Source organism: Pseudarthrobacter sp. S6, assembly GCF_050156575.1.
Taxonomy (GTDB): Bacteria; Actinomycetota; Actinomycetes; order Actinomycetales; family Micrococcaceae; genus Arthrobacter.
Map to the genome: position 1 here is coordinate 564,333 of NZ_CP189581.1, position 54,375 is coordinate 618,707.

The following is a 54,375-nucleotide window of genomic DNA, read 5'->3' on the forward strand; positions in this document are numbered from 1 at the left end:
CGATTCCGGGATCCTGACCGGAGCTAAAGCCGCGGAACTCGCCGAGCTGATGGAGATCACCAACCCGGCCGACCTCACCCGCGGCATCACCAAGATCCAGACCCAGCTGATCGCACTCGCCGCAGCGAAAACACGGGCACTGGAAGCATCATCCACGCGAGCACAATTAGATGAGGCAAGCAAGACACTTTCGCGTGCATCTTGACATGAGTCGTTTCGTGGGGCCACCGGGGCTCTGTGCAGTCATTGCTTAGCCGGCCCGGCGGTTGGTTAGGCGTGGAGTGTCAGGTGAACTGTGGACCCCGCAGCTGCGGAGCGGGCAGCGGTACGTGCGCGGGCAACGGGCGGTGGGGCCGTTCAGCGCGGATGGCATCCTCGATCAGTGCCAGGGGGCGGCGCCAGGCATCGGAACCCGGTTCCATGGTGTCCACAACGCCGATCAGCATAGCGAGCAGGCGGAACATGTCAGTCATGGAGATATCGGAACGCAGGGTGCCTTGACCTTGGCCGCGGCCCAGCAGAACGCTCATGGAGTCCATCAGTGAGCCGGTGATGCCGGTGAGGAGTTCGCGGCGGCCCGCAACGGCGCCCAGCAGGTTGGCATCAGCGCTGGCCGCGGCCATGAGGGCTTCGAGGACGCGCAGCAGCCCCGCGGTTGCGTCGATGTCAGCCAATGCGCCCGCCATGACGGGGTCCACGGTCTCGCGGAGCTGCCGGTTGAGGGCGGCCAGGACCAGCTCCTCCTTGTCGGCGAAGTTCCGGAACAGGGTGGCCGGGCCAACGCCCGCCGTCAACGCAATGGTCTGGAGTGGAACCTCGGGACCATGCTCCCGGAAGCACTGGCGCGCGGCCAGGATGATCTTGTCCACGTTCCGGGCAGCGTCTGCGCGTAGTGGCTTGCGGACGACAGCAATGCTCATTCGTTCAGGTTAGCAATGCGGCAGGCAGCCATCACGGTTACCGGAGGGTAGCCGGCTATGTGACGCTTTGCCGGCCTCGCTAAACCCGTTCCGGGTTCGGCTGCATGACAGACTTGCCCTATGTTGCTTGCATTTTCAGTCGCCCCGTCCGGTACGCCCGCCGGGGGATCGCGTCCCACCGACGCTTCAGTGCACGACGCCGTTGCGGCCGCCGTGCGGATCGTAAGGGAGTCGGGCCTGCCCAACCAGACGGACTCAATGTTCACCACCATCGAGGGCGAATGGGATGAGGTGTTCGACGTCGTCAAGCGCGCCACCGAAGCCGTGGGAGAGTTTGGCAGCCGTGTCTCATTGGTCATCAAGGCGGACATCCGGCCTGGCTACAAGGGTGAGCTCAGCGCCAAGGTGGATCGCCTCGAAGAGGCACTCTCAGACGGCTCCTAATTCCTGTCACGCAAAGCCTGCTTTTGGCGCCGCCGGGTGGCCGTACCCGCGTCAATTCAAGGATGTGACGCCCGGGGTGAGCCAAAAGCCTGCTCTGCGTGATGCTCCCCCGCAGTCACTGGACGGGTTTCATGCGCCGAGTCCTGGACCGGCGCATGCCCGCGTGCCAGACTGTGGCCATGTTTGAGCACAAGACTCAGCCGGGGTGGGTGGCCGTGGAAGACTTCCTCGCCACCACAGTGGTGCATCCGGACGCTGCGCTCCAGCAGGCGGTTCGCTCCGCCGTCGACGCCGGGATGCCGCCCATTGAAGTCACGCCCAACGCCGGCAAGCTGCTTAAGCTCCTGGTTCAGCTGTCCGGCGCCCGGCGGGTTCTGGAGATCGGCACCCTGGCCGGGTTCAGTAGCATCTGGATGGCGCAGGGACTGCCCGACGGCGGCCGGCTGGTGACGTGCGAATATCTCGCGAAGCATGCGGACATCGCCAAGGCGAATGTGGAGGCGGCCGGGTTGGGGGACAAGGTAGAGGTCCGGGTGGGCGCTGCCCTGGACACTTTGGCCGCGCTGCAGGCGGAGGGTCAGGAGCCGTTCGATTTTGTGTTCATCGATGCGGACAAAGAAAACAACGTCGCGTACCTCGAGTGGTCCGTGCGCCTGGGCCGGCCGGGAACCACGGTTGTCCTGGACAACGCCGTCTGGGAGGGCGCCGTGCTGGATCCTTCCATGGACCAGGTCAACGCCCCCGGGATCATCAGCGCCCTGGAGCTGCTGGGCCGGCACCCGCAGCTCGACGCCACCGTGATCCAGACTGTCGGCTCCAAGGGCTGGGACGGGTTCGCTCTGGCACGCGTCCGCTGAGCGCACAGCGCGGCCGGGTCATTGGTCAATTGCTAAGTATGCTTAGAATGACTGTCCGGCCAATGCTCCGTCCGGAGTCGCCTGCACTGGAGGAACACGATGAAAGCGTCACCCACCCTTGCCAGCAACCTTCAGATGGTCCTCACGGACCTGATTGAGCTCCATCTCCAGGCCAAACAGGCCCACTGGAACATCGTGGGCACCAACTTCAGAGACCTCCACCTGCAACTGGACGAGATCATCGCCAGTGTCCGGCTGTTTGCCGACCAGACGGCAGAGCGGATGCGGGCACTGCACGCCTTGCCCGACGGGCGGAGCCGGACCGTAGCCGCAGACACACGCATTGATGAGCTCACCGGCGGGCTGATTTCTACGAAAGATGCCGTCAAACTGGTCACGGCCAGGCTGGAGCGGACGGTGAAAACCATGCGGGATGTCCACGATGAGGTGGACGAAGAGGATCCCACCAGCGCCGACTTGCTGCATGCCGGCATCGAACGCCTGGAACAGCTGGCATGGATGGTCAACGCTGAAACCATGACGCCGTCCGCCGCCGTCACGGACCCGGCGGCAAAGTAGCTCGGGCCGGAGAAACGCCAGAATGTCCGCATCGCCCCACCTGCCCGTCCGCATGATCTCAACCCAATCCCAGCTGGCTTGGACAGTTCCCCTGCTCGACTCCGTGGCCTCCGTTGCCGGCGACGTTCCCGCGCTGCTGTCGTTGGCCCGGGACGCGGGAGGCAACTGGCCGCAGCCGGGGGGCGGGCATACTGCCCATCTCTGGGAGCTGCTCGCTTCCGTCTCCGCCGTGGACGTTGCCGCCGGCCGTATTTTTGAACCGCATGTGGATGCCCAAGCGATCCTTGCCCAGTCAGAGAACTATCGGGCGGCCCACGATCCTGCCGACCGCGCGGGGGCATGGGGAGTGTTTGCCGCCGAAGGCCCAGGGCTTCGCCTCGAGGCCAAGACCGGTGACGCCGGAATTCTATTAATCGGGTCCAAGCCGTGGTGTTCCGTGGCGGCGCTCCTGGACCGGGCCGTTATCACTGCCCACACAGAAACCGGCGGACGAGCCGCCTTTGCCGTGGACCTCTGGCATCCGGGCGTGACCTGTGACGAGCCGGCATGGGTGGCCCGCGGGCTGCGGGAGATTCCCAGCGGTACGGTCCATTTCAGCCACGTGCCCGCGCAGCAGCTGGGCAGCGACGGCTGGTATTTCAGCCGGCCCGGTTTTGCCTGGGGTGGCATGGGGGTAGCTGCCTGTTGGCTGGGGGGCGCCGTGGGCGTGGCACGGGACTACAAAGATGCGTTGGCTGCCGCAGCCCGGTCCGGCCGCGAACCTGACCAGATTGCCCTGGCTGCACTCGGCGAAACAGACAGGATCCTCACCGCCGCGCTCCAGTACCTGGCGCGAACAGCAACAGCTATTGACGACGGCGGCCTGTCCACCGGGGAAGATGCACCGCAGACTGGAGGCCGCAGCCCTGAAGCCAGGCAAAACACCCGGAAGCCAGGGGCGCACACAGGGACGAACCGGAGCGTATGGAGCGATGCGTTACGCGTACGCGGAACCGTAGCGGCCGCCGTCGAACGCGTCCTCTCCCTGGTAAGCCAGAACCGGGGACCGGCGCCGCTGGCGTTTGACGAACCGTATGCCAAGCGCATGGCTGACCTGGCGCTGTACGTGCGCCAGCACCATGCAATGCGAGACGATGCGCAGCTGGGAAAACTGACGCTGAAGGGGGAACATCTGTGGTGACTTTTTCGCACACGGACCAGGGGACTGCCGAGGCCCGTTGGGCGGCGAGCGGGCTCGCCGCGATAGCGGAGTTGCCGTTGGGGCAAAACGAATTGGCTGCCATGCGGTTCGTGGTGTTGGCTGCACACCCCGACGACGAGACCCTGGGCGCCGGGGGCCTGCTGGAGCTGCTGCACTCGCTGGGCGCCGACGTCGAGGTGCTGCTGTGCACGGCGGGGGAGGGCTCGCACCCGGACTCGGCTACAACCACGCCTGAACAGCTCGCCGCCGTCCGGCTTGAGGAGTTTGCGGCGGCGATGCGAGTCCTGGGGATGGCCGGACGCTGGCGCTTCCTCGGTCTGCCGGACAGGGGCCTGCAAGAACTGGCGCCGGAAATCGCCAGCCGGCTGCGCGAGGCCATTGGCCGATTCACCGGCCCACCGCAGCAGCTGGCGATTGTGGCCCCTTACCGGGATGACGGGCACGCGGACCACAACGCCCTCGGCGCGGTGGCTGCGGACGTCGCCGGCGTCGATGGGCACGGCCTGCTGGAGTATCCCATCTGGTACTGGTTGTGGGCCTCCCCGGAGGACCCTGCCTGGCGGTCCTGGGCGCGCTTTCCGCTAAGTACTGAACAGCAGGCGGCGAAGAGATCCGCCATGGACTCCCACACGAGCCAGATCCGTCCGCTGTCCGGGCTCCCCGGGGACGAAGTGCTCCTCGGCGAGGGGCTGCTGCAACATTTCAGGCGCTCTTTTGAGACATTCGCCTGGACGCCGCCGGGGGCCCAACTGGTCCCATCCCCTCCCCATTCCAGCGCGGACGCGCAACGGATCTTCGACGCCGTACACGCGAAGTCCGATGACCCCTGGGCGTACACCACCAGCTGGTACGAGCGGCGCAAGCGCACCCTCACCCTCGCCGCGCTGCCCCAGGAGACCTACTTTTCTGGCCTGGAAATCGGCTGCTCCATCGGAACATTGACCGCCGAACTGGCCACCAGATGCGCCAGCCTGCTTGCCGTGGATGCCAGCGGTACCGCGCTTGATCTTGCGGCCCGCCGTCTCGCGCCGTTTCCCGGCGTCAGCACGCGGCAGTTGACGCTCCCTGCCGACTGGCCCGGGGGCCGCTTCGACCTCGTGGTGGTCTCCGAGGTGGGCTACTACCTGTCGGCGGCAGAGTTGGAGGTGCTGCTGCAGCGGATCCAGGAATCGATGGCGCCGGGCGGCACGCTGCTGCTGTGCCACTGGCGGCACCCGGTTTCCGGATGGGAGCTCGACGGCGACTCGGTCCACGCGCTGGCCCGGAACCGGCTGCGGTGGCCCACCGCCGGTCTGTACCAGGAACGCGATTTTGTGCTGGAAACGCTCGTGGCTCCCGCCGATGGCAGCGACGCCGGCGATCCCGGACCTCCGGTGTCCTGAGATGGGCAGGATCGAGCAGGTTGCCGCGGTCATTCCGGTCCATAACGAGGAACCGCACCTGGCACGTGCGCTGGCAGCGCTCAGTAGCGCAGCTGATGCGCTGCAGCAAAGCCAACCGGAGATCGACGTCGCCATCGTGGTGGTTTTGGACGCCTGCACGGACGGCTCGGGCACCGTGGCGGCGCGGTTTGCAGCGGCGGATGGCCGCATCACCCTGCTGCCGGTCGTGTTCCGCAGCGTGGGGAGGAGCCGGAGGGCAGGGATTAACCTGCTGCTCGCAGGACGCGGGCCGGACCGTGCGCGGGCGGGCCGCGTGCTGGCCACCGAACGGGTGTGGCTGGCCAATACAGACGCCGATTCCTGCGTTCCGGACAACTGGCTCCTCCGCCAGGTGGAACTGGCTGACCGCGGCGCCGATGCAGTCTTGGGAACGGTGGAACCGGATCCGGCCGGGATGGACGGCGAACTCCTGCGGCGCTGGCACGTTCGGCATCCGCTGGGGGAGGACCATCCCCATGTGTACGGTGCGAATTTCGGGGTACGGGCCTCGGCCTACATTGGGGCTGGCGGCTTTCCCTGCCAGCCCTCGCATGAGGACCGGGTCCTGGCAGCACAGCTGCGCCGCAACGGGTACCGAATAACTTCCACGGACGCGGTCCGGGTTGTGACCTCCGGGCGGACCGAGGCCCGGGCGCCGCAGGGATTCGGCGCCTATCTGCTGGCTCTGGGCATGGAATCCGCTGTGGCGTTCGAACGCTGAAGAAGCATAAACGGTGGAACCACATGGATGCTGCGCAGCGAACACAATGAGGGGGCCGACGACGACTGGGGGGACTGGCCTCGGTCTCAGGAGAGGCCACCTCGCCGCCGACCCCGCCTGACACCCGGGACGCCACGGCCCCGGGAAACCCGAAGGAATCTGCTGGTATTAATTTTCCTCTAAGTTGGGTGCCCTGCCTAGTCCTCGGGGTCCGGCGTGGTGGTGTCCCGTTCCGACTGCTCCGCGCCGTTCCGATGGTGCTCACGCAGCTCGCGGCCGCGCCGGATATCGTCCTCCTCCTGCTCTTGTATCTTCTCGCTCCTCTTGGTGTCCCGGGGCGGCAGTTGGATGGTCTCCTCGGCCTCGATTCCGGCCTGGAGTTGCCGTCCCCGCTCCATCTCGGCGTCGAACTCTGCCCCGAACAGCAGCGACATGTTCAGGATCCACAGCCAGAGCAGCATCACGATCACACCGCCGAGCGCGCCGTACGTTTTGTTGTAATTGCCGAAGTTGGCCACATAGAAGGCGAAACCCAGCGAGGCCAACAGGAACACCACTAAGGCGATAAACGAGCCGATGCTCATCCACCGGAACCTGGGTTGCCTTACGTTGGGCGTGGCGTAGTAGAGCATGGCGATGATAGCCATGACCAGGGCCACGATCACGGGCCATTTGGCGATGTTCCAGACAGTGAGGAACGTGTCGCTGAGCCCGATGGCCCCGCCGACTGCCTCCGAGACCGGTCCACTGAGCACCAGCAAGCCGGCGAGGACGGCCACCGTGACCACTGCCAGCAACGTCACGGCCAGCATGGTTCCGCGCAGCTTCAGGAAGGGGCGGCCCTCATCCACTTCGTAAATTCGGTTCATGGCCCGGCCGAACGCTCCGACATATCCGGAGGCTGACCACAGCGCAGCTGCGAGGCCGACGAACAGGGTAAGTCCGGCGGCAGGCGCGGCGGCGAGCTCCTGCACGGGCCCGCTGACGGTGTTCACAGTGTCTGCGGGCGCAACGCCCCGGACGATTTCGAGCAGGGCCGTGCTGGTCTTTTCCGCATCGCCGAAAAGGCCTACCAGTGAAACCAATGCCAGCAACGCCGGGAACAGTGAAAGCACGGCGTAATAGGTCAGGGCTGCCGCCAGATCGGGGCACTGGTCCTTGCTGAACTCCCTGATCGTTTTTTTGGCGATGAACTGCCAGGACGGTTTGGTGACGTCGGTGGGGCTATCCGGTTTCCGGGAATCGTCGGGCGCCGGAGCGCTGCACGCCTTGGCGGTGCTGGTTTCGGGCGCGTCGTGAGTGGTCATGGGGTGTCCTCCGATGTTGGAAAAAGGAGCGGGCCGGTTCCGCCTGGGGAGGCGGAACCGGCCCGTCTGCGCGCTGTAGTCGTAAGGTTTTGGCGCCCTCAGGGGCCGTCGCCGTTACGTGTTCTGCACATTCTCCCTCGCGTCCGCGGCACGGTCTTTGACGTCCGCTGCCGCAACCTGGCCTTCTGTCTTGACGTGTTCGGCCGCGTCGGCGGCGGTGGCCTTGACGTTCTCCATGGCTTCCCGCGCCGGTTCTTTCAAGCCCTCAGCGATCTCCTTAGCGGCCTCGGTCAGCTCGGTGGTCAACGGTTCGGCGGCGGACTTGAGGGCATCCGCTGCTTCGCGTTCCTTCTCGCTCGCCGGGATCAGCGATGACAACAGCAGGCCGGCGCCGAAAGCGATGAGCCCAGCAGCAAGCGGGTTGCCCTGCGTCTTGGCCTTCACCTGGTGCGGAGCGTCACCGATGGCAGCACCCGCTTCGATGAGGGCGTTGCCTGCACTGTCGGTGCGGGTGCCACCATGCACGCGGCTGGTGGCGTCGGCTGTTCCCATGACTTTCTCCTTCACTCCGAACACGGCGTCCTTGACCTTGTCTGTCTGACGATGGACGATGTTCGACGGCGTCACTTTGTCTGCCACCGCGTCCACGCTCGTGCCCAGGCGGGCGCGGGTTGCCTCAATATCTGAACGGATAACGTCCGGGTTGTCGCTCATGGTTTTACCTCACCGGGTTTTAGGGTTGGGGGAATTTTCTGGAGTGTTTCAGCGGTTTGGGGCATGCCCTTTACAGTTTTGAGCTCCCTGCGGCCCACGGAGGCCAGCACAGCGGCGATGACGCCCCAGATGACAGCGACGACGACGGCGGACCAGCCGAGTCCCATCAGCCCGCCCAACGCGACCCAGAGGGCGATTGACAGGAACAGGAGCACGAAGTGGCCGGCTACGCCGGCGCCGGCCAGCATGCCACCTCCCCTGCCTGCCTTGCTGGCGGATTCCTTGAGTTCGGCCTTGGCAAGCTCCACTTCCTGGCGCATGAGCGTGGAAAGGTCGCGCGTCACCTCGCCGAGCAGGTCACCCAACGACGTGTTGTCCGCCTTAGCATGCGCCGCAGACGGGGGAGGCGCAGGTATCTGGCTGCTCATCAGAGCCTGCCAGCCTGGCCGTCTGCGGAGCGGTCCCGGGTCAGGGGGTCGTTGGCCATAGGATCGTCGGCGAAAGCGCCATCCGGCAAGGGATCGTCGTCGCGGCGCTCATCAGACCACTCCTCCGCGAGCTGCGGGCGGTCCAACGTACTGGCGGGACGCGAGGGGTCACCGTAGCTGCTCCCCGGTGCGCCGCCGTCGAACCCTGCCGTGTTGTAGGCCGGGCCCGGCAACTGCACCGGCGGGGGCGGGACAGTGCCACCAGCCGACGGCGTGTAGCCGCCAGGACCCGCGACATGCTGGCCGCCCGTGCCAGGGTAATTCGACGCGGACTCTGGTGCGCCGGCGCTCAGGCTGCGGCTGAGCCGGCCGGCAAGGACTCCTGCGCCGGCCGCGAGAAGCAGGAAAGTCCCGGGTCGCTGCCGGGCGAAGGTTTTGACCTCGTCCAGGAGCGACCCCGGGTCCCGTCCGTCCAGCCAGGTGGCGACGGACGAGGAACGTTCCGCTGCCTGGCGGACCATGTCGGTGGCCACCCCGGGCTGGTCGGACGCCTGAGCCATGGCGTGCAGTTCGTCCGAGACTGACCGGAGGCCGCTGGCTACCTTCTGCTGCTGCGCGCTGGCCTGTTGGGTGAGGTCATGGCGGGCCTGGTGCAGGAGCTCCTTGGTGTTCGCCTTGGCCTCCGATGCGACGTTGGCCGCTTCCGACTTGGCGGTTTCAGCCACACTCTGTGCGGAATCTGCCGCGGTCCGCGCCACATCTCCGGCTTCTTCTTTGGCTGCATCCGTGCGGGAGGTCCCGTAGGTATCACCCGTCTGCGGCGCTGCAGTGGGTAACGTGCTGGGGAACGTACTTGGCGCACGTTCTCCTGTGGTTCCGTGGGTGGCCGGTGGAGACGGGTAAGCCGAATCCTCGGGCCATTGGTTCTCTGTCATCTTCGCTCTCTCTTTCCAAAGAAGGCCTGTTGTTGATTAAGAACCAGCGATACTGGCCGTAAAATAGTAAGCATGATTAGTAACGGAAGGTAAGTACCCTTCCTACCTGAATTTCAAAAGGGGTTCGTATCGCCTGCCGCCCGGCATCGCAGGGACCCCGTCACAATGAAGTGGAAAGGGTGGGCAGTCGTGGATACAACATCGTGGGTTTGGGTGATTATTGCCATCGTTGTGCTGGTCCTGATTGTGCTGTGGCTGGTGACCGGGCGTCGCCGTCAGGCCATGCAGCAGAAGCGGGACGAATCACACCGCGAAAAGGCCGCCGAAATGCGCAGGAAAGCCGAGAACATCGAGCTCGATGCGCGTGAGAACGAAGCCCGGGCCACCCGCGCCCGTGCCGACGCGGAAAAGGCACAGGTGGACGCTGCGAGGCTGAAGCAGGAGGCTGAGCAGAAGGCCGACGCTGCCAGGTCGCTCCGGGAAGACGTGGCCGAGCGCACCCAGAAGGCTGATGCCCTGGACCCCGACATGGATCAGGACGGGGACGCAGCGCGTACCGATGCCATGCGGGCCGACGCCGACATGCATCCGGACGACGCCATCCGCACCGACGCCACGCGCTCCGATGCCACCCGGGCGGAGGCACTTCGGCGGGATCAGGAAAAGGAAGATCGGGACAGGCCGCTGGCAACCTAGCCAGATTGCGGCGCCCGGACCGGTCTGGACTGAGGCCGGGCCGGACCGCCGGCGCTGGGTGGTCACTTATGGTTGATCCATGACTGAAGCGGCACACGGGTAATGGCAAAGCGTGCCAAGTCAGGCGGGCGGAACAGCCAGCGTTCGACGGCGGGTGTCATCGAGGTGCCCAAGGGGAGCCGTCCTGAGGGCCCGGTTGAGGGCGTCTACTACGTTGATACCGGCGACTGCGAGCTCATTGCGGACCAGGACAACTCCAACGGGTGGCTCCTGAAGATCAACGGTGTCATGAGCTCCCACATAGACCTCGCCGATCCGTTGTTCCTCGATTTTGAGTACATGCGCTGGATGGCGGCCCTGATTGAGTCCCGTTGGCCGCCGCAGGCCGGCAAGAGCGGAGCCAGGGTGGTCCCGCCCGCCGCGAGCGGGACGCAGAAGCTGCGCGGACTGCATCTGGGTGGCGGGGCCTGTTCGCTGGCCCGCTACTTCCACGCCGCCTATCCTGACGCCCGGCAGGTGGTGGTGGAGCTCGACGGCAAACTGGCAGAGTATGTCCGCGGCTGGTTCGACCTGCCCAAGGCACCGTTCCTTCGGCTCCGTGTGGGAGAGGCCCGCGAGGTCACCGAGACGCTGACACCGGACAGCCGCGACTTCATCATCCGAGACGTGTTTGCCGGTTCACTCACACCGCGGCCGCTCACCACCGCCGAGTTCAATGACCACATCCAGCGGGTCCTGGCGCCGGGCGGCATCTATGTGGTGAATTCCGGCGACGCGCCCGACCTGAAGAATGCGCGTGAAGACGCCGCCACCATCGCGGCCGCATTCAAATACACCGTCATCATCGCCGACCCCGCCATGCTGAAGGGCCGCCGCTACGGCAACATGGTCATGGCCGGCAGCGACAGCCCGCTCGACGGAGACCCGCAGCTGGCCCGCCGACTGCTGGGCGGCGCCGTCCCGGCCCACATCTGGAACGACGCCCAGGTGCGCGCCTTCGCCGCGAACTCCCCGGTTCGTCACGACCCACCCGCACCAGCGACTGAGGGTTAGCCGATTTCGACGGGCTCAAGCACGGTTTCCCCGGCCCAGCAGGGCATTCCGGTGCGCCGCCGTTTGGTCGCGCAGAGCCTGTACAACGGCGGCCACGGCGGGGCGGCGCATCGAATCGGGCCGAAGCACCATCCAATACGGGAGCAACTCGGCGAAGTCGTCGGGGAGCAGCCGGACCAGGTCAGTGTGCAGATTGCCCATAAAGCACGGCAGGAAGCCGATGCCTGCGCCGGCACGTGTGGCCTCCACGTGGACAAACACGTTGGTGGAGGTGAGCCCTTCGCGCATGGCAGGCACCAGCCGCCGGGGTGCGTCCAGATCGTCCACCTGCAGCATGGAATCTACAAAGTAGACCAGCGGGTGCTCCGTCAGTTCAGCCACGCTCGCCGGCGTCCCGTTCTCGGCGAGGTAGGCATGCGAGGCGTACATCCCCAGCATGTACTCGCCCAATTGCACAGCTTCGGCCCGGTGGACCTGCGGTTCGCCCACCACTACTTCGATGTCCAGGCCCGACCGCTGCTGCAGGGCCCGCCGGGTCATAGTCACCACTTCCACGCTCAGCCCCGGGTGTTTCCGGCGGAGCCGCGCCACCGCGGGTGCGGCAATGTAGGCGCTGAAGCCATCGGTCGCGGTCATGCGTACGACGCCGGTAATCGGGTCAGGTGCCTGGCCTGCCGGTCCCAGCGCACTCACCGCTGCCTCAACCTGTTCGGCAACCCGGACAGCGTCCGTGCCCAGCTCCGTCAGTTCCCAGCCGCCGGCCGCCCGGGCCAGGACGCGGCCGCCGAGCGCCTTCTCGAGGGTGGCTATCCGACGCGAAACGGTGGTGTGGTTCAGCCCCAACACTTGCGCCGCCGTCGTAAATTTTGCGGAGCGGGACACCGCGAGCAGGACCAGGAGATCATCGGGATTAGCCTTCATATCTGCAATTGTGCACACAGTGGGTGCTGGTTTGGCCATTGAAGGCGCATGTTTGTGCAGTAATACTCAGTGGAGCCATTAGTGCTGTGGATTCGAAGTGCAGTGGATCACAGCGCGTGTCAAAGTGGACACTAAGGAGAAACTCATGAGCGTAGAGCAGCGCTCGGCAGACAATGCCGCCGGATCCGCACCCAAGGGATCCGGACTGAAGAAGATTGTGGCCGCCTCGATGGTGGGCACGGTGGTGGAATGGTACGAATTCTTCCTCTACGCAACCGCCGCCACCCTGGTCTTTGGGAAGTACTTCTTCCCTGCCACCGGCAACGAGCTGGACGGCATCATCCAGGCGTTCCTCACCTATGCGGTGGGTTTCGTGGCGCGCCCCCTCGGCGGGATCGTCTTCGGCCAGATCGGCGACAAGCTGGGCCGCAAACCCACGCTGCAGCTGACCATCGTGATCGTTGGCGTGGCCACCTTCCTGATGGGCTGCCTCCCGGGCTTCGCTGACATCGGCTACCTGGCCCCGGCGCTGCTGGTGGCCCTCCGCTTCATCCAAGGCTTCGCGCTCGGCGGTGAATGGGGCGGCGCGGTACTGCTAGTTGCCGAACACAGCCCCAACAAGTCCCGCGGATTCTGGTCCAGCTGGCCGCAGGCCGCCGTGCCGGTGGGCAACCTGCTGGCAACACTGGTTCTGTTCATCATGTCCACCACCCTGAGCCCCGAAGCGTTCCTCGGCTGGGGCTGGCGCGTGGCCTTCTGGCTCTCCGCCGTGATCGTCTTCGTTGGCTACTACATCCGCACCCACGTCACCGAGGCACCCATCTTCCTGGAGGCCAAAGCCCTGCTGGAGAAAGAACAGGCTGTCAGCTACGGGGTCTTCGAAGTAGTCCGCAAATACCCCAAGGGCATCCTGCAGGCCATGGGGCTGCGCTTCGCGGAGAACATCATGTACTACCTGGTGGTCAGTTTCGCGATCGTCTACCTCAAGAGCGTGCACAAGTACGACACGTCCTCGCTCCTGCTGGCACTCCTGATTGCCCACGTCATCCACTTCCTGGTCATCCCGCAGGTTGGCCGTCTCGTGGACAAGGTAGGGCGGAAGCCCGTCTACCTGATCGGGTCCATCTCCGGTGCGGCCTGGCCGTTCTTCGCCTTCCCCATGTTCGATACGCGCAACGCCGTGGTGATTGTCCTGGCCGTGACCATCGGCCTGTGCCTGCACGCGTTTATGTATGCCGGCCAGCCCGCCATCATGGCCGAGCTCTTCCCCACCCGGATGCGGTACTCGGGTGTATCCCTGGGCTCCCAGGTCACCTCGATCTTCGCTGGTTCGCTGGCGCCGCTGCTGGCTACCCAGTGGCTCAAGGACACCGGTTCCTGGCTGCCCACGGCCATCTACCTGGTGGTCGCCTGCGCCATCACTACGGTGGCGGTGCTGAGCCTGAAGGAAACGAAGGGCATTGCTCTGGAAGAAGTGGACAAGGCCGACGCCGCCCGCGAGGGACTGCTCCCGGCCGGCTCACGCTGAGCTGCTTGAGCCTCCGAACTACTAAGGACCGGATAAAACGATGGGAAGTGCAATGGATAACACCCTGAACGGCCGCAAGGCCGTAGTGACCGGCGGCGCCAGCGGGATCGGGGCTGCCTGCGTCAGGGAACTCGCCGCCCGCGGGGCGAAAGTGGTGGTGGCCGACGTCGACTCCGCCGGCGCTGCCGCCCTCGCTGATGAAGTGGGCGGCACGGCCTGGGCCGTGGACCTGCTGGACGTGGACGGACTCGCCACCCTGAGCCTGGACTGCGACATCCTGGTGAACAACGCCGGGATTCAGAGCATCAGCCCCATCGAAGCGTTCGATCCGGCGGACTTCCGCCGGATCATCGCGCTCATGCTCGAAGCCCCGTTCCTGCTGATCCGGGCCGCACTGCCGCACATGTACGCCAACGGCTTCGGCCGGATCATCAACGTGTCATCCGTGCACGGAATCCGGGCCTCCCCGTTCAAAAGCGCGTATGTTTCCGCCAAGCACGGCCTCGAAGGGCTGAGCAAGGTGACGGCGCTTGAGGGCGGGGAGTACGGAGTCACATCCAACTGCATCAACCCCGGCTACGTCCGGACCCCGCTCGTCGAGAAGCAGATTGTGGACCAGGCCAAGGTGCACGGCATCCCCGAGGCCGAGGTGCTGGCCAAGGTGATGCTCACCGAGTCCGCTGTGAAACGCCTGGTGGAACCGGAGGAAGTTGCTTCGCTGGTGGCCTGGATGGCGTCCGATCATGCCGGCATGGTCACCGGGTCCAGTTACGTGATGGACGGCGGCTGGTCGGCTCGGTAAGCCCCCAACAGTCCTTCCGGGGCTTGGAGTTTTTGTCCAGATAACGCGGGTTCCAGGGTCTGATGGGTGCGTTATCTGGACAAAAACTCAGTCCTGGCGCCTCAGGTGGCGGTGATCGTAGAAGAAGACCCCAGCCGCGGCTCTGAGTTCCACGGACGGACCGCGGTGGGACATGATGATCCCCGCGTGCCGGCCGTTGAACGGATCGTCGCCCACCACTGCTTCGCCCACGCGATAGGGGCACCGCGGGCGGAGCGCCGCGAGGACCCGGCCGCAGGCGCGGCGAACGAGGGAAGAAAGTCTGACAGGCCGCCCCATGCTGGCTCGGTCCTGGACATGTGCTTTTACCATGCGAACCACTCCTTGAAGCGGCGTTGAGCCGCTCAGTTTGGTGCGGTAGCCGGAAAGCTCCCAGCAGAGGATGGTCCTCCTATTCCTGGCTGGCACCTTACAGATACCGTAGGCCCTATTCACACCAGTCACACCAGTAACATGTACCTGTCTTTGCGGACCAGTTCTACCTAGGCGATTTCAGGGTCGGTCCGGGCTGTTGAGGATGTCGTCGGCGTTGTTGTAGGCCCACGTGACCAGTGGAACCAGCAGGCTGGACAGTTCATAGCCGCGCTCGGTCAGGCTGTAGTCCACGCGGGGCGGGATGACCGGCTGGGCCTTTCGCAGCACCAGTCCGTCTCGCTCCAGGGTCTTGAGGGTTTGAGCCAGCATTTTCTCGCTGATTCCCTCCGCGCGGCGCCGGAGTTCGCTCCAGCGCTGCTCACCTTCCGAGAGCGCCAGCAGGATCAGCACTCCCCACTTGCTGGTGATGTGGTCCAGGACGGTGCGGCTGGGGCACCCGGCCGGGAACACGCCGTCGGCCAGTCCTTCGGGCAGATGTGCCCGGAGATCTGCCGGCAGGCTGGCGGGCCATACGGTTGCTTCCATACCCATAACTTACCAAAAGGTAAGTACCTTACCTCAAAGTGCGTACTGTCTTTCAGGAAGTAATGGCAAGGATGGCTGGTTGTGAGGGGTGACCCCCTTAGGAATGGTGAAAGGAACCAACCCATGAGCATCGTTATCACTGGAGCAACCGGACGGCTTGGCCGTCACGTCGTCGAGGCCCTCCTGCAGCGCAATGTTCCGGCAGCAGAGATCGTGGCTGCCGGCCGGTCCATTGAAAAGCTTGCCGACTTCGCAGCCCGCGGCGTCCAGGTCAGGGCGATGGACTACACGGACCCCGCCTCGGTGGCGCTGGCACTGCAGGGCGCCAGCAGAGTCCTCCTGATTTCCGGCAGCGAGGTTGGCCAGCGCGTGGACCAGCACCGCACCGTGATTGAGGCAGCAGCAGCGGCGGGCGTGGAGTTGATCGCCTACACCAGCATCGCCAATGCAGACACCACCGGCATGAAGCTGGCCGCCGAGCACCAGGCAACGGAGGCCATCCTGAAGGAGGCAGGCGTGCCGTTCGCCATCCTCCGCAACAGCTGGTACCTCGAAAACTACACCGAACAGCTCCAGGGCACGCTTGCCCAGGGCACGCTTGCCGGCAGCGCCGGGGAAGGCAGGATCAGTGCCGCGTCCCGGGCGGACTACGCCGAAGCCGCCGCCGCCGTGCTGGCTGCCGAAGACCAGGCCGGCAAGATCTACGAGCTCGGTGGGGACCACGCCTTCACGCTCACCGAACTGGCCCGTGAAATCAGCACCGCGGCCAACAGGCCCGTGGTTTACCAGGACCTTCCTGCCAGCGACTACGCCGGACTTCTCGCCGGGTTCGGCGTGCCGGAGCTCTTCGCGGACATCCTGGCGGACTCGGATCTCGGGATTGCCCGGGGCGACCTCCTGGTCAGCGGCTCGGACCTCCGGACGCTGATCGGCCGGCCGACAACGCCCATGCCGGCTGCCGTCCGTTCCGCGCTCGCTTCGGCCTAAACAGCCCCGCGGCCTGGTTGCCCGGTCGCGTTGCCCGGCACCGTCAGGTGACCACCGGCAGCGGCGAGGTTTCGTCCACGAGTTCGGCCCGGCGTCGTCCGTTCCCCTTGACCCACAGCCGGTAGGCGAGGACCAAAAGCCCCAGCCACACCGCGCCCACGTAGAGAGCCACGCGGGTGTCCTCGAAGGCGCCCAGGACGGCGATGACCAGTGCCATAAACGCGATGGTCAGGATGGAGGCAGCCGGCCACCACGGGGACGGGAATTCCGACGCCGGCAGGCCCTTCCGCGCGATCTCGCCTTTCATTGCGACATGTGAAGCCAGGATCATGACCCACACCCAGACGGTGGCGAACGTGGCAATCGAGGCGATCAGGATAAAGACGTCCTCGGGAATGACAGCGTTCAGAACCACGCCCACCAGGAGGATGCCGGCCATCATCACTACCGTCATCCATGGCACACCATGGCGCGAGACCCTGCCGAAAACTGCCGGTGCATGGCCTTGGCCGGACAGCCCGAACAGGATGCGCCCGGCACCGAAGATGTCGCTGTTGATGGCGGAGAGTGCAGCGGTGATCACCACGGCGTTGAGAATATGCGGTGCGGCCGGGATCCCCAGGCCGCTGAAGATCTGGACGAACGGGCTCCCGTTGGTCCCGATCTCGTTCCACGGGAACAGGCTCATCAGCACGCCGAGAGTCAGGACGTAGAACAGCAGGACGCGGACCGGCACCGTATTCACGGCCTTGGGGATGACCTTCTTGGGGTGTGCGGCCTCCCCGGCGGTGATGCCGAGCGTCTCGATCCCGCCGAATGCGAACATCACGACGGCGAACGATGCCAGCAGTCCCTCGAAGCCGTTGGGGAACAGCCCGCCGTGCTCCACGAGGTTGCCGAGTCCCGGAGTCACTGTGGAACCGCCGGCCTGGAAACCAAAGGCGATGATGGCGGCGCCGCCGACGATCATGGCGATGATGGCCACCACCTTGATCAGCGAGAACCAGAACTCGAGCTCGCCGAAGACCTTCACGCTGAGCAGGTTCATTGCGGCCAGGAAACAAATAATGGCCAGGATCCAGATCCAGCGGTCCACCTGGGGAAACCAGAAGCCCATATAAATGCTGAATGCAGTGACATCGGCGATGGCCACAATCGCCATCTCAAAGACATAGGTCCAGCCGGTCACAAACCCTGCCAGCGGTCCGAGGTAGCGGCTGGCGTACTGGCCGAAAGAGCCCGAGACGGGATGCCGGACGGCCATCTCGCCGAGGGCCCGCATGACCATGAAGACTGCCGCGCCGCCGATAACGTAGGCCAGCAGGACCGCCGGGCCCGCCTTCTGGATGGCCGAGGCTGAGCCGTAGAACAGGCCTGTGCCGATCGCCGAACCCAGGGCCATAAAGCGGATATGGCGGACGTTCAGTCCCCGGTTCAGGACGTGCGCGACGGCGGCTCCCGGCCTGGGCTGTCCAGCCGGGCTTGCGTCTTGGGTGGCGGCGCCTGGTGCTTGCTGCATACGAATACCTTCTCGTCATTGGGAGGGGGATCGCCAACCAGCAGACCACTTTGGCGCCCCTGGCGATGAGACTCACGGGCGGTTGGTGTCTTCCATCTCAGACTGGGGGTTGGGGTGTGGCCTTTCCTTTCCTGCGGAGTCCAAAACTATTGACATCATGTCTGGTTTTCTTTACTTTTAAAATGTCAGCTTTGTTTTACATCTGGTGGGAATGGCAGGAACGGAAATGTCCTTCGAAGAGAAGAGCGCCTGGATCATGGGGGTGGTGGCGGTGGGCTCCTATGGCGTGTACCTGGCCATCGTCCTGGGGCTGGCCGGCACTATGCCAGTTGCCGAGCTTCCGTACGTTGCTCCACTGCTGTGGACCGTCGGGGCATCCATTGCTGCGTCCATCGCCCTGCACATTCTCCTGGGCATCTTTTCGCCCAAGGAGTCCGGGAAGAAGGACCAGCGCGACAGGGAGATCTACCGTTTCGGTGAGTACATCGGACAGTCGTTTGTGGTCATCGGCGGCGTCGCGGCGCTGCTCCTGGCGATGGCTGAGGTGGATCACTTCTGGATCGCGAACGTCATCTACCTGACGTTCGTCCTGTCCGCGATTCTGGGCTCCGTGGCCAAAATCGTGGCCTACCGCCGGGGGTTCCAGCCGTGGTGAAGCCAACGCGGGTAACCAACTCCATCCGGCGCCTGCGGTTCGAACGGGGAGAGATGACGCAGGCCGAACTCGCCGACCGCGTGGGTGTCACCCGCCAGACCGTCATCGCCATCGAGCAGGGCCGGTACTCGCCGTCTTTGGAGATGGCGTTCCAGATCGCCCATGTGCTAGTCGTGCCGTTAGAGGACGTGTTCCAGTACCCGAACAACGAAGGAGAAGCATCATGAAAGCTATCGTGCAGGACATTTACGGGAATTCCGATGTGCTCCAGCTACGGGATATTCCGCAGCCGCTGCCCGGCGTTGGGGAAGTGCTGATCGGGGTTCGTGCCGCCGGTGTCGACCAGGGCGTGTGGCACCTCATGACCGGGCGGCCGTACCTGGTCCGGCTTTTCGGGTTCGGGCTCAAGAAGCCCAAGGTGCCTGTCCGCGGACGCGAGGTGGCCGGGGTTGTGGAGGCCGTGGGGGCCGGCGTGACACGCTTCCAGCCCGGCGATGAAGTGTTCGGCACCTGCGAGGGGTCTTTTGCCGGATTCGTCTGCGCCCAGGAGAAACGTGTGGCCGCGAAGCCCGCAAACCTCACGTTCGAGGAGGCTGCGGTGGCACCAATTTCTGGTGTTACCGCGTTGCAGGCTGTCCGCGATGCCGGGCAGGTCAGTGCCGGCCAGAAGGTGCTGGTCATCGGCGCTGGCGGGGGAGTCGGGTCCTTTGCTGTGCAGGTGGCGAAGGCATTCGGGGCGGAGGTCACGGGAGTCTGCAGCACCGGAAAGGTGGAGTTGGTCCGGTCCCTCGGCGCTGATCACGTCATCGATTACACCCAGGACGACTTTGCGCTTGCCGGGCTGCTGTACGACGTCATTCTGGATACCGCCGGCAACCGGCCGCTCTCAGTCCTGCGGAAGGCGCTAACGCCGCGCGGGATCCTGGTGATTGTCGGCGGTGAGGGCGGAGGAAACCTGACCGGCGGGTTTGAGCGTTCGATGGGTGCGCCGCTGGCGTCGCTGTTTTCCGGGCAGAAATTCAAAGGGCTTGTTTCGACGGAGAACTACCGCGATCTTGAGGCGCTGACCACGCTTATTGAAGCCGGCAGTGTGTGGCCTGCAGTGGACAAGGTGTACGCGCTCGCTGAAGCGCCAGCCGCCGTAGAATACATGCACGAGGGCCGGGCCCGCGGCAAAGTAGTGGTCAGCATCTGAGGCTCTTCTACCTTCCACCCCCGCCCTTCCACCCCCGGCGCGAAGGGACAGTTAGGCGCCGGCCAGCTCCCGCCGGCACCTCAAGAATGATGTCAGCGGAGTTATCCACATAGGCGTTCATCCTTGAGGATATTGTCAGACCCCTGCTGAGATGCTTTAACCATGGATAGCAGAGGAGCTGTGGCGGCGGCGGAGGCCCTTTCGGTGTCTTTCGCTGAGCTAGCAGTGGCGCTCCGCGGCGGGACCGTTTCCTCCGGGTCCTGGGATGCTGATCCGTTGCGCCGGGTAGCGGATGGTTTGCTGGACGGGCTGGCCGAGATCTCACGGTTGGACGCGAAAAGTGCTGCCCTGAAGGTCTGGCTGGCTGCCGGTTACAGCGCCGCCGCCGAGGCCCTGGCGGGCCCTGCTGAGTCGCCGCAGGACCATAGCGGGCAGGAGATGGCTGTCGTCGCTGAGGTCGCATGCGTGCTGGCGGTCAGTGACCGCGCCGCCAGTGCGCTGCTCGCTGAGGCGCGCGCGCTGACCACGGCCCTGCCGCTGACGTTCTCGGCGTTGCAGGCCGGGGTCATTTCGTGGCCGCACGCCCGGATCATGGTCGATGAAACCACTAACCTCGACAGGGCGGCCGCGGCGGCCCTCGAAGCGCATTTCCTGGACCCGGACGTCGCGAATCCGGCACGTGGCCTGGCCGGTGAGCTCATCCCCGGCCGGTTCCGGCACAAGGCCCGCACCTGGCGGGAACGCCATCATCCGGTCAGCATCGAAAAGCGCCACCTACGCGGTATCCAGGACCGGCGGATGGAGCATGCCCCGGACCGTGACGGGATGGCCTGGCTCTCCGCGTACCTGCCCGCCGATCAGGCCGCCGGGATCTGGGACCGCACCACCGCCGCCGCGCGGGCCCTCCAGGGGCCTCATGAGGGCCGGACTCTGAGCCAGCTCCGCGCAGACTCCGTCGCGACCTGGCTCCTGACCGACACCAGCGCCAGCGCCGGGGCCGGAACCGGTGATGAGGGTAGGGAAAACAGGGGCAGCGCGACCGGTGAAACGAGCCACCAAGAGACCGGGGGCATCGCCGTGAGCGGCGGTGTTCCCTCGCCGCGGGCACAGGTGTTGATAACCGTGCCGGTGTTTGCGCTGTTGGGCCTCACGGATGAACCGGCCATGCTCGACGGATACGGCCCGATCCCGCCGCCCATGGCCCGGCAACTCGTGGCGGAAGGTGCGGAGTCCTTTCACCGGGTCCTGATCGATCCGCGGGACGGTGCTCCGCTGGAGATCGGGCGGACCAGCTACCGGCTCACGAAAGCGCAACGCCAATGGCTACGGCTGCGCGACGGCAAATGCCCGTTTCCCGGCTGCAGCAACCACTCCCTCGACAACGAAGCCGACCACATCCTCCCCTGGGCCCACGGCGGCACCACCGGCATCAGCAATCTCGGTCAGCCCTGCCACAAACACCACCGACTCCGCCACACCACAGGTTGGAAACCCACCACCGCTACCAAGAACGAGCCACCCGGCTGGATCTCACCCAACGGCCGGCGATACGCCAGCGAACACCCCGACTGGGAACCACCACACTGGCCATGCCAGATCGAAGAACAGTTTGGGCATCAAGAAATTGGTGAAAGGCTAAGACTTCAAGATTGTGGCCCGGATCCTCAAAACCCGCCCGACGACTCATCCCTGTCCGAGTGCTATCAGCCAGACCAACAGCCAGACCATCCCCAGGCAGGAGACGGGTCTCCGGATAGGCCGCTTTCGCCGACGCCAGTGCACGTCAGCGTCCAGGAACGTCTAGGGCGCTGAGTCGCCTGCCGTTTCAAGGTCTCGGGTGCGTAGCGGGCACTCTACCCAAGTGCTCCCGCGCTCTGGCCCCTGGCAGGAGCTCTGGCCCCTGGCAGGAGGAGTCCACACAAACGGCGTGGTGGTGGTGATTGCCCTGAATCCCAGTCGTCGCAGGATCGGCTCGCTGTCAGCGGAGGCATCCACCTGCAGGTACTTCACTCCACAGGCAGCCGCCACCCTAGCCCGCGCCGACACCAAGGCCTTGCAGATCCCCCGTCGGCGCCATGCAGGCAATGTCGAGCCGCCCCACAAACCCGCGAAGTCCGAGCCCGGATTGACCTCCAACCAGGCTGCCGACACCATTTCCCCCGAGGCCTCGGCCATGAAGACCACCAGGTTTTCCGGGTCCGAGGCCAGCCGGTCATGCAGATCAGCAGCCACCCAGCTGTAGTCGGCGGCCCACACTTCAGACTTCATGGCCGCGATGCGCTCCAGGTCGGGGCGTTCACGGGCCAGTCTCACCCGAATGCCTTCCGCGGTCGCAGTGCCGCCGGCCATCGCAGCCGTCTCACCTACCAGGACGGTCTCGCGGTCTTCCGGCACGAAGCCCGCTGCGCCAAGTCGGGACTCCAGATCATTCGGGAGATCATGTGCCCTGGTCTTCCATTCGACGGCTTCCCCGCGGCCGGCAAAGTAGTCACGCTGCTCGACGATCAGCCTGTCGAGCATCCCGCCCTCCACGCCAAGGTCACGGGCCGACTCGATGAAGCCCGGCCGCTGCCCGGTCACGCGTAGCAGGGGGCCCAGCAGCTTATAGTCGTGGCCTGCCGGAATCGTTGGCGGAACCAGCCGGCGGAGCTGGGAATCGTCCGCGGCAAGGATATCCGTGGTTGAGGCCATACGCTTCAGCCTAGGACCAGCGCCGCCGGACCCGAGCGGACCGGGAGGGCAGCCTGGGGCTAACATCTCGGGACCGCGACCGGGTCCGAACGCCATAGTCTGGTATTCCGGACACAGGCTGTGTTTGGATGGCGATGAACAGGCCTGCCATGGGTGCAAGGTTAAGTACGGGATCCCGGACATGGCCGGAAGCCCCGCGAGAAAATAACGGAGGGCACAGTGGTGTCGAGAACGGAAACCAGGCCTGAGGTGGGCAGCGAACCACGGGCGACGTCCAAAGTCCCCGCTGCCGAGAACACCCTTCGTATCCTCAAACTACTGGCCTCGAAGCGGGGGCCGATGGCGGCGTCGAGCATTGCGACGTCCTTGGGATTGCCGCGCTCAAGCGTTTACCACCTGCTCGGGGTAATGGAGGCGAACGGTTTTGTCCTCCACTTGCACGAGGAGCAGCGCTACGGGCTGGGGATCAGTGCCTTCGAGCTGAGCTCGGCGTATTCGCGGCAGGAACCGCTGTCCCGCCTGGGCCGGCCGCTGCTGGCATCGCTGGTGGATGTGATCGGCGAGAGCGCGCACCTGGCGGTGCTCCATGGGCGCGACGTGCTGTACATCGTGGAAGAGCGGGCCAAGAACCGCCCGTCCCTGGTCACCGACGTCGGCGTCCGGCTCCCGAGCCACCTCACCGCCAGCGGACGCGCCATCCTCGCGGCATTGCCCAAGTCCCAGGTCCGTGCGCTTTACCCGAATGCCGAGGCCTTCACTGCCCGGCATGAGGTGGAGGGCGCCATCATGAAGTACTCCGCGCTGTCCTCGCACCTCGACCGGGTCAGGCAGCGCGGCTACGCTACCGAACACGGCGAGGTGACGCCCGGCTTCGGCTCGATCGCCGCCGCTGTTACGGACCACGTGGGATGGCCGACGGCGGCAGTCGCCGTCACGTTCCTCGAGGACAAATTGCCGGCGGACCAATGGCCGGCGCTCGCCGCGCGGGTCCAGAAAGTAGCGGACGAGCTGTCGGTGCGCATCCACGGCCGCGCGGCCAAGTAGCTCTTCCCCCCGAGCCATGCTCTATCACATTGGGTTCCCGTTCGCCCGGTTTGGCGACCGGATCGGATAGAGCAACAGGGAAACGGCAGCGGTCTGGAATCCCAGACACTACCCCTCCAAAAGCCCTGTTTGCCCCGCCGCGAAGGGGCTTTAGTAGAGACAGAACCTCTTCCCATCACCGCGAACCACTCGCCAGAACACATAGGAGCCCTCATGGCACCCGCCGATTTCACCACCGGTGCCCGCCCGGTCAAAGCAGCCCGCGGCACCGAGCTCACCGCCAAGAGCTGGCAGACCGAAGCCCCGCTGCGGATGCTGATGAACAACCTGGACCCAGAGGTGGCCGAACGCCCCGAAGACCTGGTGGTCTACGGCGGCACCGGCCGCGCCGTACGGTCCTGGGCCGCGTTCGACGCCATTACCCGCACCCTGGAAACCATGGAAAAGGACGAGACGCTCCTGGTCCAGTCCGGCAAACCGGTGGGCGTGTTCCGCACCAACGAATGGGCACCCCGTGTGCTGCTGGCCAACTCCAACCTTGTTGGTGACTGGGCCAACTGGCCCGAATTCCGCCGCCTCGAGGCCGAGGGCCTCATGATGTACGGACAGATGACCGCCGGGTCCTGGATCTACATCGGCACCCAGGGTATCCTGCAGGGCACTTTCGAGACCTTTGCCGCGATCGCCCGCAAGCTCACCGGCGATGAGGACGGCACCCTCGCCGGCACCCTGACCCTCACCGGCGGCTGCGGCGGCATGGGCGGCGCCCAGCCGCTCGCCGTCACCCTGAACGAGGGCGCCTGCCTGATCGTCGACGTCGACGAAAGCCACCTGCGCCGCCGTGCCGGCAAACGCTACCTCGACGAGGTGGAAACGGACCTCGACGCCGCGATCGCGAAGGTGCTGAAGGCCAAAGAAGAGCGCCGCGGCTGGTCCGTGGGCTACGTCGGCAACGCCGCCGAGGTCTTCCCCGAGATCCTGCGCCGCCACAACGCCGGCGAACTCACAGTGGACATCGTCACGGACCAGACCAGTGCCCACGACCCGCTGAGCTACCTCCCTGAAGGCATCGCGGTCGAGGAGTGGCACACTGAGGCCGCCGCCGACCCGGAAGGCTTCACCAAGAAGGCCCAGGCCTCGATGGCCAAGCACGTCCAGGCCATGGTCGAGTTCCAGGACGCCGGCGCCGAGGTCTTTGACTACGGCAACTCCATCCGCGACGAGGCCCGCACCGGCGGCTACAACCGCGCGTTCGAATTCCCCGGCTTCGTCCCGGCCTACATCCGCCCGTTGTTCTGCGAGGGCCTCGGCCCGTTCCGCTGGGTGGCGCTCTCCGGCGATCCCGAAGACATCGCCGTCACGGACAGAGCCATCAAGGAACTCTTCCCGGAGAACAAGCACCTGCACCGCTGGATCGACGCCGCACAGGAACGGGTGGAGTTCGAAGGGCTGCCAGCCAGGATCTGCTGGCTCGGCTACGGGGACCGCGCCAAGGCCGGCCTGCTGTTCAACCAGCTCGTCAAGGACGGCAAGGTCACGGCGCCCATCGTGATCGGCCGCGACCACCTCGACTCCGGCTCCGTCGCCTCCCCATACCGCGAAACCGAGGCCATGGCCGACGGCTCGGACGCCATCGCGGACTGGCCGCTGCTCAATGCCCTGCTCAACACCGCCTCAGGTGCCACCTGGGTCTCGATCCACCACGGCGGTGGCGTCGGCATCGGCCGCTCCATCCACGCTGGCCAGGTCTCCGTCGCCGACGGCACCGACCTCGCCGCACAGAAACTCGAACGCCTCCTCACCAACGACCCCGGCATGGGTGTCATCCGCCACGCCGACGCCGGCTACGACCGCGCCCTCGACGTCGCCAAAGAACGCGGCGTCCGCATCCCGATGAACGAGGCCCGGTGATCGAGCCCGTCGAGATCCAGATTTCGACAGGCTCAACCACCGGCCCAGGCTCAACCACCAAAGTAGGAATCATGACCATCACCACGAACGAAGCGCTCACCGTCACGCTCGGCTCCACCGGAGTCACACCTGAGGACGTTGTCGCCGTCGCGCGCCACAACGCCCGGGTGACCATCGCACACGAAGCGCTGGACACGGTGGCTAAGGTCCGCGCGCACATCGACGAACTGGCGCACAGCGAGACCCCCGCCTACGGTATCTCCACCGGCTTCGGTGCGCTGGCAAACCGGCATATCCCCAGCGAGCTGCGCACCCAGCTGCAGAAATCGCTGATCCGCAGCCACGCCGCGGGCATGGGCCCGGCCGTGGAACCCGAGGTGGTCCGCGGCATCATGTTCCTGCGCGCCAAGACCCTCGCGTCCGGCCGAACCGGCGTCCGTCCGGTCGTCCTGCAGACCATGGTTGACGTGCTCAACGCCGGCATCACGCCGGTGGTCCGCGAGTTCGGCTCGCTCGGCTGCTCCGGCGACCTCGCCCCGCTGTCCCACTGCGCGCTGGTGCTGATGGGCGAGGGGGAAGCGGAAGGGCCCGACGGCGTGACGTACGGGGGGCGGGGTGAGGCGCCTGTCGCCGCGCTGCTCGCCGGTCACGGCATCGAGCCGGTCGTCCTCGCCGAGAAGGAAGGTCTGGCGCTGGTCAACGGCACCGAGGGCATGCTGGGCATGCTCCTGATGGCCATCGCAGACATCCGCCAGTTGCTCACGACGGCGGATATCACCGCCGCGCTCAGCGTGGAGGCGCTGCTCGGTACGGACCAGGTCTTCGTGCCGGAGTTGCATGCAGCGCTGCGTCCGCACCCCGGCCAGGCCGCAAGTGCAGACAACATGCTGCGAGTGCTCTCCAACTCCCCGATCGTGGCCTCGCACCGGGTGGGGGATTCCAAGGTCCAGGACGCCTACTCGCTGCGCTGCGCACCCCAGGTGGCAGGCGCCGCGCGCGATACCGTGGACTACGCCGCCCTTGTGGCTTCCCGTGAGCTTGCTGCGGCCATCGACAACCCGGTGGTCCTGCCCGACGGGCGCGTCAGTTCCAACGGCAACTTCCACGGCGCACCCGTGGCGTACGTACTGGACTTCCTGGCCATCGCCGTGGCGGACCTCAGCTCCATCGCCGAGCGCCGGACGGACCGGATGCTGGACCCGGCGCGTTCGCACGGGCTGCCGGCGTTCCTCGCCGCGGATCCGGGCGTGGATTCGGGACTGATGATCGCCCAGTACACGCAGGCTGGGCTGGTCTCGGACAACAAGCGACTGGCCGTCCCGGCGTCGGTGGATTCCATCCCCAGCTCCGCCATGCAGGAGGACCACGTGTCCATGGGCTGGCACGCGGCCCGGAAGCTGCGCAAGGCCGTGGAGAATCTCCGCCGTGTCCTGGCCATCGAACTGGTGACGAGCGCCCGCGCCATCGACATGCGGACGCAGCTGTCCGACGGCGAGCTCACTCCGGGCCCGGCAGGCACTGCCGTGATCGGGGTGCTGCGGTCCGTCGTCGAAGGCCCCGGAACCGACCGGTTCCTGTCGCCGGAGCTGGAGGCGGCTGACCGTCTGGTTGCCTCCGGAAAGGTCCGGGCAGCCGCAGAATCCGCCGTCGGAATTCTTTCCTGAGCGGGAATATTCTTCGGTCCTGCTACTAAATTCAACCAATGTCGAAATATGGTGCGACACGTACATTTCGGCGCCGGGACTGTAGTAGAAATGAAGGTGTAGTGAAAGTCACATCAAAGAGGCTGTGGCGCAGAACGTATACAAAGGGGTAGTAGTTCAAATGAAAGCACGCGGGGCTGTCCTGTCGAGGCGTAATAACCATTCGGCCACCATCTCGGAGTGGGGAACGCTCAAAGCTGGTGACCGGGTGGAAATCATTAAACACGCGCACGTCATTGCGGCGGGCGAAGTGGAAGAAATATCGCAGAGCGGGAACGTGCTATGGCTCGTGCCGGCCACCGCGTCGGAGAAGGAACTTTTCCTTAAGTCCGACGGTGTAGAGGTCCGCATGAGCTAGGAACGCGACATCAAAACGCACAAGAGTCCCTGCCTTCCGTTGCCGGAGGGCGGGGACTCTTGCGTAGATCGCGTTGGATCGCGGGAGGGACCGTAGCCCGGATTCGGGGCCGAATCAGCTCAGGCCGCAATGCTTTCGTATGTTTCGCCGAAGGGGACTGACTCGTCCAGGGCCACCGTGAATCGTCCCGGGCGCAGCCGCGTCACAAGGATGCCGCAGGCGGCGTCTTTAGCCGGCTCGATCAGCGTGGCGACAGCCTGATCCAGGCCTTCGTGCATCTCCTGCGCTGTGGAAAAATGCAGCTCGATGGACAGCGAAGCCGGGTCTTCGACGGCCGCGGCGGCGGCCAGGGGACGTTCCAAAAATGCTGTAGTCATGTGCCGAACTTTCTGTTTCTCGTGCCAAAGGGCTCCATCTACTGTACCGGACACAGGACCTGGGATGTCAGATGACTGCTGCTTCCTGGGCACAGACGCTAAAATCCGAAGTTTGTTCGCCTGGCCGCACCGTCAGGGCGGTATCCCGCGAACAAACTTCGGATCGAAGGTAACGCTCTGTTCAGCCCGCCGTGCCCGCTTTGACGGCCAGCACGGGACAATCAGCCTCGAGCAGGATCCGCTGCGAGGTGCTGCCCATAATCAGCTTGCCCACCGGGGTACGGCGGCGCAGGCCGATCACGATGAGCGCGGCGTTGTGCTCCTCCGCGGCGTCGAGTACCTCCGCCGCCGCGTCATGCCCACGGACCGGCTGCTTGATCACGTGGTCAATGCCCTGGGTGGCCAGCCGGTCCTCGATGCTCTGGATCTCAGGTTCCTGGGCGTACCTGTTGTCCACCAGGGCATCGCCCTTGGATGAGTTGATGACCAGCAGGGTGGTGTTGCTCTTCCGGGCCTCGGCGACGGCCTGGGTCAGGGCCGCTTCGCCCTCGGGGGTCGGGACGTATCCCACAACGATCGTCATGGCTGTACCTCTTTTTCTGTCAGGTGATCTTCTGCTGCTGGGCGGATGCGGGGCTGATGCGGGGCTGATGCCCAGGACTGGGCAGCCGTCCGGTTAGCCGTCCCCGTCGCCGCCAGTGGTGGCGCGGTGGCTGCCATGGCTGGTGCTGCCGCTGGCATTCGTCGGTTCGGATTCGCCGGAGCGAGTGGCGGGCACTCCTGCCTGCAGTACTGCCGGGCGGTTCCGACGCCACAGCTTGAGCAGCAGCGGAAAGGCGAGAATAATCGCCAGAATGACATAGATGCCGACGGCGATCGGCTCGCTCAAGAGACCGGCGGGGTCACCCGCGCTGAGCTGCAGGCTCTTGCGAAGCTGTCCTTCGATCCTCGGCCCCAGGATGACGCCCAGGATAAGCGGCAGCACGGGGAGTCCGAAACGCCGCATCATGAATCCCAACGCACCGAGCACCAGCAGGAGTATCAGATCGAAAGCCTGCAGGTTGACCGAATAGGCGCCCAGCGTGGCGAAGAACAGGATCCCGGCGTACAGGTACGGCCGCGGGAGCTGCAGGATTTTTGCCCACATCGGTGCCAGGGGCAAGTTGATGAGCAGGAGCAGGAAGTTGCCGATAAAGAGGCTCGCGATCAGCGCCCACACCAGCGGTCCCTCGTTGGCGAACAGGAGGGGTCCCGGCTGAATGCCGAACTGGACAAACGCTGCGAGCATCACGGCGGCAGTGGCATTGGTGGGCAGGCCCAGGGCCAGGAGGGGCGTCATGGTGCCGGCGGCGGCCGCGTTGTTGGCTGCTTCCGGTCCGGCAACTCCTTCGATGGCTCCCTTGCCGAACTCCTCGGGATGCTTACTTAGGCGCTTCTCCGTCACGTATGAGAGGAACGTGGGGATCTCGGCTCCACCGGCCGGAAGTGCGCCGAAAGGGAAACCGAATGCCGTTCCGCGGAGCCAGGGCTTCCATGACCGTTTCCAGTCCTGTTTTCCCATCCAGGGTCGGCCTACCGGGATGACGTGCAAAGGAGTGCGGCGCATATGAGCGGCAACCCACAGTGCTTCGCCCACCGCAAAGATGGCGACTGCCACCACCACGATGTCCAGGCCATCGGCGAGCAGGGGCTGGCCGAAGGTGAGGCGGCGCTGGCCGGTGACGGAATCCATGCCTACCAGGCCTATGGCCAGCCCAAGACCGAGCGAGGCAAAGCCCCGGAGCCGCGAAGATCCAAGGACGGCGGTCACTGCCAGGAGTGCAAGCACCATGATGGCGAAGTAGCTCGGCGAGCCCAGGCTGACTGCGAACTCAACCACGATCGGTGCGAAGACAGCCAGTAGTGCGGTGCCAATGGTGCCTGCCACGAAGGAGCCGATGGCTGCCGTCGCCAGGGCCTGGGCGGCCCTGCCGGCTTTAGCCATCTTGTTGCCTTCAATGGCGGTGACAACAGAAGACGATTCCCCTGGGGTGTTTAGGAGGATGGACGTGGTGGAGCCGCCGTACATTCCGCCGTAGTAGATGCCAGCGAACATAATGAAGGCGCTGGTGGGTTCCAGGACGTAGGTGACCGGGAGCAGCAGGGCAATGGTCATGGCCGGGCCAAGGCCCGGAAGCACGCCGACGGCGGAACCCAGGATCACGCCAATAACGGCGTAGAGGAGATTCATAGGGGTCAGGGCGGTGGCAAAGCCGTCCATGAGCGACGAGAAGACATCCATTAAAGAATTCCTTCCAGGAGACCGGCGGGCAGCGGGATGCCGAGGCCTAGGTAGAAGCCGTAAAAAGTCAGTACGGACACAGCCAGGGCAATGAGGCCATCGCGGACGTAATGCCGGCTCCCCAGGGCCCACGCGCTGCCCCAGAACAGGACGGTTCCCGAGATCACCCATCCCGCCCAGTCGATCAGCAGGATGTTGGCCACGAAGGCTGCCACCAGTGGCAGGACCGTCTTCCAGTCGGCGGGGTGCGAGAGATCCACGTCCTCACCGCCTTCGGCTTCTCCCTGTCCGCCCCGCAGCACGTTGACTGCCAGCAGGACGGCGCAGACCAGGAGCAGACCCGCGATGATGTAGGGCAGGGTCTTCGGTCCCACCGGATCGGACTGGGAATACGGGGTGACCAGTGCGATGGCGTCGACCAGGACGACGACGCCCGCCACTCCGAGCAGGAGGGCAACCCCCAGCTCGGAGCGGCCTTTTAGCCTGGACGCCGAAGTTGGGAAGGAGCTCACGCCAAGCCAAGCTTCGTGAGGACTTCCGCCACCCGCTTGTCCTGCTCGGTCAGGAAGGTTTCGAACTCGTCACCGGTGACGAAGGCATCAGTCCAGCTGTTTTTCTTAAGGGCTTCCTTCCAGGCGTTGGTGCCGTGCATCTTTTCGAGCGCAGCAATCAGCTTGGCTTTGTCGGCTTCGGTGATTCCCGGGGGAGCCACCATGCCGCGCCAGTTGCTGAACACCAGGTCGATGCCGGATTCCTTCAGCGTAGGTGCGTCGACGCCTTCGAGCCGCTCAGTGCCGCTGGTTGCCAGGACTCGGACATCGCCGGATTTGATCTGCTGGAGGTACTCTCCGGCGCCGGAGGCCGCGAAGCCCACCTTATTGCCAAGGATGGCCGGGAGTAGGTCTCCACCGCCGTCGTAGGAAACAAAGTTCACCTTGGTGGCGTCAATGCCGACGGCTCCCGCAAGCTGCATCGGCAGCAAGTGGTCCGGTCCACCGGGGGAGGAGCCGCCGCCGACGCTGATGGAACCGGGGTCAGCCTTCCATGCGCTGACCAGGTCATCGATGGATTTGTAGGGCGAGTTCTTACTGACCATGATCGCGCCGGGCTCTTCGATGAGCCGGGCCAGCGGGGTGGTGTCTGTCAGTTTGGACTCGGACTTGTTGGTGTAGCTCGCGCCCACCACTCCCAGGCCCATGAGCATGGCGAGGTCGCCGTTGCCCTTTTCGTTGACGATGCGGGCCAGGCCGACAGTTCCGCCTGCACCCGCCAGATTGAAGACCTCCGTGTTGGTGGCGACCTTCTCGTCGTCGAGAACCTTCGCTGCGACGCGGGCGGTAGTGTCGTAGCCGCCGCCCGGAGTGTTGGGCACCATGATCTGGAGCCCGGTCACGGGGCCTGCAGCGGCGCCGGAGCCGGAGCTGGCGCCGTCGGTGGAGCTCTTGCCGGTGGCACCGCAGCCGGTGGCCATCAGGGCGATGCCGGCGGCGACGGCGGCAATTCGCAATGCGCGGATCTGGCGCATGGTGTTCCTCTTCTCATCAAGACTGATCAGCTGGGCTGATTTGTAATTCCGATGCTAGGCCCGGCCGTGACCGGCATCACTCTTGTGTACGCAGAGAAAGTTAAGTTCATTGCGTTCACGTTTCCGGTATGCCACCGGGACTCTGCAGTGGGCATCGTTCAGGTAGCCTGACCACCAGAGACCCGCCAACAAGAGGACAGAATTACAGTGACTCGACGAAGAGGAATGTCCCTTGCGGGGCAGTACCTGGTCCTGCAGTTGCTGATAGTCCTCGCCGTCCTGGTTGCCGTAGTAGGCATTTCCCTGGCGCAATCGGCCGCAGCGTTCGAGCGGATCGAGGGCCGCCGGGCGCTGTCCGCAGCCGAAGCTTTGGGCAATAACCCCACGGTCCGCGAACTGCTCCCCGCTGCCGAGCCGCGGGCCGGCGCCGTCCTTCCGGCCGTGGCGGAGTCGGTCCGGACCGTTTCCGGCTCATCCCATGTGACCTTGGCCAAGCTGGACCGGACCATCGTGGCCGCCTCCGATCCCGAACTGCTGGGGACACTCCTGGAGCTTGGCGCCAGCCGAGTGCTGGAAGGCCGTTCGTGGACCGGCGTGGTGGACGGATCCGGCACCGAGGAACTCTCCGCCCATGTTCCGGTCCTGGATGACGCCGGGATCATGATCGGCATTGCATCCATCAGCCGGAACTACCCCTCCACGTTGGAGCGGCTGGGGGATGCCGTACCTAATCTCCTCACCTATCTCGGCGTGGCCAGCGTGCTGGGTGTTGCCGGCTCGCTGCTGCTCTCCCGCCGGGTGAAGCGGCAGACCCTGGGCATGGAACCGAGCGAAATTACGGGCCTGGTCGAAAACCGCGAGGCCATGCTGCATGGCCTGAAGGAAGGCGTGGTGGCGCTGGACCCGCACGAGCGCATCACCGTCGCCAACGACAGCGCCCGCGCGCTGCTCGGCCTTCCCGCTGATTGCTTAGGCCAGAGGCTGGCCAGCCTCGCCGTGGAGCCTGCGCTGAAGGAGGTCCTCACACACGAGCAGCCGGAGCCGGACCGGCTGGTGCTCGTCGGGGACAGGTTGGTGGTGCTGAACCGCGTGCCCATCCAGTCGCGCGGCCGGGACATCGGATCGGTCACCACGCTGCGCGATCGTACCGAACTGTCCTCGCTCGAGCAGGAACTCGGCGTAACCCAGACGGCCACCGACACACTCCGCGCCCAGGCCCACGAATTTGCCAACCAGCTGCACGTGATCTCCGGCCTGATCCAGATCGGTGAATACGAATCCGTAGTCCAGTTTGTCAACGGTGCCACGCTGGACAGGACCCGGCTCAACGATGAAGTCACCAGCCGCATCCAGGACCCGGCGCTCGCCGCACTCCTGATCGCCAAGTCGAGCCTCGCCACCGAACGCGGGGTCACCTTGCAGCTGGACCCTGAATCCGGGCTGAAGCGCGTTGATGAGGATCTGTCCCGCGACCTGACTACCGTCGTCGGGAACCTCGTGGACAACGCGTTCGACGCCGTCACCGGGCTTCCGGAGGCAACGGTCAGGGTGCTCGTGGAGGACACAGCCGACGGCGTGACGGTCACCGTCCGCGATTCCGGCCCCGGCGTCACCGGGGATCCGGGGGAGATCTTCCAGCAGGGTTTCACCACCAAGGACCCCGGCCCCGGCGGCAGCAGGGGCTTCGGCCTGGCGCTCTCCCGGGTGGTCTGCCGGCGCAGCAGCGGCGACCTCACGGTAACCAACAACAACGGGGCGGTCTTCACCGCCCGGCTGGAACGAACACGGAGAATGCAGCAATGATCAAAGTCCTGATCGTCGATGACGACTTTATGGTGGCCAAGGTCCACGCAGGGTTCATTCAGCGCACTCCCGGGTTCGCCGTCGTCGGGGTGGCCCATACCGGCGCCCAGGCGGTCATCGAAACGGGGCGGCTGCAACCGGACCTGGTGCTGCTCGATATCCACCTACCGGACATCAACGGCCTGGACCTTATGCACAAACTGCGCGAAGTGGCCCCGGAACTGGATGTCCTGGTGATCAGCGCCGCCCGTGAGGTGGACACGGTGCGCAAGGCCCTGCGCGGCGGGATTGTGCACTACCTCATCAAGCCCTTCTCGCAGACTGACCTGCAGGAACGGCTGGAGCACTACCGCAGCGCCTACCAGGGCCTCGACTCGGCCAAGGACGTAGCGGAGCAGTCGGACGTGAACCGGGTGTTCGGGCTGGACCGGACCGATCGGCCACTGCCGAAGGGCTGCAGCATTGAAACGCTGAAGCTGGTGGAAGCTGCCCTTAAGGACGCCGACGGCGATCTTTCCGCCGCCGAAGTGGCCGTCCAGCTGGGCACCTCCCGGGTCAGTGCGCGCCGGTATCTTGAGTACCTCCACGATGAAGGGGTGTTGGAGGTCCGGCTCAAGTACGGCGTGGGCAGGCCCGAACGGCGCTACGTGCTTAAGGCTTAGCTGTACCGGCAGCCAGCATCCCCAGCCGGGGACTTAGCGCAGCAGCGTGTTCACCAGCCGTGCGGCAACCCTGGCGGTGCGGCCGTCCACGTCGAATTCCGGGTTCAGTTCCGCCACGTCCAGGTGCAGGAGCTTGCCGCTTTCCGCCACCTGCCGGCAGACCGCGCTGATGATGGGCAGCGGCACGCCGTAGGCGGCGGGGGCGCTCACGCCGGGAGCCACCGACGCCGGCAGGACATCCAGATCGATGGTCAGGTACAACACGTCCACGCCTGCCAGGAAGTCCGCCACAAACGCCCGCACGCGCTCCGCCGTGCAGTCCTCATCCAGCAGGTACCGCACGCCCAGTCGATCCGCTGTGTTGAAGACTGACCGCGTGTTGTTCGGCTCGGATATCCCGACGACGGCGTAACTGAATTCGCGCCCCGCGGCGGCTTCCGCCCGGGCCATCTGGAGGAACGGCGTCCCGGAACTGGGGAGGGGCTCATCGCGGAGGTCGAAGTGGGCGTCCAGGTTCAGGATGCCCAGCCGCCGGCCGCCGCGCACTGCGTCTGATCCGGCCACGCCCAGGTAGCTGGCGAACGCGGTCTCATGCCCGCCGCCCAACACCACGGTGAGCTTGCCGGCGTCGAGCATGGCCGTGATCGCGTGCCCGGCGCGGGCCTGGCCGGCCTCCAGGTTGCCGTCCGAAACTTCGACGTCCCCGGCGTCGCACACGGTGCGGTCAAGGTGGAACGCGAGCGGGCCGAGCGCCGCCCGGATGGCTGCCGGCGCCAGCGCGGCGCCGGTCCGGCCCTTGTTGCGGCGCACACCCTCGTCGCTGGCAAACCCCAGGATCACGGCGGGGCGTGCAGCAGAATCGTGTTCAGGGCTGTCAGACGATTCAGCGCCGGGTGCGTAGGACGAAACCACCTGCCACCAGCGGCGGTGCTCAGCGCTGGCGCCGTCGAACCGTCCTGACCAGGGCTGCGGGGGCACGTCAATGCAGAGCTCAGGAGAAACCATGCTCCTAGCTCACCGCAGCCCGGGACCAAAAACCAGCAGCGCTGCCGTCGCAGTGTCCGGAATCCCGGACACTGTGGCTAGGGCATGCCCAGTGCGGCCTCGATCGGTCCCACGGCGAAGAAGACCAGGAAGGCGGCAGCCACGGCCCACATCAGCGGGTGGATGTCCTTGACCCGGCCCTGGACGGTACGGATGATGACGAACGCAATGAACCCGGCACCAAGGCCGTTGGCGATCGAGTACGTAAACGGCATCAGCGTGAAGGTCAGGAAAGCAGGGATGGCGATGCCCCAGTCCTGCCAGTCGATCTTGCCCACCTGGGAGACCATCATGAAGCCCACCACCACCAGGGCCGGAGCCACGGCCTCGAACGGGACCAGGTTGATCAGCGGGGTGACGAACATGGCCACCAGCAACAGCAGGCCGGTGACGATGGAAGCAATGCCGGTGCGGGCACCTTCGGCGATTCCGGCGCCGGCCTCAACGTAGATCTGGTTCGAGGAGACGGACGCGCCGCCACCCACGATAGCGCCCAGCGCGTCCACCTGGAGCACACGGTCCACGTCGGGGATGTTGCCGTCCTTGTCCACCGTGCCCGCCTCGTTGGCCAGGCCCACCATGGTGCCCATGGCGTCGAAGAAGATGCTGAGCAGGATCACGAAGGCCAGCAGCGTGGCGGCCACAAAGCCCAGGTGTTCAAAAGCGCCGAACGGGTTGGCCTTGCCGATCAGCGACAGGTCCGGGGCGCTCCACCCCGTAAAGGACGGCGCCACCAGGGACCAGCCCTGCGGGTTGGCGGTGGTGCCGTCAAAGCTGGGACCGATGTGCAGGGTCATTTCCAGGATCACGGAAATGATGGTGGAGGCGATGATACCGATCAGGATGGCACCCCTGACCTTGCGGACCACGAGGGCGATGGTGAGGATCAGGCCGAAAATAAAGACGGCCGTGGGCCAGCCCAGCAGCTTGCCGTCGAAGCCCAGGCCCACGGGAACAGTGGTGCCGGCAGCGTCGGGGATCCGGCGGACAAAACCGGCATTCACCAACCCGATCAGGGCAATGAACAGTCCGATGCCCACCACGATGGCGGTCTTGAGCCCGTCCGGGACGGCCTTGAAGACGGCGGTCCGGAAGCCGGTGAGGACCAGGATCAGCATGGACACGCCGGACAGGACCACCAGGCCCATCATGTCCGGCCACGTCAGGCCGGGGTTAGTAGCGACCGTGACGGCAACAAACGCGTTCACGCCCAGCCCCGCGGCCAGCGCGAAGGGGTGCCTGCCCCAGGCGCCCATCAGGATTGTAAGGATGCCCGCCACAAACGCCGTCACGGCAGCCACTGCGGCAAAGCCCAGTGTGGTGCCGGTGGAATCCGGGCCGGAGAGGATCAGGGGGTTAAGTACCACGATGTAGCTCATGGCGAAGAATGTGGCAAAGCCTCCGCGGATCTCGCGGGAGAGGTTGGACCCCCGCTCGGAGATCTTGAAGTACCGGTCCAAGGCAGAGCCCTGCTTAAGCATTAGTCCTCCGGATGTGTTGTTGGGGATTACTCGATCCTAGAGGGCGGAAGCGCGCGCCTAGAATGTCTGTCAGGAACCTCACAAGGCCGAGCATATGTTGGAGACACCATGACTACTGACACATCGACAGACCAGCAGCTCCCCGCGGCGCACGTCGCCGACAGCCACGACCTGATCAGTGTGCAGGGTGCCCGGGAGAACAACCTCAAAGACATCAGCCTAGAGATCCCCAAGCGCCGCCTGACAGTATTCACCGGGGTGTCCGGCTCTGGCAAGAGCTCACTGGTGTTCGCGACGATCGCTGCCGAGTCCCAGCGGATGATCAACGAGACCTACAGCGCCTTTGTCCAGGGGTTCATGCCCAACCTGGCGCGGCCTGACGTGGACCACCTCGAAGGGCTGACCACGGCGATCATCGTTGACCAGGAGCGGATGGGCGCGAACCCCCGCTCCACGGTGGGAACTGCCACGGATGCCAACGCCATGCTCCGGATCCTCTTCAGCCGGCTGGGCACCCCGTATGTCGGGCCGCCCACGGCCTTCTCCTTCAATGTCCCGACGCGGAAGGCCAGCGGTGTGATGAGCACCGAGAAGGCCGGCGGCCGGGTGGAGAAGGCCGTGGTGCAGAACGTTGTGTATCTGGGCGGCATGTGTGCGCGCTGCGAGGGCATGGGCTCGGTCTCCGACTTTGACCTGACCGCTTTGTACGATGACACCAAGTCCCTCGCCGACGGTGCCCTGACCGTCCCCGGCTACAGCATGGACGGGTGGTACGGCCGGCTGTTCGAGGGCATGGGCCTGCCGATGGACAAGCCGATTGGCACGTTCACGAAGAAACAGCTCGAGACGATGCTGTATGCCGAGCCCACCAAGATCAAGGTTGAGGGCGTCAACCTCACGTTCGAGGGCATCATCCCCAAGATCCAGAAGTCCATGCTGTCCAAGGACGTCGAGGCGATGCAGCCACACGTGCGGCGCTTTGTGGAGAGCGCGATTACTTTCCAGGCCTGCCCCGAGTGCGAAGGCACGCGGCTCAGCCCCGAGGCCAGGTCGTCGAGGATACAGGGCAAAAACATCGCCGAGCTTTGCGGGATGCAGATCAGCGACCTGGCCGAGTGGGTCCGCGAGTTCGACGAGCCGTCGGTTGCGCCGCTCCTCAAGGGTCTGCGGCACCTGCTGGATTCCTTCGCCGAGATCGGGCTGGGCTACCTCTCGCTGGACCGCCCCGCAGGCACCCTCTCCGGCGGCGAGGCGCAGCGGACCAAGATGATCCGGCATCTGGGCTCGTCCCTCACCGACGTCACCTACGTCTTCGACGAACCCACCATCGGCCTGCACCCGCATGACATCGAACGGATGAACCAGCTGCTGCTGCAGCTCCGGGATAAGGGCAACACCGTCCTCGTGGTTGAACATAAGCCCGAGACCATCGCCATCGCCGACCACGTGGTCGATCTCGGCCCCGGCGCCGGGACCGCGGGTGGCAGCGTCTGCTTCGAGGGCAGCGTGGAGGGGCTGCGGCGGAGCGACACCATCACCGGCCGCCACCTCGATGACCGTGCGAGGGTCCGGGGATCAGTGCGTACCTCGACCGGCGTCCTGGAGGTGCGTGGCGCCTCCACCCACAACCTCCAGGACGTGGACGTCGACGTTCCGCTCGGTGTGCTCTGCGTGGTGACCGGTGTGGCCGGTTCGGGCAAGAGCTCGCTGATCCATGGTTCGGTGGCAGGACGCGAAGGCGTGGTGGTGGTCGACCAGGGCGCCATCAAGGGCTCGCGCCGCAGCAACCCCGCCACGTACACCGGCCTGCTCGAGCCGATCCGCAAGGCTTTCGCGAAGGCCAACAACGTGAAGCCGGCCCTGTTCAGCTCCAACTCCGAAGGTGCCTGCCCCAACTGCAACGGCGCAGGCGTTATCTTCACCGAACTGGGCGTGATGGCCACTGTCGAGTCCACGTGCGAGGACTGCGAGGGCCGGCGTTTCCAGGCGTCAGTGCTGGAATACACGCTGGGTGGCCGCAACATCTCTGAGGTGCTGTCCATGTCGGTGACAGAGGCTGAGGTCTTCTTCAGCGAAGGGGAGGCCCGCACGCCCGCGGCCCACAAGATCCTGCACCGGCTCGTCGACGTCGGACTCGGCTACCTGACGCTCGGCCAGCCGCTCACCACGTTGTCCGGGGGCGAGCGGCAGCGCGTCAAGCTGGCCACGCAGATGGCCGAGAAGGGCGACGTCTACGTCCTGGACGAACCGACCACCGGCCTCCACCTCGCCGACGTCGAAAACCTTCTCGGCCTCCTTGACCGCCTCGTCGAGTCCGGCAAATCAGTGATCGTGATCGAGCACCACCAGGCAGTCATGGCGCACGCGGACTGGATCATCGACCTCGGCCCGGGAGCAGGGCACGACGGCGGCAAGGTCGTTTTCGAGGGGACTCCCGCCGATCTTGTGGCCGCCAAGTCCACGCTCACCGGCGAGCACCTCGCGGCGTACGTCGCTGGCTGAACGCCGGTGCCCGGGAAGTTCGCCTAGGCTGGAAGGACGCCAACCCAAGGGAGCAGTACACCCATGCGATCCATACGCCGCCAGTTGCTGAGTGTTGTGCTCGGGACCTTCGTTTTCGTAGCCGCGGTCCTGGGACTCGCAGCTCCGGCCTCGGCACACGATGCCGCCGAGTCCAGCAGTCCAGCGCAGGGCGCCACGGTGGCCACGGTCCCGGAGCAGGTGTCCGTCACCTTCAATAAGAACCCGCTGGGCATCGGCGCACAGTTCTCCGTCAAGGATTCGGCCGGTACCGAGTGGGCGGATGGCGATCTTGAGATCGTGGACAACACGGCCAGCCAAAAGCTCAAGGCCGGCGCTCCGGCGGGGGCATACACGGTGGCCTGGCGCGTCGTCAGCTCGGATTCGCATCCGATCGAGGGGACGTTCGGCTTCACGGCGACCGCCGCTGCGGCGGGTGCCGCGCCTTCGGGAACATCGGCGGGAGCCTCGCCGTCGGCCGCTGTTCCCACGATGGGAAGCGCGCAGCCGGGAACCCTGGCGGCTCCGGCGCCGGCTGAAAACGCGTCCCAGCCGTTCCCCTGGAGCCTGGTGATCTTTGCTGCAGTGGCCGTGGGCCTGCTGGTGGCCATCGGTATCCTAGCGAAGCGCCGCCTCACCACACGAAGCGACGACGACGAATCCGAACAGGCTTAGACGGCGGCGCTTTCCGGGTGGACGGTGGCCGAGATGGCCTGGCCCACGGTCTTGGCCTGACGCAGGACTTCCTTGGGTGAGGGCGTGATGAGTTCGCCCACGCCCACGAGGTAGATGCCGATCTGGCGCATCGCAGCCACCAGGTTGCGGCCAAAAGTGATGCCGAAGTCGCTGAGCATACGCCGCAGCTGACTGTGCGCGCACCGGGTCAGCACAATGTTGTCTGCCAGCAGGATGCCGTTGGGCGTATGGACTTCCCACTGGCCGGACGGGGACCCCGCGGCCGTTCCCGTGCTGGTTCCGCCGGGTTCGCCGCCCACCATGGTCAGCTGAACCGCCCGGGTGGTGGTGCGGACATCCATGTGGTGGCTGGCGGCGTAGTTGCGCAGGTGGCGGAGGATCTCGTTGCGTTCCCGGAGGGATTCGGAGTCTGCTGCGTCGCAGCGCTGCAGTGAAGCAGTGTTGGCCGGTTGTGCAGCGCCGAGGATGTCGAGCCCGTCCACTACGATGGCGTCCACGCCACGGCGGCGCAGTTCCGCGCCAACCGCCAGGCCTGATAGCCCCGTGCCGATGATCACCGTGGTGGTCCGTTCGGTCCCGCCATTCACAGGCATGCTTGACACTACAGGTTTCCTCCTTGAAAGGCTTTCGGATGCAGGCAGCGTCGCCCCGCATGCGTTCCGTTACCCCCAAAGTCCGGCCGCAGCACCGGCCCGGGACGCACCTTGAATTGGGCGTCGGCGGACCGGCAGTGCCTCGAAGACTACAGAACATTCAGGACCGTGGATAGCCCAAATACAAACATTCTTCTCCGCGATGAATACGCTTTCCGCTCCGTTTGCCGTGGGCTGTGGATAACCGGCCAGCCAGCGGCGCTGGGCCGCTTGCTAAGTGTCCGTGGACCGAGAATAGTGAGAAGCGGAAGCAGGGCTCTCCAGCCCGTCGGGGCACACATCGCGGCCGGTGCGGGCGGAGGGCGCCGCGTCTGGCAGAATAGCCGCAACATAAGGCAGTATCGCGAGGAGGCGGCCCCATGGGCGCACATGAGTTGCATCCGGATCCGGAAGAGGACAGGGCCGGAAATTCGGCGGCTCCGGTGGGGATTGTTGTCGGCGTAGACGGGTCCGACCACGGCCAGTGCGCCTTGGTGTGGGCAGCCCGGGAAGCCGAGCGCCGCCGTCGGCCTTTGCATATTGTCACCGCCTATTCAGTGCCGATCTTTGCGGCGTCCGGGCTGGACGGCGGGTACGCCACCGTGGATGATTCCGTGATCCGCGAGGGCGCCGAAGCGATCGTCAAGCAGGCACTGGACAAGGTTTCCGGGTACAACATCGAGGTTGACGGCTCCGTGGAGAACGGGGACGCCTCGGGTGTGCTCCTGGAAATGTCCGAGACGGCTGATCTGCTGGTCTTCGGCACCCGCGGACGTGGCGGATTTGTGGGACGACTGCTGGGCTCGGTGAGCAGCGCCCTGCCTGCACACGCCAAGTGCCCCACCGTTACGGTGCCGCTGGTGTGTTCGGACCGGCTGGGCGAAACCACAGAAGACAAACGCATCAGGGCCGAGCAGGACAAGCCAGGGCACAAGCAGGTCGAGAACGTTGTGGTGGTGGGCGTGGACGGGTCCGAACAGGCACGGGTCGCGGTGCTGGAGGCTGCCGACCAGGCTGAACGGCTCGGGGCGACCCTGCGCGTAATCTGTGCGGTGCCGCAATTCAGTGGATCCTTGGCCTGGGTCCCGGCCCCCATGGACCGCAAAGCACTCTTCGATGACATCCAGATCCAACTTGACGCCGGAATGGCCTGGCTGAAGAGCCACTACTCGAACCTTGCCGTGGAGTCGGAACTGCTGGACGGTTCTGCCGTGGACGTCCTTGTGGAGGCCAGCCGGCATGTAGAACTGGTCGTGGTGGGCACCCGGGGCCACGGCGGGTTCACCGGCATGCTGCTGGGTTCCACCTCCGGCGGCGTGTTGCACCATGCCAAGAGCCCGGTCCTGGTTGTTCCGGACCGCGACGATCCGCGGCTGGCGGACCGCGACAAGTTTGGGCCGCTTCCCGGCGCAGCCTGATCAGTTACCTTCGCAGCAGGAGGCATGAAGATGCCTGACACCAGCAGCCCACCTCCCATCCTGGGATTGGAGGCGGTCACCGCAGCAATGGTTCCCCTGGTGGGTGGCAAAGCGGCCAACCTTGGGGAGTTGCTCGCCGCTGGGCTGCCCGTGCCGGACGGCTTCTGCCTCACCACGGAGGCCTACCGTGAGGCGACTGCGGGCGGTCCGCTCGCCGAGGTCCACCCGGCGCTGAAAGCAACGCCCGACGGCGACCTCCCCGCCTTGGCCGCCCTGGCGTCCCGGGCCCGGAATAGTATCCAAAACGCCCCGGTACCCACCGAAGTGGCCGCCGCCGTCGAGGCGGCCTACGCAGCACTGGGTGACAACGTTCCGGTGGCCGTCAGGTCCTCGGCCACTGCCGAAGACCTTCCGTCGGCGAGCTTCGCCGGCCAGCAGGACACCTACCTCAATGTGGTGGGCGCCGCCGCCGTGGTGGAAGCCGTGCGTGACTGCTGGGCCTCGCTCTGGACGGACCGGGCCGTCAGCTACCGGGCAAGCCGGGGGATCGATCCGGCCGTGGTGTCGCTGGCGGTGGTGGTCCAGCGGATGGTGGATGCCACCGCCGCCGGTGTGCTTTTTACCGCCAACCCGCTGACGGGCCGCCGGAAGCAGGCCGTGATCGATGCCAGTCCGGGGCTGGGGGAGGCTGTGGTGTCAGGGGCCGTGAACCCGGACCATTTCGTTGTTGACCCGCTCACCGGGCGGGTGCTGGAACGCCGGCTTGGGGACAAACGCATCGCGGTCCGGCCGATCCCCGGGGGCGGAACCCGGACGCTGGCCATCAGCAATGGCGGAGCAGCGGCCTGCCTGACGGACAAGCAGGCCGTCGAGCTGGCGGCCATGGGCCACCGGGTGGAGGGCCACTTTGGCTCGCCGCAGGACATTGAATGGGCCATCGCCGGCGACGGCCGCCTCTGGCTGACCCAGTCGCGGCCCATCACCACGCTGTTCCCTGTCCCGCAACGGGCGGCCGGGGTGGGCACTCCCGGCGGGGAGGGCACGCGCGTTTACCTTTGCTTCAGCCTGGCGCAGGGCCTGACCCGCCCCATCACGCCCATGGGCCTGGCAGCCTTCCGGCTCATTGCCTCCTCGGTGGCCCGCGCGGCGCAGTTCGACGTGCCCGAGCCACGCCGGGGTCCGTCCCCTTACGCAGTGGCGGGCCAGCGGATTTACTTCGATCTGACCGCAGTAGCCCGCAGCACCACCGGCCGGCGGATCGTTCCGCGCGTCTTTGACGTGATGGAAGCACGCTCAGCCACGGTGCTGCGCAGGGTTTTCGAGGACCCGCGGTTTTCCGTGACCCGCAGGACGCCGCTGGGCTTGCTGCGGCACGGGGTCCCGGCGGCGGTGCATGCCGGGGTGCCGGAGACGCTGCTTCGGGCCATCTTCCGCCCCGACGCGGCCCTCCGCAGGACCAACCGGCGCGCGCGCGAGTTCGCAAACTCACTAGAACCGCCCGCCGGATTCACCCCGCTGCAGCGCCTGGACTACGCCGAACACGTGTTCGGCACGCGTATCTTCTCGGTGGTGCCGTCCATCCTGCCGCTTCCGGCTCTCGGGTTCGCTGCCCTGGCGCTCGCCGGAAAACTGCTGGGCGGCGGCCGGTGGGAAGATCTGCAGACTGTGCTCCGCGGGCTGCCGAACAACGTCACCACCGAGATGGACCTGGAGTTGTGGCGCCTCGCCCAGGTGATTAAGAACGACGGCGGTTCCCGCGCCGCCGTGACGGACCGGAAACCCGCCGAGCTGGCCGAGGAGTTCCGCGCGGGCCAACTGCCCGCCGTGCTGCAGTCCGGGCTGGCGCGGTTTTTGGGCCAGTACGGGCACCGCGCCGTGGCCGAGATCGACGTCGGTATGCCGCGCTGGTCCGATGACCCCACCCACATCCTGGGTGTCCTGGCCAACTACCTGCGGCTTGAGGACTCGGCGCTGGCCCCGGATGTCCAGTTCAGCAATGCGGCAGAAGAAGCCGAAGCCTGCGTTGAGCGTCTCGTCGCGGAGGCGCGGAGCCGCGGCTGGCTGCGCGGGACTGTGGTCCGGGCGGCGCTGCGGCGGGCGCGGCTTTTCGCCGGATTGCGCGAACTGCCCAAGTACCAGCTGGTGGTGGGCCTCGCGGAAGTGCGGAAGCAACTGGCCCTGGCCGGTGCAGCGCTGGCGGCGGCGGGGGTAGTGGACGAGGCGGATGACGTCTTCTTCCTGGACCTGGACGAAGCCAGGGCCGGCCTTAGCTCCGGAACCGCTGACTTCCGTGGCCTGGTGGCGCAGCGGCGCGCGGACTACGCCCTGGAACTCGAACGGCGTCACGTGCCGCGGGTGCTGCTTTCGGACGGCACCGAGCCGGAAGCCGTTCCATCCGCCGGCGCTGCGGCGGCATCCACGGTGCCGGGGGCACTGACCGGGAGCCCGGCGTCGGCCGGTGTTGTTACGGCGACTGCCCGTGTGATCCTCGACCCGGTGGGCGCGCGCCTGGAACCGGGAGAAATCCTGGTGGCTCCGTCCACGGACCCCGGCTGGACACCGCTGTTCCTTACCGCGGGCGGACTGGTGATGGAGATGGGCGGGCCCAATTCCCACGGTGCCGTGGTGGCCAGGGAGTATGGGATTCCCGCGGTGGTGGGCGTCCCGGACGCCACGCTCCGGCTCTCCACCGGGCAGGAAATAACGGTCGACGGCGGCGCCGGTACCGTGGTGCCTTCGTAGCCGGGCAGCGCCCGGCAAGACTTCCAGAAGAGACGTGTGCGCTGGCGGTCCCGAGGCGTAACCTGAAGTATGGGCTCCAAGGATGAAGCAGGGCTGGCATGATCCGCGCATGGCTGCGCTGGGTGCCTGCCGCAGCTGTACCTGCAGTGATAGCCGCCGGCGTGCTGGTGGGATCCATTCCGGCGCGGGCCGGCGATCCGTTGCCACAAAAGTCTCCGGCTGAGGTCCTGACCCTCCTTGGCCAGCACAACACCAGGTCATTCTCCGGAACGGTCGAGCAATCCGCCGAACTGGGACTGCCAGAACTGCCGGCCGCCGGTCCAACCTCCGGACCGGTGTCGGCCGGCGGGGCCGCGTCCGTCCTGGAGTTCCTGACCGGTGCGCACACTGCCCGGATATTCATGGACGGGCCAACAAAGATGCGGGTCCAGGTGATGGACCGGCTGGCTGAACGTGACGTCATCCGGCGGGACGGCGACGTGTGGTTCTACAACTCCAAGGACAACAGCGCTGCCCACCTGGCCTTGCCGGCGTTCGCCAGCGACCTGCCGTTGCCCGGTCCGTCCATGCCCATCCTGCCCGGCGACCTCCCCGGCCCGCCTGTACTGCCGACGCCCGAGGACCTGGCCCGCGAGTTCCTCGCCGTTGTGGACAGTTCCACCGAGGTGACGGTGGGGCCGGACATCGAAATTGCCGGCCGGACGGCCTACAGCCTGGAACTGGCGCCGCGGGCGCAGGGAACGCTGGTTGAGAAAATTGCCATCGCCGTCGACAGCGAGACGGGAATGCCGCTGCGGGTATCCGTGATGGCACGCGGCCAGGCAAAACCGGCTTTACAGGCTGGCTTCACCAGCCTGTCCCTGGCGGCCCCGGAGGACTCGGTATTTTCGTTCGTTACCCCACCGGGCGCCACGATCAAGGAGCTGCAGGTACCACCGATCCCGCTCCGGCCCGGCCTGCCACCCCTTCCGGCCGTGCCCGGTGGGATTACGCCCGGAGTGGTTCCGGACAGTGCCCCGGATAAGATTCCCGGCAGCGACGCCAGCCTGCATCACCGTCATGCACTTCGGCCCACGGTAACTGGCAAGGGCTGGGAGACCGTCATCGGGTTCCCCGCGGCACCCGACGGCCAAGGGGCTGCCATGACTGAATCCTTGCTGAAGGATCCGCTCCTGTCCCAGGCCGCCGTCGTCGTGCCCGGCGGAAGGCTCCTGTCCACGGCGCTGGTCAACGTCCTGCTGACCGACGACGGCAGGATCTTTGTGGGGATGGTCCCGGCGGAGCGGCTCCAGGCCGCAGCCGGCGCAGTGTGACCGCGGCCGGTGTGACCGCGGCCGGGGTGGCTTCCTCCCGGACCAGCCCTCAAAGGAACGGCACAACCGGGCTGACCATCGAGACCCAGGGCCTGACCAAGCGTTTCGGCCACCAGTTGGCGGTGGACAACGTGGACCTCGCTGTTCCCCACGGTGCCGTCTTCGGGTTCCTGGGCCCCAACGGTTCCGGCAAGACCACCACCATCCGGATGCTCTTGGGCCTTGCTGCCGCGTCGGCCGGCACCGTCAGCGTCCTGGGCCTGCCGATGCCGCAGCGCCTACACGAGGTTCTGCCGCGCGTCGGTGCCCTGGTGGAGGGACCGGCGTTCTATCCGTTCCTTTCCGGCACCGCCAACCTGCACCGCCTGGACGCCGCCAGCCGGCATGCGGCCCCTGCTACCCGGACCGCCCGCGTGGCTGCCGCGCTTGAGCGCGTAGGTCTCTCACACGCCGCCGGCAAGCGGGTCCACGCGTACTCCCTGGGCATGAAGCAGCGGCTGGGGATCGCCAACGCGCTGCTGTCGCCGCGGGAGTTGCTGGTGCTTGATGAGCCCACCAACGGGCTGGACCCGCAGGGAACGCGGGAAGTGAGGAGCCTGGTGCGGTCGCTGGCCGCCGACGGCGCCACCGTCTTTGTCTCCAGTCACCTCCTCGCAGAGGTGGAGCAGATCTGCACGCACGCGGCCATCATGAGTGCCGGGCGGCTGGTGGCCCAGGGGCCGCTGGCGGAGCTCCGCCAGGCGGGCGAGACCCGGATCCGCCTGTTAACGCCCGACGCCGGGGCGGCCAGCGAGGTCCTGCTGCGGTTGGGCATGTCCCCGGGAAGGGGAACGCCTGAACCGGACGGCGACGTGCTGACCGCGGTCGCGGCCGCGTCCCGGCTTGAGGCCCCGGAGGACATTGTGGCGGAGCTCGTGGCAGCCGGCGTGCGTGTCCGGGGTTTTGCGGTGGAGCGGGAGAGCCTGGAGGAGCGCTTTGTGGCGCTGACGGGGGAGGGGTTCGACATTGCCCAATAGTGCTTCTGCGGCCGGCAGTGTTCCGGCAGCCCGTGGCGTTCCCGATGCCGGCAGCGGTGCTGAGGCCAGCAGCGGTTCCGGGCTCAGTAGGGCTTCGGGCGCGCCGTCGAGCCTGCCCCTGCTGGGGTCCGAGCTGAAGACGCTTTTCCGGCGCCGCCGGACCGCGGCCATGCTGGTGGCCCTTGCCGCTATACCGGTGCTGATCGCCGCCGCTGTCCGGCTCTCGTCATCCGTTCCTGCCGGGCGGGGACCGGCGTTCCTGGACCGGATCAGCCAGAACGGGCTGTTTGTGGCGGTCACGGCGATGCTGGTTTCCGTGCCACTGTTCCTCCCCCTGACCATTGGGGTGGTGGCGGGCGATACCATTGCCGGCGAGGCCAGCCTGGGCACGCTTCGTTACCTGCTGGTGGCGCCGGCCGGGCGGGTCCGCCTGCTGCTGGTGAAGTACGCCGGAGCGCTGGCGTTCTGTATCGCCGCGCCCGTCACGGTGGCCCTTGCCGGGGCCGCGATCGGGGCTTCGCTGTTCCCTGTCGGGCCGGTAACGCTCCTGTCCGGGGATGTAGTCCAGCCGCCTGAGGCCGCGCTGCGGCTGGTTCTGATCGCCGCCTATCTTGCGGTGTCCCTGGCCGGACTTTCGGCGATTGGCCTGTTCCTGTCCACCTTGACGGTGGTCCCGGTGGGCGCGATGGCCGCCACGGTGGTGCTGTCAGTGGTCTCGCAGGTGCTGGACCAGCTGCCACAGTTGGAATGGCTGCACCCATGGCTGTTTACACACTACTGGTTCGGATTCGCGGACATCTTGCGCCAGCCGGTGCTGTGGGACTCTTTTGCCAGCAACGCGCTGCTGCAGGCGGGTTACGTGGCCGTGTTCGGGGCGCTCGCCTATGGCCGGTTTGTCACCAAGGACGTGCTGTCCTGAGCCTCGGGCCCGAGCCCTGTCCGCATCAGTAGCGGGCTGCGTAAGGGTGGAGCTGCATCCCGGCCATCCAGCTCAACTGGGTCACGCTGATGCCCTCGTCCGGATTCAGCGCCTGAACCACCTGGCCGTTGCCCAGGTAGATGGCCACGTGATAGAAGCCCGGGGCTGAGCCCCAGACCAGCAGATCGCCGCGCCGGGCCTGGGAGATCGGCACGTGAACGGGGGCTGCCGCGTACTGCTGGGCAGCGGTGCGCGGCAGGTACTTGCCCGCGGCGGCGAAGGCTGTTTGCACAAGGCCGGAGCAGTCAAAACCGTTGGGGCCGGTGCTGCCGTACTGGTAGAAATAGGGCGACCCCACCTTGGACATCGCCACTGAGATGGCCGTCTCGTTGGAGCCCCCCTGCGATGGGGCCGGTGTTGGCGCCGGCGCCGGCGCGGGAGCGGGAGCGGGCGCAGGAGCCGGGGCGGGCGCGGGAGCGGGCGCAGGAGCCGGGGCGGGCGCGGGAGCTGGAGCTGGAGCTGGCGCGGGTGCTGGGGCAGGCGCTGGAGCTGGAGCTGGCGCGGGTGCTGGAGCGGCCGGCAGGTTCCCGCCGGCGGCCGGTCCGGCGGCAGGCCGGTCTGGTGCCTGCGCCGCCGCAGCCCGATCAGCGGCGGCAGTCAGCTCGGCGAGTCTGGCCTCCTCGCGCCGCCGGTCCAAAGCGTCAATGCGCGCTGATTCGAGGGCCACTGTGGTGTTCCGCAGTTGGGCGAGCTGATCCACGAGGATTGTTCGCTGCGCTGCGGCTTCGGCGACCGCCTTGGCCTGGGTAGCGTTGGCTTGTTCGGCCTCTTCCTTGCGGGCCTCGGCCTTTTGGGCGGCGTCGTCAGCGGCCCGGTTGGCGTCGTCGGCGGCGGCCGTCAGGGACTGCGCTGCGGTCGCTGCCGATGCCGCCGATTCGAAGGCACGGCTCCGGCTGGCCGAAATGGCTTCCAGTGTCGCAGCCTGGTGCAAGGTTTCGGGGTTGCCGCTGACGAACGTGCCCAGCGTAGGGTTGAGCCCGCCGTTGCGGTATAGGTCGCCGGCGAGCTGACCCACCTGCTTCCGGGTCCTGTCCTGCTCCTGCGTCGCAGCAGTGGCCTTGGCCGTGGCTATGTCCGCCGACATCTTGCGGTCCTGCAGTTCAACCAAGGCTTCACCGTAGGCGTTATTGGCCTGCAGCGACAAGGCAAACGTGGCTTGCTGGTCGCTCTTGGCGTCCGCGAGGAGGCGTTCGATGCTGGCGACCTTATCCGCGGTTGCGCGTTCACTGGCCTTGGCTGTGGCGATGTCCTCCGGGGTGGGAAGCTCCGGCGACGCCGGGCGCTGGACAGCCGGAGACTGCGGCAGCGGCGCAGCCTGGGCGGGGAGGGCCATGGTGCCGAAAAGTACGACGGCGGTGCACAGCACGGCGGCCTTCAGGCCGGATCCGGTCAAACCCATTCGCAGAACCTCGCACGCAGTAAGGCTGGGGGAGCGAGGTCTGGTGGCGGCGCAAGGAGCCCCTCTGCTGATCTCCCAGCAGTCCGAGGCTACGTGAGCGTGTGTACTTTGGCAACACTGGTCACATCAATAACATAAACAACAAGAGTGTGATTCCGCCGCATCCCGACCGGCGTGTCGTGCCGAGCCTGTGTCGTCCGCCGCAAGGGGTCAGGCGTGCTGGCGCGATTCGTGCTCCGAGTGACTGGCGGGCTCCAGCTGGAAAGTGCAGTGCTCGGTGTCAAAGTGGGAGCCCAGGCACGTGGTCAGCTTGTCCAGGAGCTGGTCGGCGCCGCGGGCATTGAGGACGCCGTCCTCCACCACCACGTGCGCCGAAAAGACCGGCACGCCTGAGGTGATCGTCCAGATGTGGATGTCATGGACGTCCACCACGCCGTCAACGCTGAGGATGTGTTCGCGGATCATCTGCACCTCCACGCCTTTGGGGGTCGCCTCCAGCAGGACGTCCACCACATCGCGCAGCAGGCTCCAGGCCCGCGGCAGGATCATCAGGGCGATGAGCACGGAGGCGATCGTGTCGGCGGCCTGGTAGCCGGTGAACATGATGACCAGGGCAGCAACAATAACTGCGACTGAGCCCAGCAGGTCGCCCAGCACTTCAAGGTAGGCGCCCCGGACGTTCAGGCTGTCCTGGTGTGCGCCGCGCAAAATCAGCAGCGAGACCAGGTTGGCCACCGCGCCCAGGATGGCCGCGAAGAGCATGATGTCGGTGTGGACCTCGGGCGCGGAGCCAATTCGGCGGATGGCCTCGGTGAAGATGACCACCGAGATGACAATCAGGATCAGCGCGTTGGCCAGGGCGGCCAGGACCTCGGCACGCTGGTAGCCGTAGGTCCGCTGCTCGCTTGCGGGGCGTCCGGCGATCCAGGCAGCCAGCAGCGCGATGGTCACGCCGGCCGCATCGGAGAGCATGTGGCCGGCGTCCGCCAGCAGGGCCAAGGATCCGGACAGTGCCGCGCCGATCACCTGGACCACCACCACCGCAAGGGTGATGGCCAGGACGGCAATGAGGCGTTTGCGGTGCCGGCCTGTCGCCGTGATCCCGTGCGTGTGGCTGTGGTCGTGTCCCATGCCTACAAGGCTAGTCCCAGCCGAGCTCGTGCAGCCGCCGGTCATCGATGCCGAAGTGGTGGGCGATCTCGTGGACCACCGTCACAGCCACTTCCTGGATCACCTCGTCGCGGGACCCGCAGATGTCCAGGATGGGCTGGCGGAAAATGGTGATCCGGTCCGGCAGCGAACCGGCATCCCACCATGAATCCCGCTCCGTCAAGGGAACCCCCTCGTAGAGGCCCAGCAGAACGGTGTCCGGATCCTCGCCAGGGCCGGGCACGTAGTCGTCCTCGACAAACACGGCCACGTTGTCCATGGCGGCCGCCAGTTTGGCGGGGATCAGGCCCAGGGCATCCGTGACGGCGGCCTCGAAATCGTCAGCGGACATCTCAAACGGACCGGACTCTTGCGGACCGTCCGGGATGATGGGCAGGCCGGGCGGCAGTTGGGCGGGCATAAGCAGACTCTAGCCCGCAGCCCGGTCGGCGCGCATACTGAACCGTCCTTGACCGCATTGGGAGGAGCTTGATGTCTGTCCGCCATCGCGTTTTTGCCGCCACTTACGACACGTTGTCGGCCTCTGTGGAGCGCCGCGAGCTCGCTCCTCGCCGTGCTCGGCTGCTTTCCGACGCCGATGCGGAGCACCTGCCGCTGCCGGACGGCGCACCGGACGCCGTCGTGTTCACCCTGGTGCTGTGCTCGGTGCCGGATCAGCGGCTTGCCCTGTTGGAGGCGCGAAGGGTGCTCAAACCCGGCGGGACCCTCGCGGTGCTCGAGCATGTCCGCGGACAGGGCCGGGCCGCCCGCTGGCAGGACAGGCTGGACGGCTTGTGGGGCCGTTGCGTGGCGCCCGGGTGCCAACCTCAACCGGAACGCGGTGGCATCCATCGGCGAAGCAGGGTCCGAGTTCACGGAAGTCAGCAGGTTGGAGGACCCGGCGGTTGCCCAGGCCACGCCCCTCATCGCGGGCATGGCAAAGCCGAGCCCGACGTTTCGCTGAACGGAGCTCCTACCGGGACCTGCGGCGAGTCAGGCCCACACCCACAAGGCAGACCAGCCCGCCCACCAAACCCAGCACCGCGGGCACTTCGCTGAGGACCAGCCACGAGATCAGGATGGTGGTGCCCGGCACAAGATAAGTGGTGGCCGCCAGTTTTCCGGCATCAATCAGGGACAGCGCAAAGGCCCAGGTGGTGAAGGCGATGGCGGTGGGGAAGATGCCCAAATAGACCAGGCCCAGTGTCGCCGGCAGCGGTGCCGACTGCAGCTCGGACACCAGCTGGCCACTGAAGGGAAGGCAGCAGACCGCCCCCACCATGATGCCGAACCAGGTGGCCTGGCCCGCCGGGAACTTCCGCAGCACCGGCTTCTGGATGATGACACTGACGGCGGCGAGCACGGCGGCGAGGAGGCAAAGCAGCACGCCCGCCACATCCGCCGTCGAACGTTCCCCGGAACCTGAGCCAAGCGCTATCAGTGCAACCCCGCCGAACGCCACCAGGCTCCCGAAAATCAGCCAGCGCGGGAAGCCCTCCTTCAGGAAGACGCCGGCCATGATCGCAACCAGGATGGGATTGACGTTGATCAGCAAGGCGGCGGTCCCGGCGTCCAGCAGGTGTTCTGCCGCGTTCAGGGCCAGGTTGTAGCCGCCGAACCACATCACCCCGTAGCCCAGGATGGGCCACCATTCGCGGCCCCGCGGCAGCAGCTTGCTTTTGGCCAGCTGCGGCAGCACCAGCGCGCCGAGCACGACGGCGGCAACCGCCAGCCTGCCCAGGGTCAGGGAACCGGGGGAGAAAGTGGGGCCGATGGCCCGGATCCCCACGAAGGCCGAGGCCCAGAGCACCACGGTGACCACCACGGCAGCGACGCCGAGCGCGTTCGGACGGCCAGGTGACGGGCGAAGCGTGGTTGCTACTGCTGCTGCGCTGGGAGGGGTGCTTGAAGCCATGCTGCCAATCTAGCCCTGCCGCGGCGCCGGCAGCTGGCGGGAATCGGACACGTCTAGTCGATCTTCTGCCAATCCCGGGCCGACCACTCCAACAGCCGCTCCAGAGGCCAGGTGGTAACGATGCGGTCGGCGGGCACATTGTTGCGCGCGGCACGGGCCGCCCCGTGCTGGAGGAAGTCGAGCTGGCCCGGAGCGTGGGCGTCGCTGTCGATCGAGAACAGGCAGCCGGCGTCAAGGGCCAGCCGGATCAGGTCATCCGGCGGGTCCTGCCGCTCGGGGCGCGAGTTTATCTCGACCGCCACATTGTTTTCGGCGCACGCCGCAAATACCTTCAGGGCGTCGAAGTCCGATTGCGGGCGCGTGCCACGGGATCCCTCCACCAGGCGTCCGGTGCAGTGGCCCAGCACATTGGTCCGGGGGTTCTGGATTCCGTGGAGCATCCGCCGGGTCATGGTGGCGCCGTCCGCCCGAAGCTTCGAATGGACGCTGGCCACCACAATGTCCAGCCGGTCCAGCATCTCCGGTGACTGGTCCAGTTCGCCGGATTCTAGGATGTCCACCTCGATGCCGGTCAGGAGCCGGAATCCGTCTTTTTCGCCGTCAGCTGCGGAGGCGGCGTTGATCGCGGCCACAACGTCGAGCTGTTCGGTCAGGCGCTCGGCGCTGAGCCCGTTGGCGATGGTCAGGTTGGGGGAGTGGTCTGTCAGCGCCAGGTACTCGCGGCCCAGAAGGCGGGCAGCGTCTGCCATCAGATGGATGGGAGAGCCGCCGTCGGACCAGTCGCTGTGGCTGTGGAGGTCGCCTCGGAGCGCTTCGTGAAGCTCGGCCCCACCGTCCGCCAGAGGCACCAGGCTGCGCTGGCGTAGATCCTCAAGATACTCTGGCACCTCGCCGTCCACGGCCTGCCGGACCACTTGGTAGGTCCTGTCGCCGATGCCCTTCATGCTCTTGAGCCTGCCGTCCCGGGCCCGGGCAGCCACCTCCGAAGGGTCGAGCCCGGCGATGATCCCCGCCGCCTTCCGGAAGGCCTGGACCTTGAACGTGGCAGCGCGTTCCCGTTCCAGCCAGAAAGCAATTTCATTGAGCGCGGCGACGGCATCCATCTGTCCATCTTCGCCTGTTCCGGCCGCTTCGGTCAGGTGTCGCGGGCCGATTTTGAGTTATTCCCGCCGAGGCCCTATAGTTTTAGAGTCCAGTTCGGAGCAACTGCAAACGAGAAGACTGAGAGCCTTGGCTCGAAGCCTTTTATTTTGTGCCGAACGGGTTCTGGCCCCCATCGTCTAGCGGCCTAGGACACCGCCCTTTCACGGCGGCGGCACGGGTTCGAATCCCGTTGGGGGTACGCAAGGAACTGGTCTGGCAGGCTGAAAACGTCTGGTAAGCTGGAAGCCTTGAAAAAAGCGGTAGCGATGCCGCGCAGCAAGAAAATCAAGGCCCTGTAGCGCAGTTGGTTAGCGCGCCGCCCTGTCACGGCGGAGGTCGCGGGTTCAAGTCCCGTCAGGGTCGCTCTGATTGCTGGAAGAAATTCCGGCAGTCAAGGTGACATGTCACCTAGGCTCTGTAGCTCAGTTGGTAGAGCGTTCGACTGAAAATCGAAAGGTCACCGGATCGACGCCGGTCGGAGCCACCACTGGGAAGCATCAGTTCTTCGGAACTGGTGCTTTTCTTCTTTAATCGGTCACCCGCCTGCGCAACGGATCCTCCCGCCCCGTCCAGCGCTCTCAGGAGCAATCAGTAGACAGAACTCAGGAGGGGCGGGGCCGGCTCTTGTGCGAGGAGGCTGACTCTCGGCAGCTTCCCACGCCGGAACTCGCGTTAAGGATAGGGTTGGGAGCAATAGAAGGGGAGTGCCTGATGGAATACCAGAACCCACAACCCGATGCGGGTGTCGAGC

The 54,375-nt window shown here is 66.1% G+C and carries 54 protein-coding genes and 3 tRNA genes (2 of these 57 running past the window's edge); 34 read left to right on the forward strand and 23 right to left on the reverse strand.

What is annotated here, in order from left to right; genetic code table 11:
- A protein-coding gene (locus tag ACQCS0_RS02825; protein ID WP_426940211.1) for an integrase catalytic domain-containing protein crosses the window boundary here: on the forward strand, positions 1-205 show its 3' portion. 563 nt of this gene lie to the left of the window's left edge; 205 of the gene's 768 nt are visible here — the last part of the coding sequence; its start codon lies off the left edge, out of view; its stop codon occupies positions 203-205.
- Positions 206-284: 79 nt separating this feature from the next.
- On the opposite strand, the gene ACQCS0_RS02830 is transcribed toward ACQCS0_RS02825, so the two are convergent.
- Entirely contained in the window at positions 285-920 is a 636-nt protein-coding gene (locus ACQCS0_RS02830; RefSeq protein ID WP_354155408.1) for a helix-turn-helix domain-containing protein, read from the reverse strand.
- Positions 921-1,040: 120 nt separating this feature from the next.
- Here ACQCS0_RS02830 and ACQCS0_RS02835 point away from each other — a divergent pair, with 120 nt between their 5' ends.
- The 6 genes from ACQCS0_RS02835 (at position 1,041) to ACQCS0_RS02860 (ending at position 6,143) form a co-directional block, all read left to right on the forward strand.
- Complete coding sequence (locus tag ACQCS0_RS02835) at positions 1,041-1,364, forward strand: thiamine-binding protein (RefSeq protein WP_141139239.1); 324 nt, start codon at positions 1,041-1,043, stop codon at positions 1,362-1,364.
- A 179-nt stretch (positions 1,365-1,543) separates the two neighbouring features.
- Complete coding sequence (locus ACQCS0_RS02840) at positions 1,544-2,221, forward strand: O-methyltransferase (RefSeq protein ID WP_354155407.1); 678 nt, start codon at positions 1,544-1,546, stop codon at positions 2,219-2,221.
- Positions 2,222-2,320: 99 nt separating this feature from the next.
- Positions 2,321-2,800, forward strand: a complete 480-nt coding sequence (locus ACQCS0_RS02845; RefSeq protein ID WP_354155406.1) for a DNA starvation/stationary phase protection protein — start codon at positions 2,321-2,323, stop codon at positions 2,798-2,800.
- A gap of 22 nt (positions 2,801-2,822) precedes the next feature.
- A complete protein-coding gene (locus ACQCS0_RS02850) occupies positions 2,823-3,980 on the forward strand; it encodes a hypothetical protein (RefSeq protein ID WP_354155405.1) in 1,158 nt (385 codons plus the stop codon).
- Positions 3,974-5,383 carry a PIG-L family deacetylase gene (locus tag ACQCS0_RS02855; RefSeq protein WP_354155404.1) on the forward strand — a complete coding sequence of 470 codons (1,410 nt, stop codon included), beginning with the start codon at positions 3,974-3,976 and terminating at the stop codon, positions 5,381-5,383. The genes ACQCS0_RS02850 and ACQCS0_RS02855 overlap by 7 nt, the downstream gene beginning before the upstream one ends.
- Positions 5,343-6,143 carry a glycosyltransferase gene (locus ACQCS0_RS02860; RefSeq protein WP_354155403.1) on the forward strand — a complete coding sequence of 267 codons (801 nt, stop codon included), beginning with the start codon at positions 5,343-5,345 and terminating at the stop codon, positions 6,141-6,143. Before ACQCS0_RS02855 ends, ACQCS0_RS02860 begins: the two co-directional genes overlap by 41 nt.
- A gap of 197 nt (positions 6,144-6,340) precedes the next feature.
- On the opposite strand, the gene ACQCS0_RS02865 is transcribed toward ACQCS0_RS02860, so the two are convergent.
- From ACQCS0_RS02865 to ACQCS0_RS02880, 4 genes are all read right to left on the reverse strand, one after another.
- The gene (locus ACQCS0_RS02865) at positions 6,341-7,450 is read right to left on the reverse strand and encodes a YihY/virulence factor BrkB family protein (RefSeq protein WP_354155402.1); all 1,110 of its coding nucleotides are present in this window, start codon (positions 7,448-7,450) and stop codon (positions 6,341-6,343) included.
- A gap of 114 nt (positions 7,451-7,564) precedes the next feature.
- Positions 7,565-8,164: a DUF3618 domain-containing protein gene (locus ACQCS0_RS02870; RefSeq protein ID WP_354155401.1), complete on the reverse strand. Its 600-nt coding sequence runs from the start codon at positions 8,162-8,164 to the stop codon at positions 7,565-7,567.
- Positions 8,161-8,592 (reverse strand): phage holin family protein, encoded by a 432-nt coding sequence (locus tag ACQCS0_RS02875; RefSeq protein ID WP_354155400.1) that lies wholly within the window; start codon positions 8,590-8,592, stop codon positions 8,161-8,163. The genes ACQCS0_RS02870 and ACQCS0_RS02875 overlap by 4 nt, the downstream gene beginning before the upstream one ends.
- Positions 8,592-9,527, reverse strand: coding sequence for a hypothetical protein (locus tag ACQCS0_RS02880; protein WP_354155399.1), 936 nt, complete (start codon positions 9,525-9,527; stop codon positions 8,592-8,594). The genes ACQCS0_RS02875 and ACQCS0_RS02880 overlap by 1 nt, the downstream gene beginning before the upstream one ends.
- A 189-nt stretch (positions 9,528-9,716) precedes the next feature.
- Here ACQCS0_RS02880 and ACQCS0_RS02885 point away from each other — a divergent pair, with 189 nt between their 5' ends.
- Both ACQCS0_RS02885 and ACQCS0_RS02890 read left to right on the forward strand, forming a co-directional pair.
- Positions 9,717-10,223: a hypothetical protein gene (locus ACQCS0_RS02885; protein WP_354155398.1), complete on the forward strand. Its 507-nt coding sequence runs from the start codon at positions 9,717-9,719 to the stop codon at positions 10,221-10,223.
- A 102-nt stretch (positions 10,224-10,325) separates the two neighbouring features.
- On the forward strand, positions 10,326-11,276 hold the full coding sequence (locus ACQCS0_RS02890; protein WP_354155397.1) for a fused MFS/spermidine synthase: 951 nt from the start codon (positions 10,326-10,328) through the stop codon (positions 11,274-11,276).
- Between the two features lie 15 nt (positions 11,277-11,291).
- Here the strand turns inward: ACQCS0_RS02890 and ACQCS0_RS02895 are convergent, their stop codons facing one another.
- Complete coding sequence (locus ACQCS0_RS02895; RefSeq protein WP_354155396.1) at positions 11,292-12,197, reverse strand: LysR family transcriptional regulator; 906 nt, start codon at positions 12,195-12,197, stop codon at positions 11,292-11,294.
- A 145-nt stretch (positions 12,198-12,342) separates the two neighbouring features.
- On the opposite strand from ACQCS0_RS02895, the gene ACQCS0_RS02900 reads away from it, so the two are divergent.
- Positions 12,343-13,725 (forward strand): MFS transporter, encoded by a 1,383-nt coding sequence (locus ACQCS0_RS02900; RefSeq protein ID WP_354155395.1) that lies wholly within the window; start codon positions 12,343-12,345, stop codon positions 13,723-13,725.
- A 52-nt stretch (positions 13,726-13,777) separates the two neighbouring features.
- Positions 13,778-14,527 (forward strand): 3-hydroxybutyrate dehydrogenase, encoded by a 750-nt coding sequence (locus ACQCS0_RS02905; protein WP_354155394.1) that lies wholly within the window; start codon positions 13,778-13,780, stop codon positions 14,525-14,527.
- An 87-nt stretch (positions 14,528-14,614) separates the two neighbouring features.
- On the opposite strand, the gene ACQCS0_RS02910 is transcribed toward ACQCS0_RS02905, so the two are convergent.
- Both ACQCS0_RS02910 and ACQCS0_RS02915 read right to left on the reverse strand, forming a co-directional pair.
- Entirely contained in the window at positions 14,615-14,878 is a 264-nt protein-coding gene (locus ACQCS0_RS02910) for a hypothetical protein (protein ID WP_354155393.1), read from the reverse strand.
- A 180-nt stretch (positions 14,879-15,058) separates the two neighbouring features.
- Complete coding sequence (locus ACQCS0_RS02915; RefSeq protein WP_354155392.1) at positions 15,059-15,466, reverse strand: helix-turn-helix domain-containing protein; 408 nt, start codon at positions 15,464-15,466, stop codon at positions 15,059-15,061.
- 123 nt (positions 15,467-15,589) lie between these two features.
- Here ACQCS0_RS02915 and ACQCS0_RS02920 point away from each other — a divergent pair, with 123 nt between their 5' ends.
- Positions 15,590-16,453, forward strand: a complete 864-nt coding sequence (locus ACQCS0_RS02920) for an SDR family oxidoreductase (RefSeq protein WP_354155391.1) — start codon at positions 15,590-15,592, stop codon at positions 16,451-16,453.
- A gap of 43 nt (positions 16,454-16,496) precedes the next feature.
- Here the strand turns inward: ACQCS0_RS02920 and ACQCS0_RS02925 are convergent, their stop codons facing one another.
- Positions 16,497-17,972 (reverse strand): amino acid permease, encoded by a 1,476-nt coding sequence (locus ACQCS0_RS02925; protein WP_354155390.1) that lies wholly within the window; start codon positions 17,970-17,972, stop codon positions 16,497-16,499.
- A gap of 226 nt (positions 17,973-18,198) precedes the next feature.
- Here ACQCS0_RS02925 and ACQCS0_RS02930 point away from each other — a divergent pair, with 226 nt between their 5' ends.
- The 4 genes from ACQCS0_RS02930 to ACQCS0_RS02945 all read left to right on the forward strand — a co-directional run bounded on the left by ACQCS0_RS02930 (position 18,199) and on the right by ACQCS0_RS02945 (position 21,634).
- The gene (locus ACQCS0_RS02930) at positions 18,199-18,627 is read left to right on the forward strand and encodes a hypothetical protein (RefSeq protein ID WP_354155389.1); all 429 of its coding nucleotides are present in this window, start codon (positions 18,199-18,201) and stop codon (positions 18,625-18,627) included.
- Positions 18,621-18,854 (forward strand): helix-turn-helix transcriptional regulator, encoded by a 234-nt coding sequence (locus ACQCS0_RS02935; RefSeq protein ID WP_354155388.1) that lies wholly within the window; start codon positions 18,621-18,623, stop codon positions 18,852-18,854. The genes ACQCS0_RS02930 and ACQCS0_RS02935 overlap by 7 nt, the downstream gene beginning before the upstream one ends.
- Positions 18,851-19,822, forward strand: a complete 972-nt coding sequence (locus ACQCS0_RS02940; RefSeq protein WP_354155387.1) for an NAD(P)-dependent alcohol dehydrogenase — start codon at positions 18,851-18,853, stop codon at positions 19,820-19,822. The genes ACQCS0_RS02935 and ACQCS0_RS02940 overlap by 4 nt, the downstream gene beginning before the upstream one ends.
- Before the next feature lie 162 nt (positions 19,823-19,984).
- A complete protein-coding gene (locus ACQCS0_RS02945) occupies positions 19,985-21,634 on the forward strand; it encodes a DUF222 domain-containing protein (protein ID WP_354155386.1) in 1,650 nt (549 codons plus the stop codon).
- Here the strand turns inward: ACQCS0_RS02945 and ACQCS0_RS02950 are convergent.
- Positions 21,623-22,513, reverse strand: a complete 891-nt coding sequence (locus tag ACQCS0_RS02950; RefSeq protein ID WP_354155385.1) for a GNAT family N-acetyltransferase — start codon at positions 22,511-22,513, stop codon at positions 21,623-21,625. The genes ACQCS0_RS02945 and ACQCS0_RS02950 overlap by 12 nt on opposite strands.
- A 249-nt stretch (positions 22,514-22,762) precedes the next feature.
- On the opposite strand from ACQCS0_RS02950, the gene ACQCS0_RS02955 reads away from it, so the two are divergent.
- The 4 genes from ACQCS0_RS02955 to ACQCS0_RS02970 all read left to right on the forward strand — a co-directional run bounded on the left by ACQCS0_RS02955 (position 22,763) and on the right by ACQCS0_RS02970 (position 27,529).
- Positions 22,763-23,557 (forward strand): IclR family transcriptional regulator, encoded by a 795-nt coding sequence (locus ACQCS0_RS02955; RefSeq protein WP_354155384.1) that lies wholly within the window; start codon positions 22,763-22,765, stop codon positions 23,555-23,557.
- Between the two features lie 213 nt (positions 23,558-23,770).
- Entirely contained in the window at positions 23,771-25,468 is a 1,698-nt protein-coding gene (gene hutU / locus ACQCS0_RS02960) for a urocanate hydratase (protein ID WP_354155383.1), read from the forward strand.
- A gap of 71 nt (positions 25,469-25,539) precedes the next feature.
- Positions 25,540-27,132: a histidine ammonia-lyase gene (gene hutH, locus ACQCS0_RS02965; protein WP_354155382.1), complete on the forward strand. Its 1,593-nt coding sequence runs from the start codon at positions 25,540-25,542 to the stop codon at positions 27,130-27,132.
- A 160-nt stretch (positions 27,133-27,292) separates the two neighbouring features.
- The gene (locus ACQCS0_RS02970) at positions 27,293-27,529 is read left to right on the forward strand and encodes a hypothetical protein (RefSeq protein WP_354155381.1); all 237 of its coding nucleotides are present in this window, start codon (positions 27,293-27,295) and stop codon (positions 27,527-27,529) included.
- A gap of 119 nt (positions 27,530-27,648) precedes the next feature.
- Here the strand turns inward: ACQCS0_RS02970 and ACQCS0_RS02975 are convergent, their stop codons facing one another.
- The 5 genes from ACQCS0_RS02975 to ACQCS0_RS02995 form a co-directional block, all read right to left on the reverse strand.
- Positions 27,649-27,906 carry a hypothetical protein gene (locus ACQCS0_RS02975; RefSeq protein WP_354155380.1) on the reverse strand — a complete coding sequence of 86 codons (258 nt, stop codon included), beginning with the start codon at positions 27,904-27,906 and terminating at the stop codon, positions 27,649-27,651.
- A gap of 181 nt (positions 27,907-28,087) precedes the next feature.
- Complete coding sequence (locus tag ACQCS0_RS02980; RefSeq protein WP_354155379.1) at positions 28,088-28,489, reverse strand: universal stress protein; 402 nt, start codon at positions 28,487-28,489, stop codon at positions 28,088-28,090.
- 93 nt (positions 28,490-28,582) lie between these two features.
- The gene (locus ACQCS0_RS02985) at positions 28,583-30,187 is read right to left on the reverse strand and encodes a tripartite tricarboxylate transporter permease (protein ID WP_354155378.1); all 1,605 of its coding nucleotides are present in this window, start codon (positions 30,185-30,187) and stop codon (positions 28,583-28,585) included.
- Entirely contained in the window at positions 30,187-30,699 is a 513-nt protein-coding gene (locus ACQCS0_RS02990) for a tripartite tricarboxylate transporter TctB family protein (RefSeq protein ID WP_282329679.1), read from the reverse strand. The genes ACQCS0_RS02985 and ACQCS0_RS02990 overlap by 1 nt, the downstream gene beginning before the upstream one ends.
- Complete coding sequence (locus ACQCS0_RS02995) at positions 30,696-31,712, reverse strand: tripartite tricarboxylate transporter substrate-binding protein (RefSeq protein WP_354155377.1); 1,017 nt, start codon at positions 31,710-31,712, stop codon at positions 30,696-30,698. The genes ACQCS0_RS02990 and ACQCS0_RS02995 overlap by 4 nt, the downstream gene beginning before the upstream one ends.
- Before the next feature lie 225 nt (positions 31,713-31,937).
- Here ACQCS0_RS02995 and ACQCS0_RS03000 point away from each other — a divergent pair, with 225 nt between their 5' ends.
- Positions 31,938-33,515 (forward strand): sensor histidine kinase, encoded by a 1,578-nt coding sequence (locus ACQCS0_RS03000; protein WP_354155376.1) that lies wholly within the window; start codon positions 31,938-31,940, stop codon positions 33,513-33,515.
- Positions 33,512-34,177, forward strand: coding sequence for a response regulator (locus tag ACQCS0_RS03005; RefSeq protein ID WP_354224264.1), 666 nt, complete (start codon positions 33,512-33,514; stop codon positions 34,175-34,177). The genes ACQCS0_RS03000 and ACQCS0_RS03005 overlap by 4 nt, the downstream gene beginning before the upstream one ends.
- 33 nt (positions 34,178-34,210) lie before the next feature.
- On the opposite strand, the gene hutG is transcribed toward ACQCS0_RS03005, so the two are convergent.
- Both hutG and ACQCS0_RS03015 read right to left on the reverse strand, forming a co-directional pair.
- Positions 34,211-35,182, reverse strand: coding sequence for a formimidoylglutamase (gene hutG, locus ACQCS0_RS03010; protein WP_354155374.1), 972 nt, complete (start codon positions 35,180-35,182; stop codon positions 34,211-34,213).
- Between the two features lie 77 nt (positions 35,183-35,259).
- Positions 35,260-36,702 carry an NCS2 family permease gene (locus tag ACQCS0_RS03015; protein WP_354155373.1) on the reverse strand — a complete coding sequence of 481 codons (1,443 nt, stop codon included), beginning with the start codon at positions 36,700-36,702 and terminating at the stop codon, positions 35,260-35,262.
- 108 nt (positions 36,703-36,810) lie between these two features.
- Here ACQCS0_RS03015 and ACQCS0_RS03020 point away from each other — a divergent pair, with 108 nt between their 5' ends.
- Positions 36,811-39,204, forward strand: coding sequence for an excinuclease ABC subunit UvrA (locus ACQCS0_RS03020; protein WP_354155372.1), 2,394 nt, complete (start codon positions 36,811-36,813; stop codon positions 39,202-39,204).
- A gap of 63 nt (positions 39,205-39,267) precedes the next feature.
- The gene (locus ACQCS0_RS03025) at positions 39,268-39,897 is read left to right on the forward strand and encodes a copper resistance CopC family protein (protein ID WP_354155371.1); all 630 of its coding nucleotides are present in this window, start codon (positions 39,268-39,270) and stop codon (positions 39,895-39,897) included.
- Here the strand turns inward: ACQCS0_RS03025 and ACQCS0_RS03030 are convergent.
- Positions 39,894-40,511 carry an FAD-binding protein gene (locus ACQCS0_RS03030; RefSeq protein WP_354155438.1) on the reverse strand — a complete coding sequence of 206 codons (618 nt, stop codon included), beginning with the start codon at positions 40,509-40,511 and terminating at the stop codon, positions 39,894-39,896. The two genes, ACQCS0_RS03025 and ACQCS0_RS03030, sit on opposite strands and share 4 nt — an antisense overlap.
- A gap of 419 nt (positions 40,512-40,930) precedes the next feature.
- Between ACQCS0_RS03030 and ACQCS0_RS03035 the strand changes: the two genes are divergently transcribed.
- The 5 genes from ACQCS0_RS03035 to ACQCS0_RS03055 all read left to right on the forward strand — a co-directional run bounded on the left by ACQCS0_RS03035 (position 40,931) and on the right by ACQCS0_RS03055 (position 47,958).
- On the forward strand, positions 40,931-41,968 hold the full coding sequence (locus tag ACQCS0_RS03035) for a universal stress protein (protein WP_354155370.1): 1,038 nt from the start codon (positions 40,931-40,933) through the stop codon (positions 41,966-41,968).
- Between the two features lie 24 nt (positions 41,969-41,992).
- Positions 41,993-44,710 carry a PEP/pyruvate-binding domain-containing protein gene (locus tag ACQCS0_RS03040; RefSeq protein ID WP_426940023.1) on the forward strand — a complete coding sequence of 906 codons (2,718 nt, stop codon included), beginning with the start codon at positions 41,993-41,995 and terminating at the stop codon, positions 44,708-44,710.
- 98 nt (positions 44,711-44,808) lie between these two features.
- Positions 44,809-46,023, forward strand: coding sequence for a LolA family protein (locus ACQCS0_RS03045; RefSeq protein ID WP_426940024.1), 1,215 nt, complete (start codon positions 44,809-44,811; stop codon positions 46,021-46,023).
- Between the two features lie 71 nt (positions 46,024-46,094).
- Entirely contained in the window at positions 46,095-47,039 is a 945-nt protein-coding gene (locus ACQCS0_RS03050) for an ATP-binding cassette domain-containing protein (RefSeq protein ID WP_354155437.1), read from the forward strand.
- Positions 47,040-47,208: 169 nt separating this feature from the next.
- Positions 47,209-47,958, forward strand: a complete 750-nt coding sequence (locus ACQCS0_RS03055) for an ABC transporter permease (protein ID WP_426939515.1) — start codon at positions 47,209-47,211, stop codon at positions 47,956-47,958.
- Positions 47,959-47,983: 25 nt separating this feature from the next.
- Here the strand turns inward: ACQCS0_RS03055 and ACQCS0_RS03060 are convergent, their stop codons facing one another.
- The 3 genes from ACQCS0_RS03060 to ACQCS0_RS03070 all read right to left on the reverse strand — a co-directional run bounded on the left by ACQCS0_RS03060 (position 47,984) and on the right by ACQCS0_RS03070 (position 50,987).
- Positions 47,984-49,417, reverse strand: coding sequence for a C40 family peptidase (locus ACQCS0_RS03060; protein ID WP_354155367.1), 1,434 nt, complete (start codon positions 49,415-49,417; stop codon positions 47,984-47,986).
- A 210-nt stretch (positions 49,418-49,627) separates the two neighbouring features.
- The gene (locus ACQCS0_RS03065; RefSeq protein WP_354155366.1) at positions 49,628-50,548 is read right to left on the reverse strand and encodes a cation diffusion facilitator family transporter; all 921 of its coding nucleotides are present in this window, start codon (positions 50,546-50,548) and stop codon (positions 49,628-49,630) included.
- A gap of 10 nt (positions 50,549-50,558) precedes the next feature.
- A complete protein-coding gene (locus ACQCS0_RS03070; protein ID WP_354155365.1) occupies positions 50,559-50,987 on the reverse strand; it encodes a metallopeptidase family protein in 429 nt (142 codons plus the stop codon).
- A 71-nt stretch (positions 50,988-51,058) separates the two neighbouring features.
- On the opposite strand from ACQCS0_RS03070, the gene ACQCS0_RS03075 reads away from it, so the two are divergent.
- Complete coding sequence (locus ACQCS0_RS03075; protein WP_354155364.1) at positions 51,059-51,625, forward strand: class I SAM-dependent methyltransferase; 567 nt, start codon at positions 51,059-51,061, stop codon at positions 51,623-51,625.
- Here ACQCS0_RS03075 and ACQCS0_RS03080 read toward each other — a convergent pair.
- A complete protein-coding gene (locus ACQCS0_RS03080; protein ID WP_354155363.1) occupies positions 51,540-52,481 on the reverse strand; it encodes a DMT family transporter in 942 nt (313 codons plus the stop codon). The two genes, ACQCS0_RS03075 and ACQCS0_RS03080, sit on opposite strands and share 86 nt — an antisense overlap.
- Positions 52,482-52,534: 53 nt before the next feature.
- On the reverse strand, positions 52,535-53,584 hold the full coding sequence (locus tag ACQCS0_RS03085; protein WP_354155362.1) for a PHP domain-containing protein: 1,050 nt from the start codon (positions 53,582-53,584) through the stop codon (positions 52,535-52,537).
- A 166-nt stretch (positions 53,585-53,750) separates the two neighbouring features.
- On the opposite strand from ACQCS0_RS03085, the gene ACQCS0_RS03090 reads away from it, so the two are divergent.
- From ACQCS0_RS03090 to ACQCS0_RS03105, 4 genes are all read left to right on the forward strand, one after another.
- Positions 53,751-53,823 (forward strand) — tRNA-Glu (locus ACQCS0_RS03090).
- A gap of 90 nt (positions 53,824-53,913) precedes the next feature.
- Positions 53,914-53,987 (forward strand) — tRNA-Asp (locus tag ACQCS0_RS03095).
- A gap of 48 nt (positions 53,988-54,035) precedes the next feature.
- Positions 54,036-54,111, forward strand: a tRNA-Phe gene (locus tag ACQCS0_RS03100).
- A 224-nt stretch (positions 54,112-54,335) separates the two neighbouring features.
- A protein-coding gene (locus ACQCS0_RS03105; RefSeq protein ID WP_354155361.1) for an Asp23/Gls24 family envelope stress response protein crosses the window boundary here: on the forward strand, positions 54,336-54,375 show its 5' end (the start). Its footprint extends 437 nt past the window's final position; 40 of the gene's 477 nt are visible here — the first part of the coding sequence; the start codon lies at positions 54,336-54,338; its stop codon lies off the right edge, out of view.

Bases quoted from the DNA above. Each gene is read 5' to 3' on its own strand.
- ACQCS0_RS02830 (WP_354155408.1), bottom strand. From the start codon at position 920: ATGAGCATTGCTGTCGTCCGCAAGCCACTACGCGCAGACGCTGCCCGG.
- ACQCS0_RS02835 (WP_141139239.1), top strand. From the start codon at position 1,041: ATGTTGCTTGCATTTTCAGTCGCCCCGTCCGGTACGCCCGCCGGGGGA.
- ACQCS0_RS02840 (WP_354155407.1), top strand. From the start codon at position 1,544: ATGTTTGAGCACAAGACTCAGCCGGGGTGGGTGGCCGTGGAAGACTTC.
- ACQCS0_RS02845 (WP_354155406.1), top strand. From the start codon at position 2,321: ATGAAAGCGTCACCCACCCTTGCCAGCAACCTTCAGATGGTCCTCACG.
- ACQCS0_RS02850 (WP_354155405.1), top strand. From the start codon at position 2,823: ATGTCCGCATCGCCCCACCTGCCCGTCCGCATGATCTCAACCCAATCC.
- ACQCS0_RS02860 (WP_354155403.1), top strand. From the start codon at position 5,343: ATGGCAGCGACGCCGGCGATCCCGGACCTCCGGTGTCCTGAGATGGGC.
- ACQCS0_RS02865 (WP_354155402.1), bottom strand. From the start codon at position 7,450: ATGACCACTCACGACGCGCCCGAAACCAGCACCGCCAAGGCGTGCAGC.
- ACQCS0_RS02870 (WP_354155401.1), bottom strand. From the start codon at position 8,164: ATGAGCGACAACCCGGACGTTATCCGTTCAGATATTGAGGCAACCCGC.
- ACQCS0_RS02875 (WP_354155400.1), bottom strand. From the start codon at position 8,592: ATGAGCAGCCAGATACCTGCGCCTCCCCCGTCTGCGGCGCATGCTAAG.
- ACQCS0_RS02880 (WP_354155399.1), bottom strand. From the start codon at position 9,527: ATGACAGAGAACCAATGGCCCGAGGATTCGGCTTACCCGTCTCCACCG.
- ACQCS0_RS02890 (WP_354155397.1), top strand. From the start codon at position 10,326: ATGGCAAAGCGTGCCAAGTCAGGCGGGCGGAACAGCCAGCGTTCGACG.
- ACQCS0_RS02895 (WP_354155396.1), bottom strand. From the start codon at position 12,197: ATGAAGGCTAATCCCGATGATCTCCTGGTCCTGCTCGCGGTGTCCCGC.
- ACQCS0_RS02900 (WP_354155395.1), top strand. From the start codon at position 12,343: ATGAGCGTAGAGCAGCGCTCGGCAGACAATGCCGCCGGATCCGCACCC.
- ACQCS0_RS02905 (WP_354155394.1), top strand. From the start codon at position 13,778: ATGGATAACACCCTGAACGGCCGCAAGGCCGTAGTGACCGGCGGCGCC.
- ACQCS0_RS02910 (WP_354155393.1), bottom strand. From the start codon at position 14,878: ATGGTAAAAGCACATGTCCAGGACCGAGCCAGCATGGGGCGGCCTGTC.
- ACQCS0_RS02915 (WP_354155392.1), bottom strand. From the start codon at position 15,466: ATGGAAGCAACCGTATGGCCCGCCAGCCTGCCGGCAGATCTCCGGGCA.
- ACQCS0_RS02920 (WP_354155391.1), top strand. From the start codon at position 15,590: ATGAGCATCGTTATCACTGGAGCAACCGGACGGCTTGGCCGTCACGTC.
- ACQCS0_RS02925 (WP_354155390.1), bottom strand. From the start codon at position 17,972: ATGCAGCAAGCACCAGGCGCCGCCACCCAAGACGCAAGCCCGGCTGGA.
- ACQCS0_RS02930 (WP_354155389.1), top strand. From the start codon at position 18,199: ATGTCCTTCGAAGAGAAGAGCGCCTGGATCATGGGGGTGGTGGCGGTG.
- ACQCS0_RS02940 (WP_354155387.1), top strand. From the start codon at position 18,851: ATGAAAGCTATCGTGCAGGACATTTACGGGAATTCCGATGTGCTCCAG.
- ACQCS0_RS02945 (WP_354155386.1), top strand. From the start codon at position 19,985: ATGGATAGCAGAGGAGCTGTGGCGGCGGCGGAGGCCCTTTCGGTGTCT.
- ACQCS0_RS02950 (WP_354155385.1), bottom strand. From the start codon at position 22,513: ATGGCCTCAACCACGGATATCCTTGCCGCGGACGATTCCCAGCTCCGC.
- hutU (WP_354155383.1), top strand. From the start codon at position 23,771: ATGGCACCCGCCGATTTCACCACCGGTGCCCGCCCGGTCAAAGCAGCC.
- hutH (WP_354155382.1), top strand. From the start codon at position 25,540: ATGACCATCACCACGAACGAAGCGCTCACCGTCACGCTCGGCTCCACC.
- ACQCS0_RS02970 (WP_354155381.1), top strand. From the start codon at position 27,293: ATGAAAGCACGCGGGGCTGTCCTGTCGAGGCGTAATAACCATTCGGCC.
- ACQCS0_RS02975 (WP_354155380.1), bottom strand. From the start codon at position 27,906: ATGACTACAGCATTTTTGGAACGTCCCCTGGCCGCCGCCGCGGCCGTC.
- ACQCS0_RS02980 (WP_354155379.1), bottom strand. From the start codon at position 28,489: ATGACGATCGTTGTGGGATACGTCCCGACCCCCGAGGGCGAAGCGGCC.
- ACQCS0_RS02985 (WP_354155378.1), bottom strand. From the start codon at position 30,187: ATGGATGTCTTCTCGTCGCTCATGGACGGCTTTGCCACCGCCCTGACC.
- ACQCS0_RS02995 (WP_354155377.1), bottom strand. From the start codon at position 31,712: ATGCGCCAGATCCGCGCATTGCGAATTGCCGCCGTCGCCGCCGGCATC.
- ACQCS0_RS03000 (WP_354155376.1), top strand. From the start codon at position 31,938: ATGTCCCTTGCGGGGCAGTACCTGGTCCTGCAGTTGCTGATAGTCCTC.
- ACQCS0_RS03005 (WP_354224264.1), top strand. From the start codon at position 33,512: ATGATCAAAGTCCTGATCGTCGATGACGACTTTATGGTGGCCAAGGTC.
- hutG (WP_354155374.1), bottom strand. From the start codon at position 35,182: ATGGTTTCTCCTGAGCTCTGCATTGACGTGCCCCCGCAGCCCTGGTCA.
- ACQCS0_RS03015 (WP_354155373.1), bottom strand. From the start codon at position 36,702: ATGCTTAAGCAGGGCTCTGCCTTGGACCGGTACTTCAAGATCTCCGAG.
- ACQCS0_RS03020 (WP_354155372.1), top strand. From the start codon at position 36,811: ATGACTACTGACACATCGACAGACCAGCAGCTCCCCGCGGCGCACGTC.
- ACQCS0_RS03025 (WP_354155371.1), top strand. From the start codon at position 39,268: ATGCGATCCATACGCCGCCAGTTGCTGAGTGTTGTGCTCGGGACCTTC.
- ACQCS0_RS03030 (WP_354155438.1), bottom strand. From the start codon at position 40,511: ATGCCTGTGAATGGCGGGACCGAACGGACCACCACGGTGATCATCGGC.
- ACQCS0_RS03035 (WP_354155370.1), top strand. From the start codon at position 40,931: ATGGGCGCACATGAGTTGCATCCGGATCCGGAAGAGGACAGGGCCGGA.
- ACQCS0_RS03040 (WP_426940023.1), top strand. From the start codon at position 41,993: ATGAAGATGCCTGACACCAGCAGCCCACCTCCCATCCTGGGATTGGAG.
- ACQCS0_RS03045 (WP_426940024.1), top strand. From the start codon at position 44,809: ATGATCCGCGCATGGCTGCGCTGGGTGCCTGCCGCAGCTGTACCTGCA.
- ACQCS0_RS03055 (WP_426939515.1), top strand. From the start codon at position 47,209: ATGCTGGTGGCCCTTGCCGCTATACCGGTGCTGATCGCCGCCGCTGTC.
- ACQCS0_RS03060 (WP_354155367.1), bottom strand. From the start codon at position 49,417: ATGGGTTTGACCGGATCCGGCCTGAAGGCCGCCGTGCTGTGCACCGCC.
- ACQCS0_RS03065 (WP_354155366.1), bottom strand. From the start codon at position 50,548: ATGGGACACGACCACAGCCACACGCACGGGATCACGGCGACAGGCCGG.
- ACQCS0_RS03070 (WP_354155365.1), bottom strand. From the start codon at position 50,987: ATGCCCGCCCAACTGCCGCCCGGCCTGCCCATCATCCCGGACGGTCCG.
- ACQCS0_RS03075 (WP_354155364.1), top strand. From the start codon at position 51,059: ATGTCTGTCCGCCATCGCGTTTTTGCCGCCACTTACGACACGTTGTCG.
- ACQCS0_RS03080 (WP_354155363.1), bottom strand. From the start codon at position 52,481: ATGGCTTCAAGCACCCCTCCCAGCGCAGCAGCAGTAGCAACCACGCTT.
- ACQCS0_RS03085 (WP_354155362.1), bottom strand. From the start codon at position 53,584: ATGGATGCCGTCGCCGCGCTCAATGAAATTGCTTTCTGGCTGGAACGG.